47 protein-coding genes, 1 tRNA gene and 1 pseudogene are annotated in these 57,671 nt (G+C 37.9%); 14 read left to right on the top strand and 35 right to left on the bottom strand.

Translation table 11 applies throughout. The features are described 5' to 3' along the window. Positions 1-203 precede the first annotated feature (203 nt). The 4 genes from AACV01_RS06825 (at position 204) to dhaM (ending at position 3,968) form a co-directional block, all read left to right on the top strand. Positions 204-464: an ogr/Delta-like zinc finger family protein gene (locus AACV01_RS06825; protein WP_004245624.1), complete on the top strand. Its 261-nt coding sequence runs from the start codon at positions 204-206 to the stop codon at positions 462-464. Between the two features lie 294 nt (positions 465-758). Next, positions 759-1,823: a dihydroxyacetone kinase subunit DhaK gene (dhaK, locus tag AACV01_RS06820; RefSeq protein ID WP_004245625.1), complete on the top strand. Its 1,065-nt coding sequence runs from the start codon at positions 759-761 to the stop codon at positions 1,821-1,823. A 32-nt stretch (positions 1,824-1,855) separates the two neighbouring features. Beyond that, entirely contained in the window at positions 1,856-2,488 is a 633-nt protein-coding gene (gene dhaL / locus AACV01_RS06815) for a dihydroxyacetone kinase subunit DhaL (RefSeq protein ID WP_004249430.1), read from the top strand. Positions 2,489-2,519: 31 nt separating this feature from the next. Further along, entirely contained in the window at positions 2,520-3,968 is a 1,449-nt protein-coding gene (gene dhaM, locus AACV01_RS06810; protein ID WP_104836743.1) for a dihydroxyacetone kinase phosphoryl donor subunit DhaM, read from the top strand. Positions 3,969-4,054: 86 nt separating this feature from the next. On the opposite strand, the gene AACV01_RS06805 is transcribed toward dhaM, so the two are convergent. The 10 genes from AACV01_RS06805 to AACV01_RS06760 all read right to left on the bottom strand — a co-directional run bounded on the left by AACV01_RS06805 (position 4,055) and on the right by AACV01_RS06760 (position 16,215). Beyond that, positions 4,055-4,855: an MrpH family fimbial adhesin gene (locus tag AACV01_RS06805; RefSeq protein ID WP_423809444.1), complete on the bottom strand. Its 801-nt coding sequence runs from the start codon at positions 4,853-4,855 to the stop codon at positions 4,055-4,057. A gap of 39 nt (positions 4,856-4,894) precedes the next feature. Continuing rightward, positions 4,895-5,431, bottom strand: a complete 537-nt coding sequence (locus tag AACV01_RS06800) for a fimbrial protein (protein ID WP_052715540.1) — start codon at positions 5,429-5,431, stop codon at positions 4,895-4,897. Further along, positions 5,431-5,922, bottom strand: a complete 492-nt coding sequence (locus AACV01_RS06795; RefSeq protein ID WP_046334917.1) for a fimbrial protein — start codon at positions 5,920-5,922, stop codon at positions 5,431-5,433. Before AACV01_RS06795 ends, AACV01_RS06800 begins: the two co-directional genes overlap by 1 nt. A gap of 15 nt (positions 5,923-5,937) precedes the next feature. After that, on the bottom strand, positions 5,938-6,414 hold the full coding sequence (locus AACV01_RS06790; protein ID WP_046334916.1) for a fimbrial protein: 477 nt from the start codon (positions 6,412-6,414) through the stop codon (positions 5,938-5,940). A 3-nt stretch (positions 6,415-6,417) separates the two neighbouring features. Then, entirely contained in the window at positions 6,418-7,158 is a 741-nt protein-coding gene (locus AACV01_RS06785) for a fimbrial biogenesis chaperone (RefSeq protein ID WP_080942633.1), read from the bottom strand. A 41-nt stretch (positions 7,159-7,199) separates the two neighbouring features. Beyond that, the gene (locus AACV01_RS06780; protein WP_046334914.1) at positions 7,200-9,698 is read right to left on the bottom strand and encodes a fimbria/pilus outer membrane usher protein; all 2,499 of its coding nucleotides are present in this window, start codon (positions 9,696-9,698) and stop codon (positions 7,200-7,202) included. A 95-nt stretch (positions 9,699-9,793) separates the two neighbouring features. Beyond that, positions 9,794-10,387, bottom strand: a complete 594-nt coding sequence (locus tag AACV01_RS06775) for a fimbrial protein (protein ID WP_060554874.1) — start codon at positions 10,385-10,387, stop codon at positions 9,794-9,796. Positions 10,388-11,240: 853 nt separating this feature from the next. Next, positions 11,241-12,518 carry a sigma-54-dependent transcriptional regulator gene (locus tag AACV01_RS06770; RefSeq protein WP_046334913.1) on the bottom strand — a complete coding sequence of 426 codons (1,278 nt, stop codon included), beginning with the start codon at positions 12,516-12,518 and terminating at the stop codon, positions 11,241-11,243. Further along, positions 12,496-14,871, bottom strand: a complete 2,376-nt coding sequence (locus AACV01_RS06765; protein WP_004245629.1) for an ATP-binding protein — start codon at positions 14,869-14,871, stop codon at positions 12,496-12,498. Before AACV01_RS06765 ends, AACV01_RS06770 begins: the two co-directional genes overlap by 23 nt. A 57-nt stretch (positions 14,872-14,928) precedes the next feature. Further along, positions 14,929-16,215, bottom strand: a complete 1,287-nt coding sequence (locus AACV01_RS06760) for an ABC transporter substrate-binding protein (RefSeq protein ID WP_004245630.1) — start codon at positions 16,213-16,215, stop codon at positions 14,929-14,931. A 312-nt stretch (positions 16,216-16,527) separates the two neighbouring features. Between AACV01_RS06760 and AACV01_RS06755 the strand changes: the two genes are divergently transcribed. From AACV01_RS06755 to AACV01_RS06745, 3 genes are all read left to right on the top strand, one after another. Further along, on the top strand, positions 16,528-17,865 hold the full coding sequence (locus AACV01_RS06755; RefSeq protein ID WP_004245631.1) for an MFS transporter: 1,338 nt from the start codon (positions 16,528-16,530) through the stop codon (positions 17,863-17,865). Positions 17,866-17,927: 62 nt separating this feature from the next. Next, positions 17,928-19,379, top strand: coding sequence for a pyruvate kinase (gene pyk / locus AACV01_RS06750; RefSeq protein WP_046334912.1), 1,452 nt, complete (start codon positions 17,928-17,930; stop codon positions 19,377-19,379). A 220-nt stretch (positions 19,380-19,599) separates the two neighbouring features. Then, positions 19,600-19,866, top strand: coding sequence for a DksA/TraR family C4-type zinc finger protein (locus tag AACV01_RS06745; RefSeq protein WP_004249427.1), 267 nt, complete (start codon positions 19,600-19,602; stop codon positions 19,864-19,866). Positions 19,867-19,952: 86 nt separating this feature from the next. On the opposite strand, the gene AACV01_RS06740 is transcribed toward AACV01_RS06745, so the two are convergent. The 11 genes from AACV01_RS06740 to prfC all read right to left on the bottom strand — a co-directional run bounded on the left by AACV01_RS06740 (position 19,953) and on the right by prfC (position 34,702). Continuing rightward, positions 19,953-21,689 carry a pyridoxal phosphate-dependent decarboxylase family protein gene (locus AACV01_RS06740; protein ID WP_041701276.1) on the bottom strand — a complete coding sequence of 579 codons (1,737 nt, stop codon included), beginning with the start codon at positions 21,687-21,689 and terminating at the stop codon, positions 19,953-19,955. A gap of 800 nt (positions 21,690-22,489) precedes the next feature. Next, positions 22,490-23,803 (bottom strand): CitMHS family transporter, encoded by a 1,314-nt coding sequence (locus AACV01_RS06735; RefSeq protein ID WP_020946230.1) that lies wholly within the window; start codon positions 23,801-23,803, stop codon positions 22,490-22,492. Positions 23,804-24,047: 244 nt separating this feature from the next. Next, positions 24,048-24,764 (bottom strand): purine-nucleoside phosphorylase, encoded by a 717-nt coding sequence (gene deoD, locus AACV01_RS06730; RefSeq protein ID WP_004249423.1) that lies wholly within the window; start codon positions 24,762-24,764, stop codon positions 24,048-24,050. Positions 24,765-24,842: 78 nt separating this feature from the next. Beyond that, positions 24,843-26,069 carry a phosphopentomutase gene (deoB, locus tag AACV01_RS06725; RefSeq protein ID WP_004245637.1) on the bottom strand — a complete coding sequence of 409 codons (1,227 nt, stop codon included), beginning with the start codon at positions 26,067-26,069 and terminating at the stop codon, positions 24,843-24,845. Between the two features lie 66 nt (positions 26,070-26,135). Next, on the bottom strand, positions 26,136-27,458 hold the full coding sequence (gene deoA / locus AACV01_RS06720) for a thymidine phosphorylase (RefSeq protein WP_161682611.1): 1,323 nt from the start codon (positions 27,456-27,458) through the stop codon (positions 26,136-26,138). Between the two features lie 69 nt (positions 27,459-27,527). After that, positions 27,528-28,307, bottom strand: a complete 780-nt coding sequence (gene deoC, locus AACV01_RS06715) for a deoxyribose-phosphate aldolase (protein WP_020946231.1) — start codon at positions 28,305-28,307, stop codon at positions 27,528-27,530. A gap of 523 nt (positions 28,308-28,830) precedes the next feature. Next, entirely contained in the window at positions 28,831-30,132 is a 1,302-nt protein-coding gene (locus AACV01_RS06710; protein ID WP_049196975.1) for a NupC/NupG family nucleoside CNT transporter, read from the bottom strand. 287 nt (positions 30,133-30,419) lie between these two features. After that, positions 30,420-31,202 (bottom strand): TatD family hydrolase, encoded by a 783-nt coding sequence (locus tag AACV01_RS06705; protein WP_060554876.1) that lies wholly within the window; start codon positions 31,200-31,202, stop codon positions 30,420-30,422. Next, positions 31,199-32,260 carry a patatin-like phospholipase family protein gene (locus AACV01_RS06700; RefSeq protein ID WP_004245643.1) on the bottom strand — a complete coding sequence of 354 codons (1,062 nt, stop codon included), beginning with the start codon at positions 32,258-32,260 and terminating at the stop codon, positions 31,199-31,201. Before AACV01_RS06700 ends, AACV01_RS06705 begins: the two co-directional genes overlap by 4 nt. A 96-nt stretch (positions 32,261-32,356) precedes the next feature. Further along, positions 32,357-32,704 carry a BON domain-containing protein gene (locus AACV01_RS06695; protein WP_004245644.1) on the bottom strand — a complete coding sequence of 116 codons (348 nt, stop codon included), beginning with the start codon at positions 32,702-32,704 and terminating at the stop codon, positions 32,357-32,359. 408 nt (positions 32,705-33,112) lie between these two features. Next, positions 33,113-34,702 (bottom strand): peptide chain release factor 3, encoded by a 1,590-nt coding sequence (gene prfC, locus AACV01_RS06690; RefSeq protein WP_004245645.1) that lies wholly within the window; start codon positions 34,700-34,702, stop codon positions 33,113-33,115. Positions 34,703-35,161: 459 nt separating this feature from the next. Here prfC and AACV01_RS17850 point away from each other — a divergent pair, with 459 nt between their 5' ends. After that, a complete protein-coding gene (locus tag AACV01_RS17850; RefSeq protein WP_046335059.1) occupies positions 35,162-35,353 on the top strand; it encodes a type II toxin-antitoxin system RelE/ParE family toxin in 192 nt (63 codons plus the stop codon). 136 nt (positions 35,354-35,489) lie between these two features. Here the strand turns inward: AACV01_RS17850 and AACV01_RS06680 are convergent, their stop codons facing one another. The 4 genes from AACV01_RS06680 to AACV01_RS06665 all read right to left on the bottom strand — a co-directional run bounded on the left by AACV01_RS06680 (position 35,490) and on the right by AACV01_RS06665 (position 38,720). Next, positions 35,490-36,404, bottom strand: a complete 915-nt coding sequence (locus AACV01_RS06680; RefSeq protein ID WP_046335058.1) for a nucleotidyl transferase AbiEii/AbiGii toxin family protein — start codon at positions 36,402-36,404, stop codon at positions 35,490-35,492. Between the two features lie 8 nt (positions 36,405-36,412). Beyond that, positions 36,413-37,249, bottom strand: coding sequence for a type IV toxin-antitoxin system AbiEi family antitoxin (locus tag AACV01_RS06675; protein ID WP_046335056.1), 837 nt, complete (start codon positions 37,247-37,249; stop codon positions 36,413-36,415). A 645-nt stretch (positions 37,250-37,894) separates the two neighbouring features. Further along, complete coding sequence (gene rimI, locus AACV01_RS06670) at positions 37,895-38,341, bottom strand: ribosomal protein S18-alanine N-acetyltransferase (RefSeq protein WP_004245652.1); 447 nt, start codon at positions 38,339-38,341, stop codon at positions 37,895-37,897. Next, positions 38,310-38,720, bottom strand: a complete 411-nt coding sequence (locus AACV01_RS06665) for a DNA polymerase III subunit psi (protein WP_017628534.1) — start codon at positions 38,718-38,720, stop codon at positions 38,310-38,312. The genes rimI and AACV01_RS06665 overlap by 32 nt, the downstream gene beginning before the upstream one ends. Positions 38,721-38,849: 129 nt before the next feature. Here AACV01_RS06665 and rsmC point away from each other — a divergent pair, with 129 nt between their 5' ends. After that, entirely contained in the window at positions 38,850-39,863 is a 1,014-nt protein-coding gene (gene rsmC / locus AACV01_RS06660) for a 16S rRNA (guanine(1207)-N(2))-methyltransferase RsmC (RefSeq protein WP_017628533.1), read from the top strand. Positions 39,864-39,982: 119 nt separating this feature from the next. On the opposite strand, the gene AACV01_RS06655 is transcribed toward rsmC, so the two are convergent. After that, positions 39,983-40,408, bottom strand: a complete 426-nt coding sequence (locus tag AACV01_RS06655; protein WP_046335055.1) for a hypothetical protein — start codon at positions 40,406-40,408, stop codon at positions 39,983-39,985. 198 nt (positions 40,409-40,606) lie between these two features. On the opposite strand from AACV01_RS06655, the gene AACV01_RS06650 reads away from it, so the two are divergent. Next, positions 40,607-40,693, top strand: a tRNA-Leu gene (locus AACV01_RS06650). 85 nt (positions 40,694-40,778) lie between these two features. Here the strand turns inward: AACV01_RS06650 and AACV01_RS06645 are convergent. The 9 genes from AACV01_RS06645 to serB form a co-directional block, all read right to left on the bottom strand. Continuing rightward, entirely contained in the window at positions 40,779-41,042 is a 264-nt protein-coding gene (locus tag AACV01_RS06645; protein WP_004245657.1) for a DUF1435 family protein, read from the bottom strand. A 183-nt stretch (positions 41,043-41,225) separates the two neighbouring features. Next, positions 41,226-41,768, bottom strand: a complete 543-nt coding sequence (locus tag AACV01_RS06640; RefSeq protein ID WP_004245658.1) for a GNAT family N-acetyltransferase — start codon at positions 41,766-41,768, stop codon at positions 41,226-41,228. Further along, positions 41,765-43,402 carry a Na/Pi cotransporter family protein gene (locus AACV01_RS06635; RefSeq protein ID WP_004245660.1) on the bottom strand — a complete coding sequence of 546 codons (1,638 nt, stop codon included), beginning with the start codon at positions 43,400-43,402 and terminating at the stop codon, positions 41,765-41,767. Before AACV01_RS06635 ends, AACV01_RS06640 begins: the two co-directional genes overlap by 4 nt. 425 nt (positions 43,403-43,827) lie before the next feature. After that, a complete protein-coding gene (phoA, locus tag AACV01_RS06630; RefSeq protein ID WP_161682609.1) occupies positions 43,828-45,267 on the bottom strand; it encodes an alkaline phosphatase in 1,440 nt (479 codons plus the stop codon). A gap of 209 nt (positions 45,268-45,476) precedes the next feature. Further along, positions 45,477-47,036 (bottom strand): alpha/beta hydrolase-fold protein, encoded by a 1,560-nt coding sequence (locus tag AACV01_RS06625; protein ID WP_223231881.1) that lies wholly within the window; start codon positions 47,034-47,036, stop codon positions 45,477-45,479. Between the two features lie 170 nt (positions 47,037-47,206). After that, the gene (locus AACV01_RS06620; protein WP_004250181.1) at positions 47,207-48,346 is read right to left on the bottom strand and encodes a YdcF family protein; all 1,140 of its coding nucleotides are present in this window, start codon (positions 48,344-48,346) and stop codon (positions 47,207-47,209) included. A 317-nt stretch (positions 48,347-48,663) separates the two neighbouring features. Next, on the bottom strand, positions 48,664-49,908 hold the full coding sequence (gene nadR, locus AACV01_RS06615) for a multifunctional transcriptional regulator/nicotinamide-nucleotide adenylyltransferase/ribosylnicotinamide kinase NadR (protein ID WP_004249296.1): 1,245 nt from the start codon (positions 49,906-49,908) through the stop codon (positions 48,664-48,666). Positions 49,909-49,919: 11 nt separating this feature from the next. Continuing rightward, a complete protein-coding gene (gene radA, locus AACV01_RS06610) occupies positions 49,920-51,311 on the bottom strand; it encodes a DNA repair protein RadA (RefSeq protein ID WP_004250179.1) in 1,392 nt (463 codons plus the stop codon). Positions 51,312-51,344: 33 nt separating this feature from the next. Continuing rightward, positions 51,345-52,322, bottom strand: a complete 978-nt coding sequence (serB, locus tag AACV01_RS06605; RefSeq protein ID WP_004245668.1) for a phosphoserine phosphatase — start codon at positions 52,320-52,322, stop codon at positions 51,345-51,347. A 109-nt stretch (positions 52,323-52,431) separates the two neighbouring features. On the opposite strand from serB, the gene AACV01_RS06600 reads away from it, so the two are divergent. The 4 genes and pseudogenes from AACV01_RS06600 to AACV01_RS06585 form a co-directional block, all read left to right on the top strand. Beyond that, positions 52,432-53,124 carry a YtjB family periplasmic protein gene (locus tag AACV01_RS06600; RefSeq protein WP_004245669.1) on the top strand — a complete coding sequence of 231 codons (693 nt, stop codon included), beginning with the start codon at positions 52,432-52,434 and terminating at the stop codon, positions 53,122-53,124. A gap of 238 nt (positions 53,125-53,362) precedes the next feature. After that, positions 53,363-54,904, top strand: a complete 1,542-nt coding sequence (locus tag AACV01_RS06595) for a YjjI family glycine radical enzyme (protein WP_004245670.1) — start codon at positions 53,363-53,365, stop codon at positions 54,902-54,904. Further along, entirely contained in the window at positions 54,876-55,742 is an 867-nt protein-coding gene (locus AACV01_RS06590; RefSeq protein WP_004249292.1) for a YjjW family glycine radical enzyme activase, read from the top strand. The genes AACV01_RS06595 and AACV01_RS06590 overlap by 29 nt, the downstream gene beginning before the upstream one ends. Positions 55,743-55,852: 110 nt before the next feature. After that, positions 55,853-57,671: pseudogene (locus AACV01_RS06585) on the top strand (hypothetical protein); the annotation flags it as partial.

The following is a 57,671-nucleotide window of genomic DNA, read 5'->3' as shown; positions in this document are numbered from 1 at the left end:
TTGTTCGGTTATTGTCGGTTAATGGTGTTTAACCGAGGTTAACCGAATTATTTTTAGTCAAATAAACAAATAAACTTGTTTTTCATGATAAAAATCAGTTAACAACAAATTAAAATACAAAAAAACAATAATATTACTGGTGATTGTACAAACTTAGGCTAATATAGAAGGTGGTGATAGGTTGATAATAAAGAGAAAATACCATGCGTGTTTTAACAATTTACTGTCCTGAATGTGGTGAAAAAGCGATGATAAAGAAAAGTAATCGCAAGCATAAAGAGTTAACAGATCTTTACTGTGCCTGCCGTGATCCGCTTTGTGGGCATACCTTTGTGCTAAATCTTACCTTTAGTCATACTCTAAGTCCCAGCGCCAAAAAACAAGATGCCCTTTTATTAGCAATGATAAAAAATCTCTCGCCACAGCAACGAGAAAAAGCCTTAACCTTGTTACAAGAGATATAACACTTTTTTACTTACTCTATTTTGCCTTGATTTTATGATCCTGCTCCCATTCTGGCAGGTAAATAAGTTAACTGGTTCTTATATAACCATAAATGATGTAGATTTAATTTAATCCAACAGAAACATTCTTATATCGCTTATTAAAGCAACATAACAATTCAACAACCACAGAACGCTGTTTTGATTAAAAAAGCCATAAAATGAGTCATTCCTTTAATCAGAATTTGTCGAAATCTTATGTAACAGCACTCTGTTACATAAAATTTCAATACAAGTTTCAAATGGAGTATATAGATGAAAAAGCTTATTAATCGTGTTGATGATGTTTTATCAGAACAACTGCAAGGTTTTGCTAAAGCCCACCCTGAAATCAATCTCCATCCCTCTTCTTTTTATGTCACCCGTCATGATGCCCCCGTAAAAGGTAAAGTAGCCCTTTTATCTGGAGGTGGCAGTGGACATGAGCCAATGCATGCCGGTTTTGTTGGAAAAGGCATGCTTGATGGGGCATGTCCTGGTGAGATCTTTACCTCACCAACCCCAGATAAAATGTACGATTGCGCAAAAGCAATTGATAGCGGTGAAGGCGTATTAATGATCGTTAAAAACTACACCGGTGACGTACTCAATTTTGAAACTGCGACAGAGCTACTACATGATGAAGGTGTAAAAATTGCTACGGTATTAGTTGATGATGATGTTGCGGTTAAAGATAGTCTGTATACCGCCGGTCGTCGTGGTGTAGCGAATACCGTATTAATGGAAAAATTGCTAGGTGCTGCAGCTGAGCGTGGCGATACACTCGATGATTTGGTTAAGCTAGGTCATCAAATTAATAATAATGGTTTTTCTATTGGTATTGCACTACAGGCTTGCACCGTACCTGCTGCAGGAAAACCCTCTTTTACTCTCCCTGAAAATGAAATGGAATTTGGCGTTGGGATCCACGGAGAGCCAGGAATAGACCGCCGCCCATTTACTTCATTAAATGATACCGTTGATGCAATGTTTAATACTCTAATTGAAAATGGTCACTATCAGCGCACCATTCGCAGTTGGGATCGAGTCAATGGTGATTGGATTGAAGAGACACAAGAAAAACAGCCACTAAAATCAGGCGATCGTGTTATAGCCCTAGTCAATAATCTTGGCGCCACTCCCCTTTCTGAATTATATGGTGTTTATCATCGCCTTGCCCTGTGCTGTGAAAACTTTGGTCTTAACATCGAACGTTCGTTAATTGGCTCTTATTGTACATCGCTCGATATGTCGGGGATCTCAATTACCTTATTAAAAGTAGACGACGCGCTACTTACTTTGTGGGATGCACCCGTTGCTACACCTGCGATGACAAAATAAGTTTTCCTATAATGATAACTAAGGATCAGAAAATGGTATTAACTCATCATCAAATTATTCTTTGGCTACAACAATGCGCTCAACTTTTTGAACAAAACAGTGACTATCTCACCGATCTTGACCGTGAAATTGGCGATGCTGACCACGGCTTAAATATGAATAGAGGCTTCAAAAAGGTAGCGGAGAAATTACCTGAATTTGCCGATAAAGATATTGGTTTTATCCTTAAAAATACCGGTATGACATTACTGTCTAATATTGGTGGTGCCAGCGGTCCTCTTTTTGGCACCTTCTTTATTCGTGCCGCTAAGCCCACCGCATCATTACAAAGTCTCGATGTAAATCAACTTTATGAAATGACTAAAGAAGGTGTTGATGGCATTGTCAGTCGCGGTAAAGCACAACCAAATGATAAAACTATGTGTGATGTTTGGTGGCCTGTGGTTGATAGTTTAAAGCATGCGAATGACCAAAGTTTATCTATAGAAGATGCTATCGATAATGCACTGAAAGTTGCAGAAAAAGCGGCGGAGGAAACTATTCCTATGCAAGCGAAAAAAGGCCGTGCCAGTTATCTTGGTGAGCGCAGTATAGGACATAAAGATCCCGGCAGTGCCTCTGTGGTATTGATCCTCCAAGCGCTGTCTAATGCTATCCACGCATAATCATTCACAATATAATCAAGAGAGGTCTGCCATGATTAATATCGTGATTGTTTCTCATAGTAAACATCTTGCTGAGGGTATTGAGGCGTTGGCGAATCAAATGCTTAACCCAACGCATTGCCGATTAGCCATTGCCGCAGGTGTTGATGATGAAGCGCACCCTATTGGTACTGACGCTGTTAAAATTATGACGGCGATTGAATCGCTCGCCGAAGCTGATGCCATTATTGTTATGATGGATTTAGGTAGTGCCATACTCAGTACAGAGACAGCAATTGAACTGCTTGATACAGAATTAGCGCAAAAAGTGACACTATGCTCAGCTCCGCTGGTAGAAGGAACATTAGCCGCTGTTGTCGCAGCGTCATCCGGAGCTAGCTTAGAAAAGGTTCTCGAAGAAGCCAACTATGCACTAACCCCTAAAAAGATGCAATTGGGTGAAAACATGGGTGGCTCAGAGCCAAATGATGTCACGCCTTCTATTCAAATGCACGGCAAAGAAGCTCATTGGGTGGTAAAAAACCCTCATGGTTTACACGTTAGACCTGCAGCGACACTGGTTGAGCTACTGTCAAAATTTCGTGCTGACTATCAATTAATTAAGGGAGATAGACGCATTAATCCCCTTAGTTTAAATCAACTTTCTCTTATTCAAATTCGTCAAGGTGATGAAATAACCTTAATTGCTTCAGGGGAACAAGAAAATGAGGCTATTGATGCCTTTTTAGCACTGGCTAAACAAGGTTTTGGCGAAGCATTACCGGATGAACTCACGGAGCAAAGTTTAACCGGTACTCTTGTACCCGCTTCCCCCATCAAGGGACCGGCTTTTATTTGGCATGAGCTAGAATTAGCCCCTATTGAAAATTTATCTGCACCACTCGATAGCACAATACAAATTGAGCAATTTAATCAAGCGATAAAAGATACACTCAATGATTTGAAGCACTATGCTGAAAAAGCCAATCACACATTAGGTGAACAAATAGGCGCTATTTTTAACGGCCATATCATGATGCTGGATGATGAAGAATTACTCACCAATGTTATCGATCGTATTAAAACAGATAACGTTAGCGCTCAGCAGAGTTGGACGAATGAAATGAAAGAACGTATCCAACTCTACCGTACTCTCAGTGATCCTTATTTGAGAGCACGGGAGTTAGATCTTCGTGATCTGCGCAATCAAGTTCTTTACCATTTACAACAGAAAACGCCTCCTAAATTTACCCCATCACAACCCTCTATTTTAGTGGCTAAAGAGTTATTCCCCTCGACATTAATTCAGTTTGATGCAACTCAATTATTAGCCATTACCTTAGCTGAAGGGGATAGTTGTTCTCACAGTGCCATTATCGCCACGCAGATGGGGCTACCTATGTTAGTTCATTTAGGTGATGGATTATTAAAAATAAAAGAAGCACAAGAATTAACCCTTGATCTCAAGAGTAGTGAATTAATTATTGAACCAATAAGTTAATCAGTATAAATAAAAAAACCCGCACATAGGTGCGGGTAAGTCAACAAATATACTATCATTAACAGGTCATATCGACTTTTTTATTATTAAGGTATAGATAATACCAGTGTCGTTGAACCACTGAAATTACCTAATGAAGGCGTGCCTACTGTTTTTAATATAGATTCAACATAAATATAAGTGTACTCATTTTTTTCCGTATGAACGGTAAGCCCTTTTATAATAGGGATATTATTTAATCTTAAATAGGAGCGAATACTACCATTTGGTGTTAGTTTTAAATAATCCTCTATTAATGAGCTTGATATTTTAATATACATATCTTGGTTACAAGTAATAGTAAATACTTCACTAACACTATGATTATCCACTTGAGATGGATCTAATCTGCCATGGGACAATGTCAAGTTACTCGCATTAAATGCACATCTACCTTCTGGTGGCGGAGCAACACCACAGACTCCATTCGGGACTATTTGACCATAACCGCCCTCAGGTGCTTGTGTTAAAAAGAATCCAACACACTCATCAGTAGTAATATCGCCAGCATGCCTACTGGAATTAGACATAGGAAGAATTAATCCACACTCATTCTTTAAATAATCCACAAGTGCTTTTTCATTAGGAAGCGATGAAACATCTTTCCGACAACGCCAAGGTGCTCGGTCTGGCGCTCCTCCCATCGTTGCCCCTTGATGCAAGTGGTTGATATGTATGTAACATTTCGAATCAATACCAAACCTCATATGACATGGATTTGGAGTTGAACTACTGGCATTCCAATATTCCATTATAAAAGAATAAGTTGTTTCTGGGGGACTGACCCCCGTAATATAAGAAAAATAACTTGCTTTAGTATTAAATATTAATAATGAAAGCGAAATCATCCATAACATTAAGAACCTATGTAATAATTTCATAATAAATTACTCATATTTTAAAGAAAATATGGCCTTAGCCGTAAAATACCCGGGATTAATAGTTTTATCTGCAATACCTTTTGAGGTAGATTTTAAATTAGCACCAAAATTCAGCTCAATATCACCAGTATGAGTAATATTATATAGCTTACTAAACTCACCTAATGTTATGGAATTACCTTCTTTGGTCGTAATCTCAATACCAAGCTCTGGATTATTAGCACTATCATCTAATGCTAATAACCCTAATAATTTAGCATGAGGTTTCCCATCAAATTTAACTTTCACTTGTTGGGCGATGGAAGGATCGCATTCAGATAAATTAATTTTAAAACTTTTTCTCTCAATTTGGGTATTATTATTATATATATCACTCAGTTGAATTTCACCAAAATCAACTTCAAATTGAGTATCTTCTGGTAAGACTTTACAAGGAGTATTAATTAATGAACCGTGGATCTTTAAGTTATCAGAAAAACTAAAGAATGAAGATAGTAGTAAGAAAAAACCAATTATATAGTAAAAAATACGTAATTTCCTCATTATTGATACTCCACAAATAAAGTACCAGAAGAAGAGAAATCACCCGTTTTTAATACACTATTTTCTTTTTTAACTAATACAGCCCATATCTGTTCTGGATGATTAATATCCACGGTATATTTTTTATTTAATTCTATAATATCCCCCCCCATCATAAACTTAATTGCTAAATCGTCTATATTGGTTTTCAACCCATTGATATCAAAATTGCTTTTATCACCATTAATCCATAAATATGTTTTTAAATTATTTGAATTACTTTCACAAGTAATTTTATAATTCAGTTCTCTTTTCTGATCATATCCTTTAATACTTTTAGTCGAAATTGGACCAAAACCAACATCAATAACATTACCATTGTTTACTTTACAGGGTGGAGCCGTAAGTAAATTACCATGCATATAAATTTTTGTGCCAAATTTCTGATTAGCATTACCTAAAAAAGAGAATAAAAATAGAAAAAACATAATCATAATTTTATAAATATACATTTTTTCTTTTCCTTATTAAAGGTACATTAAATTCATAGTGGCATGTGCGTAAAATTCCCCACTACGTAAGTTAGCGCCTTTTTTCTTAATTAAAACAGCATAAATATCTGGTGGTGTCTTATAATAAATTGAGATCCCACTTCCCATACTAAAATCTTTATTACCATTTTTGAATGAAATAAATAAATTATCGACGTTAGTTTTTAAATAATATCCTTCACTATCCCCATCAAATGTCATCAAAAATTTGGGATTACCACCAGATTTACAATTTATATTATAGTTAATTTTTCGTTTATAATACTCACCTTCGATTTTATCGATATAAACATCATTAAAATCAACATCTATCGTTTGGCCATTGTTAATAGAGCAAGGAGAGGCCTCCACACTCCCACTAACATTTAATTTCAAAAATCCTGATACAGCCCATACAGAAGATGATAAAAGGCTCAAAAAGATAAAAAATATTATTCTTCGTAGTATATTCATAAATTATCTCTTTTTGTTATCACCACTAACTATGCAACGATTTCCATTACATTGAAATGTGATTTCAACTAATCCACCAAAATCATTAATATATTCAATTTTTGTTGCTTCTCCTAGGTCGATAATATTATTTCCTAAAGAATGTTCTCCAAAAGGCTCGACCATAATAGCCTCAAAATCCTCTACTTCTTGATTATTTTTTTTAACTTTTGTTATTGTCAGATAATAAGGGGAAGGATTTTTTATATTATAGTGGCTACCTTGTTTTTCCAGTATAAAATCTTTTTCCATTGGGTTTGCTTCTAAACGATTTGGCACCACAATACTTTTAGGTCGATAAAACATTTTTATTTTAGTTTGTAATGCTATTTGTAAAACATTTGGTGAATCGCTACGTGGTGGTATTTCACGAACATTAAGATAGTAAATACTTTCTCTATCTGTAGGTAATGTCTTTATAGCAGGTAATGCTTGAATTTTTATCTGACTTTTATTTCCAGCTTCAATACGTTGCACTGGAGGTGTAACTACAAAAGGTGAATTTATTTTTTCATCTTGACTATTCTCCAGCCAAGATTGTGCTAAATAAGGTTTAGATTTATTTTCATTTTCTAACACCATGCTGACTGAACGCTCACCTTCATTATATAATACTCGTGTTCTATCCAATGCAATAGCGGCATAAGTAGATTGAGAAAAGAGGCTAAGCATTATAATAGCACTAAGCATTTTTATATTTTTCATATCATTCACCATTAAATTAAATATAACTTGTTGACTTGAAATTATTTACAAAGAAGCAATAAAGTATTGCTTAAATTATTTTCTAATGTTTCAGGTAATTGAAATTTACACATTCCATTTTCCCATTTAATACCTAATGTTTCTCCCGCTTTAACTCCTGATAAATAAACAAAACCATCATCTGATATCATTCCCACTTCAATATTATTTTTGTTATAAACACTCGCACCAAAAGGCGGAAAACTATGATCAGCAGCACGGGTAATGACGGCTAGCACTTTCTCACCTTCAATCACATTAAATTTACGATAACCAATAGCCCCTTCTGTTAAAGTGGCATATTGTGATGATTGTACCGCATCTGCATTTTCTGGTAATTGGTTAATATCAATAGAAATATTACTACGAGAATAATTTTGTCGAGCCATTAATACCGCTTTACCATGACGATTCGTTTCTACTGGTACTAATCCTGTTTTTATTGGTATATTTGCAACATGATTGGTATCAACTAATATTCTAGAACTTCCCATAGTCGAAATACGATGTATCGCTCCACCTTCAGGTGTAAGAGTTATACCTCCCATTAACTGCATAGATAATGCACTTTGATTCCCTTCTGTATAAGTTCCACTTGCAGATAATTTTGCTAAATTACCATCATGAGTATAAAAACCTGAAAGATTCGTTTTATTGCTATCCCACGTTCCTGCGGATAAATTATAATTACTTTTTTCATCTAATCGCTCATAGTAATTTACTGTATTACTGGTACTTCGACGATTAAATGAGCCTGAATAGCTAACATTAGCTTCATTACGTTCAATAGGTATACCTAATGAAACATAAACCCCTTCATCATTATTCTGTGCTGATTCCACTTTATAAGCAGATAAATTAACAGATATGTTTTTAAAATTAGCCCAATCAAAATAACTAGAAACAGTCATACTATAATTATTTGTTGATGGACGATTCCAGTAGGTTTGTCGTGAGTAATTTAAGTAGGTATTAATATGATAATCAGGAAATGCTGTACCAAAAATAATACTATATAATTCTTTCCCGCTATCGATAGTCACACCTCGATAGCGCCCATCTAAAAATTGCGACATACTCATATAATCGCGTTGAGAAAAACGATACCCTGCAAAAGTTATCTGACTATTAATTTCATCGAATTGTTTCGAGTAAGTGACATTATAAGAGGTGCCCGAAAGGGTTTTATCACCAAAGTAGTGCCCCATTTCAGCACGGGAAGCTGAAACATTAAAAGATAATACGCCAAATGGTGCTAAATCTTGCCCCACACCTAATGCAATATTTTGATATTCTGTTGATGCTAATAAACCACCATATAACGTTGTATTATTCATTGCCCCCCATGAAAATGAGCCTAATGAAAAAGCAGGACCTTCCGTATCATGCTCATTTTTAGTTGGCTTACCCATAACAAATTTATATAAAAATTGTCCAGGTCGTGTCAGTGTCCCTAATCGTGATGTTTCCATCTGATAATTTTGCACAGAACCGTCTTGCTCTTCGATAGTAACATCTAAGGTACCGCCCCCAAAAGCATTTACATCTTGAATACGAAATGGGCCAGGGCTGACATCATTTTGATAAATAATTCGGCCATCTTGGCGAACAATAACGGTTGCATTAGACTTAGCAACCCCAGCTATTTCTGGCGCATAACCTTGTAAGCGGGGAGGGATCATCGCATTATCACTTTCTAATGACACACCAATATAACGAAAGCTATCGAACAACTCAGATGCTAGATATTGCTCACCTAACATCAATTTAGCGCCTAGAGATCGAATAGCACGAAATAAATAAATCTGATCCCAACGCCAAGATTTATCGCTACGATTTAGGTTTCCTCCTGATGCCTGCCAATCAGCGCGCAAACGCCAAGCCCCCATATTAATGCCCATGACACCATTAATATTAGTACCTGTTTTCGTGCTTTTATCATTGCTTTCATTGCGAATTAAACGGCTGGACATATTATAATCAATAAATGCCCCTGCGATACCATCATCCCAACGTGAAGGTGGATCCCAATTCGGATCTTGATACTCCATAAAAGCCTGTGGAATACTGATATTAAGCATACCAGTGTAAAGATCACCTACCGCACTCATATTTGGAATAGACCGAAAATCAAGACACTGCATACTATTTGTTGTTAGCCAAGTGACTTTCTTTTCCCATTCAGGTTTTAAACCTAACAATGGATAGGCCTCTGTGGTAATACATGGAAGTGATAATTTATTATCGTAGTCTGGTACAAAAAATAAGATTGATTCTTCGTTTTTTATTCTTTGTTTATTTACAGCTGTAGCTAATAGGTAGCTACCCGGTTGAATATAATTAGCATAAGCAAATCTAGAAAAATCCGTATTTTCAACACCGGTGTCTGTTAAAAAATCGGTATTAAAATCGACAGCATCTTCAGCAAAAATAGGTAATGAAAGAGACGAACAGAGTAAAATGATTATCTTTATGTTGTTTTTTATTTTCTCATATTCCATCTCGCACACCATCTCCTGTACTCTTAATAGAAGATAAAAACAACAGTTAATCAATATGTGGTGCATGAGCACCACATAATTTATGGATAAATCTATTACTGATAAATCACTTTGAAGTTAGCTACAGTATCAAAAGAACCTGTGGTTGCTTTCTTATCCTTAGCTTCATTACCTTTTACATAGGCTGAAAATTGAAGGGTAGTCGTTGTACCATCACCATTATTTAATGATTTACCCTCAGTTGGGAATCCTTGACCAAAAGTAATTGGATTATTAGCACGGTCTGTGATCACAATACCCGCATTCTCAACTTTGCTTCCTAATCCCAATAACTCACCTGTATAACCTTCAAAACCACTTACTGTTGAACCAGTAAAAGCAACTTTTGCTGTTTTATAGGTTTCTGTAGAGCAGTTTTTTAATACGATATCGAAATTCTCACTATCTGAACGGAAGTTGTTGGTAGTCAGTTCATGTAATGCGATTTCGCCGAATTTTACTGTTTGATTTAAGTTATCGTTATCAATAGAGCAAGGAACATCATTAATAAATCCTGTAAAACGAATGGTACCTTGACTACTTTCTGCTTGTGTTGTTGGATTTGTTGGTTCTACTGGATCTTCTGCAAAAGTGGGGGCAACAACTATCATAGATAAAGCTACGCCTAATGCTAATTTATTAAATTTCATATCTTTTCCTTAACGCTCAATAAAGTTTATTGATATTTATTAGAGATAAGCCTAGTAAATAATAAATAAAAATATAAAATCATATTTTTATTTAACACTATCATTACATTGTTAAATATTAAAAAAACACAAACAATAAATGATTATCATATTTTGATAAGCAATTTATATATTCATAATAATTTTTTAATACTATGTTATTACTTATTAATATAGGTGAAATTGAAACTAAAATAGGTTTAAAAACATAATTTAAAAACCTACCTTTTGTTAAAATGATCTCATTCTATTGTTATTCTGTCAAAGCTGAATAAGACGTCCTATTTTCACCTAAACAATAATTTATTATTAACTAGTCAATAAAAGATAAATATCAGATAAAAAAGCCATAAAGAAAAAAATATAAAATTTTTATATTAAAAAAAAACCAAATAACTATAAACACCTAAAAAGAGTAAGTTAGAATTAAAAATTACAAAAGTAAATAAGCCTCAATAAATAAATCAAAAAAAATAAAATTTTTAGTTTTAAAAATCAAAAAAGAAAGAATCACGAGTTATTTAGCAAAAATATGCTTATGTAACGTTTTTTATTTTATTTTCTTTAGATAATCTAATTCTGAAATATAAATATATATTCCTATCTATTTAAGATAATCTCTCGTTGATAAAGTGATTAAGTGTATTGTATAAACATATTAATTTATCTATATAAGATAATCCATTGATGACTCAATTAAATTTATTATATAAAAGCAACAATTAAACAACATTTAAATTATAATAATAAAGAAACGTTATTAACGTTTCTTTATTGTTTACCTTATAAATAATAATTGTATTAAATAATAATATTAAATTTTTGGTTTATAGCTTTCTTTATCCAGTTCATGCTTTTTCATGCGTAAATAGAGTTTTTTACGTGGGATACCTAAATAATCAGCCACATCGCTCACACGGCCAGCAAATAAATAGAGTGCATCTTCAATTAAGCGACGCTCATAATCATCAACTAAGTTATCTAAAGGCCCTTCAGGGGGGATAATGGCACGATGTTGCTCACTATCAACCATTTTCACAATACCAACAGCATAGAGTTCAGCGACATTCCGTAGCTCACGAATGTTTCCAGGCCAATCATAACGTTTTAATATATCGAGATAATTACGATCAATTTTTGGTACGGCGATCCCAAGCCGCTGAGCACTTTGCCGTAAAAAGGCTCTAAATAGAGGAATAATATCCGGGCGTCTTGCGCTTAATGGTGGCAAAGAAAAAGTTATTTGCGAAAAGTAGTAATAGAACTCAGGTATCAATCGCCCTTCAGTGACTAATTGCTGGGTATTATTTTCTAAAATCGCGATCGTTCTAAATTGACGCTTACCCTGCCTTTCCATATCTAATAGGTAAGCACTTAACCAACGTTGTGCACCAGAAGGTAAATCATAAGGGGAGCGTAAAATCAGTGTGCCGACTTCCTCTTGCTCTATTTGAGCAATCAGTGGCTTAATATCTACTAAATTTTGACAATCTACCGTAGTCACCGCTTTATCGCTGTGAGGACTTAATTCATGTAATAACTGAGCGAGTAGATGTCGCCCTGTCCCCATCTCACCTTCAATCATTAAGTCTTTATCAATATCAGCAATTTGCTGTACTTGCTGTCTAATGGCGGTAATTTGCGCACTATCGCCAACTAAACGCTCTTGAGTCGTGGTGATCATCGTTTTTCTAAGTGAAAGAAGTGATTTTCGCTCTTTATGTGCTTTAGCAACTAACTCTAAAAATAGCGGTGGATTAATAGGCTTTTCAATAAAATCATAAGCGCCTTTTTTAACGGCCTCTACAGCAAGGGGTATATCACCGTGGCCGGTGATCATAATCACCGGAATACGAGGATCAATTTGTTGAATACGTGCTAAGACTTCCATGCCATTCATCGCAGGCATGTAAATATCTAACACTACCGCACCTTCATATTCTGGTGTCAGCAGACTCAATGCTTTTTCTGGCGAATCAGTCACTCTGGCAACCATTCCGGCAAGATTAAGCAAATGACGATAAGATTCGAGAATATCCTCATCATCATCAATTAATAGTACATCAATATCAGACAGCAGTGACTGTGTCATGAGTAAACTCCAAAACAACCATTGCACCGCCATTTAATGCCGATGCTAAGTAAATTTCATAACCAAACCGTTGCATAATAGAACGGCAAATCGATAGCCCTAACCCTAGCCCAACATCTTTGGTGGTGGTAAAAGGGGTGAATAATTTTGGTAAAACATCAGCATTAAATCCTTTGCCACTATCGGTAATGCCCACTCGTTGATATTTAGCTTCATCCGATAATAGGTCGACGCTGATCTGACTTTCGCCCATTCCTGCGACCGCATCCATTGCATTAACAAACAGGTTAACTAAGACCTGCTCTATTTGTGTTGGATCGGCACAAATATTCAGTTCACTGGGGATATTATTGATAATGGTGCACTGCTCTCGTTTAGAGCGCGATTCCACTAATACCATGGCACTTTCCACCAGCCCCTGTAACGGCGCTGAAACATAACTGACTTCAGATGAGGATTTTTTAGAAAAATTACGTAATGCCGTAATGATCCTATTCATACGAGCACATAATTTTTCAATACGCTCAATGGGATCAGGAAGTTGGTCATATTTCTCCATCTGTAGTGTTAATTTAACGCTATATAAGTAGGTATTAATGGCTGAAAGCGGTTGATTTAATTCATGTGCAAGACTGGTCATTGCTTGTCCTACTACAGCCATTTTGGCCGCTTGCACTAACTCTTCTTGTGTCTGAATTAAGTGTTTTTGTGCTTGTTCACGACGCACAATTTCTTCATTTAATTGTTGGTTCTTTTCTTGTAAATCTTGGGTTTTTAATGCCACAAGATGTTTTAATTCTAATCGACTTAATTCTTGGCGAGTAATATCCGTGATCGTCACAATATATTTATGCTCGTCTTTATGAGGATATTCGCGAATATTAAATTGCAGAAAATGAGGCTTTCCTTGTTTTACCATGCTCACAATAGACTCACTTTGCCCAAACAAATAAAGCGGACTTGTGGGACTAAACTGCGCTCTTAATATCGTATTGGCTTCACCACTAAATAATAACCATAATGGTTTATTGCTCTGTTCATGACCAATACCTAATAAAGTAGCAGCACTGGGATTGACGGTTTCCATACGTCCATCATGATGACAAGTAATTAAACTGGCATCGGTATTATTAATCAGATTCAGGGCATTCGTGGCTTCAACTTCTTTCATTTGACGCCAAAAGCGCCGCAAACGGCGACTTAATAATCCAATTTCATCTTGCCCTTCAATTAATACAGGCTCTGTTAAATGACCTTTAGCAACATGGGCGAGATCATCACTCAACTTATTTAATCTAGCAATCAGTCGCCTATCTATTAAGATTTTCATGACAATAATGCTGAGCAATAGTGAAGCAACGACAATTAAGATAATGACAATTTTTCCCGTTGCCATCAGTTGTCGCGTATTATCATTGAGCTTATTCAATGCTTCACTGGTGGCAAGCACATTACTTCTTACTGCATTATCAAACTGAGATAATTTTTCATTTAATTTAGGGGTAAGTGCTTTAAGTTTTTTTTCGGTTTCGACATCATCAATCAATGTTTGATAGATATCACCGTCAAAACGAGTGATCGCAATAATTTCTTGCAATACTTGGCGATGAGCAATGGTAGAAGGATAGCTTTTTAATTTTTGATTTAAAGCGATAATTTCATCAATTTTGACACTTATATAGTGAAATGCGACATCAATATCACGGCTATAGCGTTGATGTGCAATTTCTTCCACTAAGCTAATTAATTCATTTTCTGTAGTGAATAACTCTTGAAGTAACGTTGATTCTAAAAGCAGTTGTAAGCTATTTTCCTGCACATTTTTTTCATTAAGCATTTGGCTGACATGCCACTCAATTTCATTAAGTAGAGGCTTAATATCTTCACCTACCGCATCATGCATCCAAGCCAATTGACCTAAAAGCTGTGCTAACCTATTTTCAAGTTCACGACGTTTATCTAATAAAATATCTTGCTGCTCAATTAAGTTTGATAAGTCATCCACTAATTGATTATAAAAAGTGCGTTGTGATTGTTGCTCAATCGGAAACTCGCGCAGATTATCTAATAGTTGATAAATTTGCTGTTTTTGTTGTTCTGAAACTGATTTACGTTGTGTTTGCTCACGCTCTTTTAATAGCATCTGTAAATTAGTGCTGTAACGCTCCATATTATAGCTGGTGGTTAACATAGGTAAGGAGTCACCAACAGACGCATTGATTTGAGTGGCTAATTTTCCCCACATAAAAAATATCACCCCACCAATCAATAAAGTGAGTAACGAACTAAAGATAAACGCCAAATAAAGGCGTCTACCGAGTTTGCCCGATTGCTTAGGCATTAATATCTGCATCCATCATACCTTTCAAAAAAACAGTATTTTCAACTGTATATCTGAACCACAAGGCGGTTAGGGAGATTTAGTTTCTTTCAATAAAACTAATGCTTGTTCAAGTTTTTCCGCTTCTAATGTACGCCATTGGTACAATACGGCTAACGCTTGATCTGAATATTCCCGCTGATCGGCTTCTTTCATAAATAAGGCTTGTAATGTCGGTGAATTAGCTTCTTTTTCGCTAATTAGCACTGAACTGGCTATTTTTCGGGCTTGATTGGTTGCTGCGATCCGTTCTGGTGATCGATTTTGTTGTTTTTCTGCCTCGTGGATCTCATTCCAAACTTGGCGCATTAATGGAAAATTATGGGTGATCATTTGATCAAAAAGAACATTGACCACTTCGCTACGGCGATAGGCTTCATTACTGTTTAAAATAAACTCAGTATTATTAGCAAGCTCATCATTATTACGTAAAATTTCTTTGCTAAGGGGGATCTTCGCCATATCACTTTTATAGATAATCTCTTGTCCTTCATCCGATAAAAGAAAGGCGATAAATTTGGCCGCAGTATCTCTTTTACTGCTTTCAGCCACAATAGCGACATAAGCAGGTAAAATAATTGATTTATCAAAATAACTAAAATCAACAAAATCAAAGCGTTTTTGGTGGTTAAAAGCGTAATTATCAATAATAGGCCCCGCCCCCACAATACCTCTGGCAATAGCGTCACTCACTCGTGAACTACGTGCCGATATCGAAGAAAGGTTACCACTGGTTTCTAGTAAAATTTGCCATCCGCGCTCCCAACCATACTCTTGCAGCACATTTTCAACCATCAGTTGCATCGTGCCAGAGTTGGCTGGTGTCGTCATAGTTAAGTGCCCTTGGTAAATCGGATCACTTAAATCAATCCAACTTTTAGGTGCCGGAATACCTAACTTTTGCAAGTATTGTCTGTTACTCATGATCCCAATACCTGAATAACCCACCGTGGTTATTTTGTCATTTAAGATATCACTATGACGAGTTAGCCATTTTGGTGTTTCATAGTTAATCGGTAAGCGCGCGAGTAGTCCTTCTCTATCTAAATGATGAAAAAAATTAGCCGAAGAGGACATCACTATATCAACAGGTTGCGTAGGATACTGCTTCATCATCCGTGTAGCGATCGCAACACGCCGATAAACCACTTGTACCTTAGTTTCAGGATAACGAGCACTAAAAGCTTCGGTAAGTGGTCGCATAGGTGTATCTGAAAGTGTCGTCAGTATAACCAATGGCTGCTCATCACTTTTTGCTGGAGTGATAAACAGCCAACTAAATAATAGTATGAGGCTAAAGATTATTTTTATTCTCATGACATACCCCTGATTTTGTGTTGAATAAACCTAAAAATGTGTTGAGCATCAAATTTCTGATATTTAGCAATATTTATTATTTTCAGTGAATGAGTCCTTAATGACCCATTTTCGATGATGATACGACGATATATTCACTCATTTTTAGTCCAACACCTAATAGCAATGTTACAAATTTGACTCACCGATTCAGCAGAATGTGTCAGCTCTGACTCAAATTAGCGCTTTTGCCCTCTGATGGCCTAAATGAATAGCATCTGCCCTGAAAAACAAAATCAGCTTCAGGCATGAATAATATTCGGAGTCATCTCTATGTTAAGTTTCTTTAAAACCAGAAAGGATCTGCCGCTAATCGAAGCGTCCAATGAAAAGATCCGCTCAATATATAAAAAATATCAGTGGCAGGTTTTTCTTGGGCTAGTACTAGGTTATGCCATGTTCTATGTGGTACGTATGGCACTTGGTGTCGTTAAAAAGCCGATGCTAGATGCCGGTATTGTGACCACTGCAGAACTGGGTTTAATGGGGTCGGCGTTCTTCTTTACCTATGCCTTTGGTAAGTTTTCCAATGGCTTCTTGTCGGATTATGCCAATATTGGCCGCTTTATGTCCATCTCGCTGATTGCGTCCTCTTTTGTTTGTATCTTTATGGGAATGTCGACTGCGAGCCTATTCTTCATCTTATTGTGGGGAATTAATGGTTGGTTCCAATCGGTAGGATCTGCCCCTTCTTGTGTGTCTATTTTCCAATGGTTTTCTCCGAAACAGCGCGGTACAGTCTATTCTATCTGGGGTGGCTCACGTAATATCGGTGAAGCAATCACTTGGATATTAACTGCGACCATAGTGAGTTTCTTTGGCTGGCGTGCCGGTTTTATCGGTGCAGGTATCGCAGGTATTGCAGCAGGTATCATCTTACTGATGATCTTAAAAGATCGTCCTCGTACTTATGGTCTACCTGATCCTGCCAGTGCATATGGTGAAGAGTCAGAAGCCGTTAAATCAAGTGATCCAAAAGAAACTCGCCGTGCTCAATTATTTGTCCTAAAACAACCTACCGTATGGATCATCGCTGCAGCTTGCGCTGCCATGTATATTTCACGCTACGCAATCAGTTCATGGGCGGTGCTTTATCTGCAAGGCTCAAAAGGCTATTCACTGATTGATGCTGGCTTTGCTATGTCAACTTACCCTATTGCGGGCTTCTTTGGTGCCATCTTAGCCGGTATGGCCTCTGACAAGCTATTTAATGCTAATCGTCATATCCCAACACTTATTTATGGTATCGCCAATATTGCCGGTTTCGCCCTCATGTTCTGGGGTCCACAAAGCCGTGTTATGGATGCCATTGCATTAAGTATGATTGGTTTTGCTATGGGCGGACTGGTGGTGTTCTTGGCGGGCTTAACGGCTTGCGACCTGATGCCAAAAAACGCAGTAGGTGCAGTAAAAGGCTTTATCGGACTTTTTGCTTATATTGCCGCATCCGCTCAAGAGCTTGTTTCTGCCTCGCTGATCAAAGTCACGCAAGTCGGTGATATCACTCACTATGATTTCACAACGGTACAGTATTTCTGGATTGGTTCTGCCATCGTGTCCATGATCTTAGCTACGCTGGTCTGGAATGCGAAAAAAGTCACCATGGATTAATAAATTAAGTTGTTATCAAGGGATACTTTTCAGTATCCCTCTTTAAAAAAGAGAATGTCACTATGCGTAAGACAAAAATTGTTGCGACTCTTGGCCCTGCTAGTTGCTCAGAACAGATGATTGAAAAACTGATTTTAGCTGGCGCTAATGTATTTCGTTTAAATTTTTCACATGGTACTCGCGAACAGCATCAGTCCACAGCCGCAACTATCCGTCAGGTCGCAAAAAAACATCGTGTATTTATCGGCATTTTAGCTGATCTGCAAGGCCCTAAGATCCGTATAGCGAGTTTTAAAAATAATGCTATTCAATTAACACAAGGGGATAGTTTTATCCTCAATGCAGATTTAGACAGCACACAAGGCGATGAACAACAAGTGGGGTTAGATTACCCACAACTTGTACAAGAAGTCACACCAGGGAATATTCTGTTACTTGACGACGGTAATATCCAATTAAAAGTCCGTGCAGTAAATAATAATAATATTGAGACAATGGTCACTGTCGGTGGAAAATTATCTAACCGTAAGGGAATTAATTTACTCGGCGGCGGTTTATCCGCACCAGCCTTAACGGACAAAGATAAGCAAGACATACACACAGCAGCCGCTATTCAAGCAGATTATATAGCCGTTTCTTTCCCTCGTAATGGTGCAGATATTGAATATGCCCGTCGTTTAATTGTTGCTGCTGGCAGTCAGGCAAAAATTGTTGCCAAAGTAGAGCGTGCAGAAGTCGTTTCATGTCAAGCCAATATGGATGACATTATTCAAGCATCGGATGTCATTATGGTAGCGCGAGGGGACTTGGCGGTTGAAATTGGCGATGCCAGTCTTCCTGGTGCACAAAAACAGTTAATTGCTCGTTGTCGTGCTCTAGGTTGCCCGGTTATTACAGCCACCCAAATGATGGAGTCCATGATTGAAAATCCCATGCCTACCCGCGCGGAGGTGATGGATATCGCTAATGCAGTAGGTGATGGCACAGATGCGGTGATGCTTTCTGCAGAAACAGCCGCAGGTAAATATCCTGAAGAAGCCGTTCGTGCAATGGCTCGTGTTGCAGAAGGTGCAGAGCGCTCTTTTGCCGCCAATGCCGAAAACCCATGGCAATCCCCTTCTTACTATTCACAAACAGGCCGTTGGATTGCTTTAGCGGCGACCACAGCAGCTTTTCATAACGATAAACATCTGAGCGTTGCTGCTTTAACTGACAATGGTCAATCAGTCACGCTTCTATCGCGCTTTATGCCAAATAACAATATCTATGCATTAACAGATAACCCCGCACTTGCTGGTCAGTTGACTGTATTACGTGGTGTAACGCCTGTCACTTATCAACGTCAAAATAATAATGATGGTGATGAAAACATCATGCAAAAACTGCAAACAGAAGGATTATTAACAGATATTCACTCACTCTTAATCACCCGTTTATCGACCTTTGAAAAAACCGGTGAAAGTGACTGTTGTCATCTGGTTCCGGTAAAACAAGTTACAACAGCTTTAACTTAATTGTCTGTTATCAAATAGCTTATGAGAGAGGCAACCTGAAGAGGCCAATAACAAGAAAAACAGTATAGCCAATTATTTTAGCCACATGGAACGTGGCTATTTTTCTTTTTAATGTACCTAACCATCATTATCTATCAAAAAATAGTGCTCCTAGCTGTTGTTTTTTTCGACAGCATCCCAATATTAATTCCTATATTCACTGTATTAATAGGAGAATATGATGGCAAGTGGATGGGCAAATGATAGTGCTGTTCAAGAACAAATTGATGCCACTATTGATGATGCCATTGCAAGAGCGCGTAACCAAATGACTCAGGGAGAAAGTGCTGAGTTTTGTGATGAGTGTGGTGAAGCAATTCCATTGGCTCGGCAAAAAGCGATTCGAGGGGTTCGCTATTGTATTAACTGCCAAGAAGCGATAGATAAAAAATATAATACCTTTAGTGGCTATAATCGCCGTGGTAGTAAAGATAGCCAACTCAGATAATGAGCACACTTCTTATACAAAAAACTGTACCTTATGTAAGCTTACTCAATCAAGGTACAGTTTATTTTATTCAATTAACTCACGAGTTAAATCTTGCTAACTTTCTTAGCACTTAAACTATGGCTCATTTCAGTAATTATCTTTAAGAAATTATCAATATGGGAACGTTCCGTATTCGGGTTCATAAAGACAGCTTTTTCCCCCGGAATATAAACATAGCGATTATTTTTTGCATACTTAGAGCAAGCAATAGAGTCAACCCAGTTGGTAAATAATCCCTTTTTACCCCGTTGTAAGAATAATTTTCTATGCCATTGTGCATTATGTACCATAAAGTCATAGGCTTCTTTATCTGTCGCACAGGTTGATTCTAGATCAAAGGCAACATTAGGATCAGAGACTAAGTTTGGATCATATAATTTAAACCCAACGCTTGGGCCTTGGTTTTGAGGCACTATGACTTTGGCATTCCCCATAGCAAGTAATTGATGGCGCATATAGTTCGCGTTTTGTAGGCAATGGGCAATGATGGTTTGATAGCCCTCAATCCCCATATAATGCATCGCAGAATAAGCACCAAAAATACCAACCCCGCTACGTGTACATTCAATAGTTGATTGTAAATGAGTTTGACCTTCTAATTCATGTTCAAAGTAAGTGAAGTTTTCCGGATCATTTTCAAGGGCAACAAAGTCATTGCCATTTTTCACTAACACTAAACTTGAGGTATAAGGTACATATCCCCACTTATGGAAATCAATAGTAATTGAATCAGCATATTTTAGATGTTTAAATTTCGCCACATTTTGGCGTAAACCTTCTAAAGTAATATCGTTGATAGCCAGAGGGTTGCTATTAAAATCATAATCTAAGAAGAAAATAATTGGCCAACCTACTGCTGCATCGACGTGAATATGTGGTTTAACCGCGATTTCAAATTCTTCACACAGACGATCTCTTAATTCGCAAACGCCTTTAACATCATCAACGCCAAAGGTGTCCGTCGTCCCTGTCGTCAGCATAATAGTTGGTACTTTACACTTAACAGTAAAACAAGCTCTTAATTCACGCTCTAAGTGTTCCAAATTAATCGTATTATCTTCGGACACCTTAATGCGGATAGTCTTGTTATTAACATCAACCCCTAATAGCGCCAAGTTGGTCATATTAGAATAATGGCCCCCTTGAGAGTTAATAATACGATAATCCTGATCGGCTGCCATGCCTAAATGTTTAGAATTAGGCATTGATTTACGTAAACCAAATAGATAACCATATAAGTTACACATGGTTCCACCTTGGGTGAAAACCCCAGAGGCAACTTCGGGATCGTACCCTACTAATTTAGCTACTTTTTTAATGGTGACTTTTTCTAAAACATCAGCAACACCAGAGTATTCACAATAAACCATATTAGGATTGCCCATTAATCCTAATATTGAGCCATAAACACCCGGATCGCTTGGCATCGCAATGACATTTTCAACCGCTAATGGATTTTCCCAGTTTTTGCATAACGTCGACACTAACATGAGTAACTCGTTAGGATCATTCTCTGGGTAATTAATATGTTGCTGGATCTGCCCATCAGCCATTAAACGGTCAAATAACACCTGTCCATTCTCATAACGCTGTAATTGATCCTTATCATTCGTCATGGTCTTTCTAAACTGTGTAATAGACTGAATGGTTTTATCCTGAAATATCGGCCAATACTGCGGATCACGGCTGAAAAAGTGAGTAATAACATCACGGTACTTCTTCTCAAATTCAGCATTTAGAATGTTAGCAGAAGATAAACCCAACAAATCTTGACTTTTCACTATATTCTCCAAATAAAAACCGACAATAGCTTAAATAAACTGAATAGCAATACTATACATTTTCTTATTGAAATAGTTAGTGATCTATATATAACAGTTGTTATTTAAATAGTTAACTAATAATTTATTTTATTTAAAATATATCAATAAGATAGGGATAAATGGCAAGCTATATTGACAGTCATCGCACTCCTAACCTTGCTTTTATGTGACTGACATCACAATAAAAATAGTCTCACTATTAGCATTATCGCCGAAATTAACTGTAATAATTTGATATATAATGAAAAAATATTAAAACCAAATAACTTATTGAAATTATTAGAATAGATATTTAATTAAATTAATTAATCTATTTTTAATGAAATTAATGCAATTAAAATTGCATTTAATGTAACTACAATACTCAAAGTAAGAACAAAAAACTACATTATGCTTTATTAATAGATAATTTATTTTTCACTTAACTTTTACGTGACATTAAATATTAAAATAATAGTTAATGATGCTAAAGCCGCTTAATAAAAACAATCAAGTTAATAACATTAGTTATTTATACTAAAAATAATTAAAAAATTAGCATAAGTTAAAAACTTAATATATTAAACTGTTAGGGCAAATAGTATTGGTAAGCGATGATAACGAACTTTACTAATAAACTGATAATAGTGATGAAACAGCTGAAATAGCTGATAGAAGATTGAGTAGGAAAATCAAATTGAGATGGGGATTAATACATAAAGCGGGAACAGTATTTCTTCCCGCTTTATTAATTAGAATTCGTCCTTAATCTACAAAAGTTAAAACAGTCCCAATAATGTGCCAACACCTAGGGTAAAGAAGCTAAATAGCCAAATCCAACCAAATGAGTAACGTAAATGTTTACCCATATCAGTGCCAGCAAGCCCCATAGCAAGCCAAGCGGCTGGTGAGAATGGACTTACAAAGGTTCCGGCATTATTACCTATGGCCATAGCATACACAACATCAGCAACATGGACACCACCACTAGCAGTGACCTCCTGCACAATAGGCAATAGCGCAAAATAATAAGCATCAGTGCTGGTAAAGATATCCATGGGAACGCCTAATATACCCACAACAATATGCAAATTATCAACCCAATGAGAAGGTAATACTGCTGCTAAATCGAGGGCAATAGCTTCCAGCATTTTCCCATTAGACATGATGCCTAAAAAAGCACCTGCCGCTAAAATAATTGCTACCATAGAGAGTGCTTGAGGAGCATGATGATTAATTATCGCTATTTGATCTTTCGGCTTAGGATAGTTGATCACTAGAGCGGCTGATAATGCAACCATAAAAATATAAGGCGCCGAAAATAATCCTAAGGCTAAACACGTAATTGAGCCGATAATTAACAGAAGGTTGATCAAAAATTTTTGTGGTTTTTCTGTTCCTGTTTCTGGCTGATCTTCATCAAATTGTCTTAATAAAGAATCTTGCTCATAAGGCGTAGTCCCTTTTAGTTTTGCTTTAGCAATACGTTTGGTTTCTCGCACCCCCATAACCGCGGCAAAGAGCATCGAGCCAAAAATACCAATTATCTGTACTGGGATGATCTTTTGCCACAATTCCGCAGCCGAAATACCGGTTACAGCCGAGGCTCTACCTAAAGGCCCTCCCCAAGGTACCATATTCATCACCCCCATACTGGTGCACATAATTAGCAACATAAGATAAGGGCTCATACCTAAACGGCGATATAGCGGTAAAAAAGCAGGAATAATAATTAAGAATGTCGCCGCTCCCGAACCATCTAAATGTACAACAGCCGCGACTAACGCTGTGACAATACACACTATAATGACATTGCCACGGGTGATACTGATCATCATACGGATCAGAGGGTTAAAAATATGCAGATCTTTCATTATGCTAAAAAAAAGTATCGCAAATAAAAACATCGTTGCGACACTACTCACCTTTTTAATACCTAATTCAAAAAAAGTAGATATTTCAGTAAATGAATAACCTGCGACAAGCGCACCAATTAATGGTATGACCGACATTGCAATAATTGGGCTTGTTTTCCCCATCATTAGTAATGTCACAATAGAAATAATAATGAGTAATCCGATAATCGTTAGCACATGAGGATCCTTGTAGTCGTTATTATATTTGCACTTTATGTTACAAAAATGCTAACCACTCATGTAAAAACAGTTTCAATGATGTGAAGTTAATCACCGATTATTTTCTATATAAATATACTTAGTAAAAATCCTAATTATATTAAATAAAGTTAAAAATCAAATAAATAAAATGAAAAATAGGCATAAAAAAACCCAATGCAATATTGGGTTTCAATTCAATTTAAGCAACGAAATGTATCAATTAGTCTTCTAATAACAGAACAGATTCTAATGCAATTTCAATCATTTCATTAAAGGTAGTTTGGCGCTCTTCCGAGGTTGTTTGTGTACCTTTCTTAATGTGATCAGAAACAGTACAAATTGTCAGGGCACGTGCACCATATTCCGCAGCTACACCATAAATACCTGCTGCTTCCATTTCAACACCTAAGATGCCGTATTTTTCCATCACATCAAACATTTCTGGATCAGGCGAGTAGAAAAGATCCGCTGAGAAAATATTACCCACACGAACTTTAATATCTTTTGCTTTCGCAGCAGAGACAGCATTTTGTACTAATTCAAAATCAGCAATAGCCGCAAAATCTTGGTCTTTAAAGCGTAAGCGGTTAACTTTAGAATCTGTACATGCTCCCATACCGATCACAACATCACGTAATTCAACATCTGGTAATACCGCACCACATGAACCCACGCGAATAATCACTTTTACACCAAAATCAGTAATTAGCTCTTTAGCATAAATTGAGCAGGAAGGAATACCCATACCGTGGCCCATTACAGAAATTTTACGGCCTTTATACGTACCAGTAAAACCTAACATGCCACGAACATTATTTACTTGACGTACGTCTTGTAAAAAAGTTTCAGCAATGTATTTAGCACGAAGCGGGTCGCCCGGCATTAAAACGACATCAGCAAAATCGCCCATTTCTGCGTTAATATGAGGGGTAGCCATAATTCTTCCTTTTAATATTGATCTTTCACTATTCAAATATAATTCGGTAGACATATTGCTATGCCTACCGAAGTAAAATTAAAACATTGCTTTACCGTATTCTACTGGTGATAAACCGAAGTATTTCACAACAGTTTGTCCGATATCAGCAAAAGTTTCACGGTGACCTAATGAACCTGGTTTAACTTTTGGCCCATAAACCAGAACCGGAATGTGTTCACGGGTATGATCTGAACCTTGCCAAGTTGGGTCACAACCATGGTCTGCGGTTAGGATCAAAATATCATCTTCTTTCACTAATTCCATCAGCTCAGGTAAGCGACGGTCGAATAATTCGAGTGCTTCACCATAACCGACAACATCACGACGGTGACCATAAGATGAGTCGAAATCAACAAAGTTAGTGAAAACGATAGTGTTATCACCCGCTAATTTCATCTCTTCAATCGTTGCATCGAACAGAGCATCAATACCTGTTGCTTTCACTTTCTTAGTAATACCTACATTTGCATAGATATCAGCAATTTTACCGATAGAGACAACGTGGCCTTGTTTTTCATCAACCAGTTTTTTCAACATAGTTGGTGCTGGTGGCTCAACAGCTAAATCATGACGATTACCTGTACGTGAGAAATTGCCTGGTTTGTCGCCAATAAATGGACGAGCAATGACACGACCGATGTTGTAATCACCTTTGTTTAGTTCATCACGAGCAATTTCACATAGCTCATATAATTTATCTAAACCGAAGGTCTCTTCATGACAAGCAATTTGGAAAACGGAGTCAGCAGAAGTATAGAAAATAGGTTTCCCAGTTTTCATATGCTCTTCACCCAGTTCATCCAGAATAACTGTACCAGAAGCGTGACAGTTACCTAAATAACCCGGCAAATTGGCACGTTTAACAATGTTGTCTAGCAACTCTTGAGGGAAAGAGTTTTTCAAATCTTTAAAGTATCCCCAATCAAATAATACAGGGACACCCGCGATTTCCCAGTGGCCTGACGGTGTATCTTTACCAGAAGAGATCTCACTCGCGTAGCCATAAGCACCAATAATTTCCGCATCTTTGTCTAAACCAACAGGGAATTTACCTGTTGATTCTTCAGCCGCTTTACCTAAACCTAAACGGCAAAGATTAGGTAGGTGAAGAGGACCTTTACGACCATCTTTATCCGCTTTACCTTCTGCAAATGCTTGTGCGATATGTCCTAAAGTGTCTGCGCCTTGGTCACCGAATTTCTCCGCATCACCAGCAGCACCGATACCAAAGGAATCTAATACCATGATATGTACACGTTTCATAATTCTCTCTCCTGTGTCATTTTCCGTAGACCACGGATATGTCACTTATAAATCATCATTGAGTTCTTATTCGCTGACTTGGCGATACACCATTGGTGACGTTTCACGTTTTGTCTCACCAATTACCATCGCTTTACGGACTTCTGCCGCAGCTTCTTGCCATGATTTTTCACTATTGGCATGGATCATCGCGAGTGGTGTATCTGTATTGATTTCTGTTCCTAGTGCCGCGATTTCACTTAATCCAACACTGTAATCAATAGCATCAGTTGCTTTACGGCGACCACCGCCTAAAGTCACAACTGACATACCTAAAGCTCGGGTATCCATTTCTGTGACAAAACCGGCTTTCTCAGCAAATACAGGCTTACTTAATACCGCCGTTGGCAGGTATTTATTGTAGTTTTCAACAAAATCTGTAGGACCATTTTGGGCAGCAACCATACGAGCAAAGACTTCCGCTGCTTTACCGTTATCCAGCACATCTTGCAGTTTTTGGCGAGCTTGTTGACGTGAGTCAGCTAAACGACCTGATACTAACATTTCTACACACAGTGCCATCGTAACTTCAAATAAGCGTGGATTACGGTATTCACCCGTTAAGAATTGTACTGCTTCACGGACTTCCACTGCATTACCTGCACTTGATGCTAATACTTCATTCATATCAGTCAGTAGTGCTGTAGTTTGGCATCCTGCGCCATTTGCTACTTGTACAATTGATTCTGCTAGCTCTTCAGATTTCTGATATGTTGGCATAAAGGCACCTGAGCCAACTTTAACGTCCATCACTAATGCATCCAAACCTTCAGCTAATTTTTTACCTAAAATAGATGCAGTGATAAGCGGGATTGAATCAACGGTAGCAGTAATATCACGTGTAGCGTAAAAGCGTTTATCAGCAGGTGCTAATGAATTGGTTTGCCCAATAATTGCTACACCAACATGACGAATAATATCGCGGAATTTTTCATCATCAGGGAAAATATCAAAGCCGGGAATAGACTCAAGCTTATCAAGAGTTCCACCAGTATGACCTAATCCACGACCAGAAATCATCGGAACATAACCACCACAAGCAGCGACCATTGGCCCTAACATCAGTGATGTAACATCGCCAACACCGCCTGTTGAGTGTTTATCAACAATAGGACCATTTAAGTTTAGACTTTTCCAGTTTAGTACAGTACCGGAATCACGCATGGCTAATGTCAAAGCCACACGTTCAGGCATGGTCATATCATGAAAATAAATTGTCATTGCAAGTGCTGCAATTTGACCTTCAGAAACAGTATTATCTCTGACGCCATTAATGAAAAAACGGATCTCTTCTTCAGTTAAAGGATGACCATCACGCTTTTTACGAATAATTTCTTGGGCAAGAAACACTGCAACCTCCTGGTGTTATAGCATTGATAACGCCCACCCATTGGCGGGTAGGCATACTTCATAAATGAATTAATAACCACTAGACGATTTTTGTTCGCCATGACCGAGTGTGGCTAATAAATTACCTAACAGACTTGATGCACCAAAACGGAAGTGGCGAGCATCAACCCAGTTATCGCCCATAATACGGTTTGCTAATGCAAGGTATTGCGCAGCTTCTTCAGCTGTACGTACCCCACCCGCTGGTTTAAAACCAACTTCTTTGCCAACACCCATATCGTGGATCACTTGAAGCATTAATTCAGCGCTTTCCAGTGTTGCATTAACAGGCACTTTACCTGTGGATGTTTTGATAAAATCAGCACCTGCTTTAATTGAGATTTCAGATGCTTTACGAATGAGCGCAGCATCTTTCAACTCACCCGTTTCAATAATAACTTTCAGTAAAGAACCCGCTTTAGCGCAAGCGTCTTTACATGCTTTAACGATATCAAAACCGATCTGTTCATTACCTGCCATTAATGCGCGGTAAGGGAAAACAACATCAACCTCATCAGCACCATAAGCTAATGCTGCATTAGTTTCAGCTAATGCGATATCTAAATCATCATTACCATGAGGGAAGTTAGTTACGGTTGCAATACGAATTTCTGGTGTTCCCTGTTCACGTAATACTTTACGAGCCAGTGGAATAAAGCGTGGGTAGATACAGATTGCGGCTGTATTACCTTCTGGGCTTTTCGCCTGATGACATAGTTTTGTCACTTTTTCATCAGTGTCGTCATCATTTAAGGTGGTTAAATCCATCAAAGACAGCGCAAGGCGCGCTGCAGCGGTTAAATCTGTCATAAAACTCTCCAACGATGTTTCTTAAGCCCTCTATGGGCATACGCTTTAAGGTTAGCGATTAATTTTGTTGGCGAGCGGACTTGGTTCCTTGAAGATGTGGTTGTAACAAGTGCTACAACGACAGCTGAGCTCCCTCTCACCGCGCTATGCTCACTTCGGCGACCCGTCATTGAGCTTTCGCCATTCCATGAAGTTTCAGCACATCTTATTTGAACACGCTAGAGAACAATTAGATATGCTTTCTGTCACAATAATAAAATGAAACTTGCAACTAAAGACATTAAATTGTGATTAGAATCACAAAAATTTTATTTTCTGGTTTAATGTTACTCGAATAAAGTCAGTAAGTCGTCTTTATAACGTAAAAACTTTTACTTTTAATAAAATGACTCATTAATTGGCTAACTTCTCTACAAGTTGCGAAGTAACTCACATATATATAAAGGTAGTTAACATTACAACAGAAAACAAACAAAAAGAGCAGATAAGCAATTACCTATCTGCTCTGTAAATACTTTCTTATTTAAGCAGCAACCACAGCCATTGCGGTTAATGCAAAAAAGAAGCCGGCGATGGTTGCACTCATTAAGTTAGAGAGTGTACCCGCCAAAACGGCTTTCATACCTAAGCGTGCGACATCTTTACGACGGCTTGGTGCCATTCCCCCTAAACCACCCAGTAATACCGCAACAGAGGAAAGGTTAGCAAATCCACACAGCGCAAAAGAGATAATCACTTTTGTTTGTTCAGACAAGGCCATTAAACCCGCTGCTGCTAATTGTGATTCATCTTGCAGATATTTACTAAACTCCGAGTAAGCATAGAATTCGTTGATCACCAGTTTTTGACCAATAAAAGAGCCAGCAATGGTTGCCTCACTCCAAGGCACACCAATTAAGAAGGCGATTGGTGCAAATACCCAGCCTAAGATTAATTCTAGCGAGAAGTCTTCATAACCGAACCAGCCACCAATTCCGCCAAGAATACCATTAATTAAGGCAATTAATGCGACAAAAGCGAGTAGCATTGCACCTACGTTTAACGCAAGTTGTAATCCTGAAGAAGCTCCTGATGCCGCAGCATCAATAATATTAGCGGGTTTTTCTTCATCACTTAAGTTATCAAAAGCATCTTTTTGATCATCAGGTGTTTCTGTTTCAGGAACCAAGAGTTTTGCGAAGAGTAAACCACCGGGTGCTGCCATAAATGAAGCGGTGATCAAATACTCCAATGGCACACCCATACTTGCATAACCAGCAAGTACCGAACCTGCCACTGATGCTAATCCACCACACATCACCGCAAAAAGTTCTGAGGTTGTCATTCTAGCAATATAGGGGCGAACCACCAGTGGTGCTTCTGTTTGTCCAACGAAGATATTGGCTGTTGCAGACATTGATTCAGTACGAGAAGTGCCTAATACTTTTTGTAATCCGCCACCTAAAATCTTAATGACAAATTGCATGATACCTAAGTAATAAAGTACTGCTATCAATGAAGAGAAGAACACAATAACAGGTAAAACACGCAAAGCAAAAACGAAGCCACCGTTGCCAAATAGCTCAAACATTTTGTCAGAAACTAAGCCAGCAAAAAGGAAGCTCATGCCGTTTTCACCATAATCGATGACATTTTTAACGGCATCAGAAATAGCCAATAACACTTTACGGCCACTTTCTGAATAAAGTACAAATGCGCCTAAACCAATTTGAATAAGGAATGCGCCACCGACCGTGCGTAATTTAATTGCACGTCGGTTGCTGGAGAAAAGAATGGCTATCAATATCAATGTGGCCATTCCGACCAAGCTCATAATGAGGTGCATTGAAGGATCCCTGTTCATATAAAAATTTAATGGATTATCAATAAGCTTGTTACTAAGTTTATTGACTCTTTTTTTGCCAGATAATTATACCTAGTCCCAGAAAAGAACCCTCTATATCCATCACAATTAGCATCTTAAAAAAGTAACATAAAAGTCACAAATGAGATCTAAATCACACTAAAAAGCAAAAAACGCACTTAATGGATAAAGTTTATTTGGAAAAGTGGTTAGCAGTTTAATAAAAAACGGTAATACGAATGGAAGAATAATTACTAATTTACTTAAAACTAGGCATCATCTGTTAACTGAAATAATTGTAGACTATTCAGGTAAAGTTGGTTTGCAATAACCTCTGCTGACTCTTGACGCAATTCACAAAGAGAAGAAAAAACAGCGAGAATTCGCTCAGGGCGGTTAGGCTCGCCTTGAAAACCATTTACAGGCATATCAGGCGCATCCGTTTCTAATAACAAGCGCTCTAAGGGTAGAGAGGCAATTGCACGACGTGTTTTTTGTGCGCGTGGATAAGTGATAGTGCCCCCTACCCCAATGAAATAGCCTTGTTGAACAAAACGTTCTGCTTGTTGCAGACTGCCGGAAAAACCATGGATCACACCTTTACGAGGAACTGAATAACGGCGCAAAATAGCACTTAGGTTATCATGAGTTTTACGTGAATGAAGGATCACTGGTAAATCAAATTCTATCGCCAATTTAAGTTGTGCTATTAAAAATTGTTGCTGTTTTTCCGGATGTGGATTTGTCATATAGTTATCCAAACCCATCTCCCCCATTGCAACACAACGTGGCGTCGTTTTTAGGCGTGTTTTAAGTTCAATCAAGTGCTGCTCTGTATGCGCTTCAATATATAAAGGATGCAAACCTAGTGCACAATATAATGCATTGTTATAACGAGACAATTCCGTTACCGCGTCCCAATTCCACTGAGCAACCGCAGGAATAATAATTTTTTTTACCTGAGCCTGTTGTGCTAAAGCAAGGCTATTCTCAAGGTCGTGATAAAAGACGGGAAAATCAAAATGACAATGCGTATCAATAAATCGACTCATTCTTGAACACTCCTTACTTCAGGGTGCACACTCCGAGTTCCTTTTTGAATGATTTCGGCATCTTCCGCTTTATCTGCTTTTGCTTCATTTTCAAATAGGCTAAATATTTTTTTATCGTGTTGCTGAAATTTTTTCTTAGAGAAGTGTTGACCAATAGTGGCTAGAAAATAGCGCCCACAGCGTCTACCAACATGATAATCATGATTTAATGCACTTAAACGGCTTCCTAATGCACTAGATTGTAGTGTTGTTGGTGGATATATTTCAATGATAACGGCATCTTCAGGTGGAGATTGGATAAATCTTAGTGTGTCAGTATAAGTTTCAATATGGACTTGAGCCATATTGAGAAAGCGTTGAAAACGGCCATTCTCAAACCATTTTCCCATTTTATCCACCCACTCGGTGGTATATTGATATTCAGACGGTACTGTTCGTATAACGACAATTGTACGACAACCACGACGATAAGCCTCTTTTACCGGGATCGCATCACTAATACCGCCATCATGGTAAACAACATCTTGAAATAAAACACCATTGCGATAAAACGCGGGGATCGCACTGGAGGCTTTCACAATATCAAGCCATGTGCTTTTTTCTGGTTGAAAATAATTTGCCTTAAAATTGTCGGAGCGACTTGCCACCATATAAAACTCGCGACCACTATCGAAACGACGTAATGCTTTAGGCATATTTAAAGGCATTTCTTTCGAAGTGGTTTCTATATACCAGTCAAGATCGAGTAAATTTCCCCCACGAACAAAACGAATCGGATTAAAGAATTGGTTATTGGTGGTATAACGGTTAATGACTCTGCGGGCGTACCCCCTTTGTCCACAAGCAAAAGCAGATAAGTTTTGCGCCCCCGCGGATACCCCTAGGAGTAGATCAAAAGGATCAAATTGAGAGCGCATAAATTCATCAAGAACACCGGCAGTAAAGATGCCCCGCTGTCCACCGCCTTCGCAAACTAATGCAACTTTGCCTTGTGGTAAGGATGATTGAAATTCAAGTGCAGTAATATTATTTAATGTAACCGGTATATACTTCCCCATAGAGTCTCCTTAATACAACCTTATAAGGATACTCGCACCTGTTTTCAAGGTCATTCTTTTTAATCACTAATTAAAATAAATTAAGTCGCTATTAAGTTAGCCTTGAATATTCACTGATGATTCAACGCTTTTTACACCATCAATTTTTTCAATGATCTGAATGATTTGTTTTTCCTGCTCTGCATTTTTAACAAAGCCGGCAACTGTGACATGACCAAATTCAGTACGAATTGAAAGTGATCCACTGTCAATGGAGGGGTTAGGTAATAGTGTTTCTTCGATTTTTTTCGATATTGCCGTATCGCTTAATTCATTGTTAACATTACTGGTAGTTTTATCAATTTCGTTATACCACGATGTCTCCGCAATAGTTGCTGTACTTATCATTGTCACTGTCATACCCGTGACGAGCGCTAATACTAATTTTATTTTTTGTTGATTCATTGCTTCCCCCTGCTCATAAATTAATCATGACAGGAAATGTGTGTATTTTTTATCAAATTATTAACAAGTACTTCAGTTACACTACTAAGTTATGAGTAGCAAATAAAGTAATAAATAGTAAATAAAGATAACTTTTTGTAATTTTAATCTAAAAAATAGCCATTTATATGTAAAAAGTTTTTATTTTATTTATACAATGAGTATAAAATTATCATTATTAGGATAGCAGAGAATAGAAAGAGTAATAGCTGATTAAAGGGTAGTTTTTATTAGAATATCGACGGAATATAAATAGTATAGATAAGATTATTGAGTAAATCTAAACAGATACTGGGATTGATTTTACAATATATTATTGTGAAAAAAGCCATAAAAAATATGGCTTTTTATATGATTTATAAAAGAAAATTAGTGTTCACGCGTTTGATGGAACTCAATATCAGGATAGCGTTCACGGGTTAAATTTAAGTTAACCATCGTTGGTGCAATATAAGTTAAGTTATCACCACCATCTAATGCCAGATGTTGCTCATTTTTACGCTTAAATTCTTCGAGTTTCTTTTCGTTACTACATTCAACCCAACGAGCCGTCGATACATTCACAGATTCATAAATGGCTTCAACGTTATACTCACCTTTTAAGCGTGCAACCACGACATCAAACTGTAGCACCCCAACTGCGCCAACAATTAAATCATTATTAGCTAGGGGTCTAAACACCTGTACCGCACCTTCTTCAGATAATTGCACCAGACCTTTTAACAATTGTTTTTGTTTTAGCGGATCACGCAGACGAATACGGCGGAATAATTCCGGAGCGAAGTTAGGAATACCGGTGAATTTTAACATTTCACCTTGAGTAAAAGTATCACCAATTTGAATGGTACCGTGATTATGCAGGCCAATAATATCACCAGGATAAGCATGCTCAACATGAGAACGATCCCCTGCCATAAAGGTCAATGCATCTGAAATCACCACATCTTTTTTCGTACGTACTTGGTGCAGTTTCATCCCTTTATCATACATGCCTGACACCACCCGTAAAAAAGCAACACGGTCGCGGTGTTTGGGATCCATATTAGCTTGAATTTTAAAAACAAAACCCGTGAATGTCTCTTCAGCCGCTGTCACTTCTCGCATATCAGTTTGACGAGGCATTGGCGCTGGCGCCCACTTCACCAAACCATCAAGCATGTGATTAACACCAAAGTTACCCAATGCGGTACCAAAGAAAACCGGAGTCAATTCACCTGCTAAGAAAGCTTCATGATCAAACTCATGTGATGCACCTAACACCAACTCTAGCTCATCACGTAATTGAACGGCTAAATCATCACCAATCGCTTCATCTAACTCAGGATTATCCAACCCTTTGATTACTCGTGAGTTTTGGATAGTATGACCTTGGCCTGTTTGATAAAGATAGGTTTCATCTCTTAAGATATGGTAAACCCCTTTAAACAGTTTTCCACAGCCAATCGGCCAAGTAACAGGACTACAGGCAATTTTTAGCTCTGTTTCAACTTCGTCCATTAATTCCATCGGATCACGAATATCACGATCCAATTTATTCATAAAGGTCAAAATTGGCGTATCACGTAATCGAGTTACTTCCATTAATTTACGAGTACGATCTTCAACCCCTTTTGAAGAGTCAATGACCATTAAACAACAGTCAACGGCAGTTAAAGTACGATAAGTATCTTCAGAGAAGTCTTCATGCCCTGGGGTATCAAGTAAGTTAACTAGACAATCTGCGTAAGGAAACTGCATAACAGAAGTGGTAATGGAGATACCACGTTGTTTTTCCATTTCCATCCAGTCTGATTTAGCATGCTGATTTGAACCACGCCCTTTTACTGTTCCTGCACGTTGGATAGCTTGTCCGAATAACAACACTTTTTCAGTGATGGTTGTTTTACCCGCATCGGGGTGGGAAATAATGGCAAAAGTTCTACGACGAGCAACTTCTTGCTGAAAAATAGGATTAGACATCAATAGTGATCTTCTAGTTGATAAACAAGTGAATGCACTGCACTGAGATATTTCTATAACGACTTATTAAGTGACTATAAAGCACATTCACCCGTAAGTTAATCTTAGTTGGCGCTTATTTTCGCCTATCTTGGCTTTATAAACAATCAATGGTTATCTATTTATTCTCAGCATTGTGCCAATGCTCTGTTGTCGTTGTTTGTAATCGTTGTTTTTTTAGCTGATGAACAACCGAGGCTAGGCCACAAATTTCTTTGCTACAAAAAATCGATAATAGCTTATCGTGCTACACCAATGATGGTGCCGTTGTCGTTGATCGCTGTTGCTGAATATTGGGAGTCCAGAGGCTTTAGGTATTTCTGTTCATCGTCAATGACCAACTGCTTAAATCTGGCTGTTCGACTGCTGTTTGTGTTTGATCTTAATGCGACGAGCCAACTCAGATTAAGTCTATAGGCGATGGGTTATTTGAATGCGAGCAAAGCCCAAGAAGGTATTAGCAGAGGCTTGTTTTGCTACTTAAAAAGGAAGTACATTTATGTGTTGCACGCTTTTATAAAAAATCTCAAAAGAGGTTCAAAAATCATGAAGCTACAAAAACTGAAACAACGTGCCTTAGCCAATGCTGAATTTAAGAATGAGTACGATTAGCTTGAGAGTGAGTTCAGCTTTATTGCCAATTGCTTACCATGGGAACAAAAACAGAGCTACTCAAGAACAGGTTGCAGAAAGAATGCATAATTTGGTTCAGAAGATCAGCCCTGCATAAATGTCTGTATTTTTGACATCAAACACCGAGAACATCTTTCAACTTTGCTAGGGCTTGTGTATGTTTGTCATTCGGCATGTTTGCCAAATTGATTTGTTTCCATTTAATGGCAGGAAGCTCACTGACTCCATCTAAACCAATTAGAGACCAATCAGGCTCTCGATTTTTAAAAGATAGCAAAAAAGACTTTTCACTATCGGTCAGGCCTTGGTGAATGAGGTCTACTAGGTGCATCCTTACGGCTTCCAGCTCCACCAACGGAACATCCGTCTCGGCCATGTTGGTAAATTCACCTTCATAGGTGGCAGTAATATCCTTAAATTGCGGACTGAGTAACTCAGCCATTGGCCGATTATGGCTTGATAAATAAACGAGTAATGCTTTACGAATTTCATCCGTTAGGCCTTCATTCTCCAAAAGCCACTTCACATCAAATAAGTCTCTTGGATGCTGTCTATCTAATGCTGCACATATCTTTCCTGCATACAAATCAGCTAGATCAACAACAGGCATTTCAACATAGCCAAATTCGTCTTCTACAGCTGCGCATACTTCCATCAACTTTGGTTCATAAACAGTACCGCGCAATACAGGTGATAGCTCGACTTTGATCTGCACACCGTTGCGAGCAACGATCAACCTTAGAGCATCGCGTTTTGAGCGATAGGCTTCCGTTAGCTCGATGTCTTTAAATGCTATTTTTAAATCTGAGCTAATAGCATCAAGTGCATCGCAAATTTCCTGCAAGGCATCATCACGGCTCTTCATTGGCAGATACACCAAATCAATATCGACCGATAAACGAGGAAAGTCTCTGACAAATAAATTGATTGCTGTACCACCTTTGAGGGCAAAGCATTGCTGTTTGGCAACGAAAGGCAATACCTGTATCAAAAGCTGTACTTGTTTGTAATAAATACTATTTCTATCCATCGCTGAACTTATCCTTTACTTGCTAACGCCATATGCTGAGGTACGGTTATCAGATACTCTGTATCCAGCTTCCCACCTTTAGCAACAACACGCTTACCTGAACCTAAGTCGTAATTTTCTACATTTAACTTATCAAACCAAGGATAAGCTTGGCGTTTTGCAAACCAAAAGAATAAGCGTTTGACCTTTACGCTTTTACACTCCGTTAAGAGCACATCAAGCTTTCTTGGAGATAAGTTCACTAACCCCTGCATTAGCTCATCGGCATGTTCAAATGACACACTTTCAGGCAAATCCATCAACACTTCCAATATGGCTTTTTCCGGACATGAAAAATATACAGGTGGTAATTGCTCTCCCCATTCATGCTTTTTAACGAACGCTATATCTTGGGATAAACTATCAGGCCACAGTTTACTTGTACTATGTCCTTCGAACTTAATTGGCAATGACAGTCTCGCAAGCCAGGAAGGAAGCTTTTTCGTTGCATATAAATGAATATGAGGCGTACTTCCTAATGATAAATATTGCGACAAACCAGATATGGACAATGCTGACAATCCACCGACCACGATAGACGGAAGTTGTTCATCAACACTTTTTTCCATCATATGCTGCATTGAAGCTACTACGCCTTCCCAAGTGACTGCTCGAGAATACTGGCTGTAAACACCTGTAGCTAGTAGCAACAATGTATCGGTTTTGACAGCGTTATCTAACGCATGAGTACTCAAGCCTTGCTCTGTAAGCCACTTTTTTGTAGCTAACATACCATAAGGTAAAAGGGTTTTAAGAGACTGTTTATATGACTCTTTCACTGTTTCGCACTGGGAATGACTAACCATTTCTCCCCTTCCTTCTCTAGTTTATATTTTTATGATTTTACGGCGAATATCGCCGTAAAAACTAGATTCAATAAACTAACATAACAAAGTGAAGTTTACCAGTATTTATATCTACGGCGAAATTCGCCGTGTAATTGATATTTTTTAAACTAATTCAACTAAAACTGAGAAGGCTTACCTAATTCGATATGCGAGTAACATCTGTGATACTTTGGTGCGTTTTTTTGTTAGAACCAATCCAGCTATTAACTCAGTAATAAAATATCAAGCCCCATCCGCAGAGGTACTTGTTAGCTCAACTTGATGGGATTCACTTATAGATACCAGTAGCAATTTTCTAGTTTATAAACAAATAAATGTACAATACTAATGTATTTTCCTATCTTAATAGGCTTTTTATAAACTAACGATAAATTTAAGAACAAAAGTAAACATGCGTTTTACTTATTTTAACGCCCTTCATATTGTCTTTATTATTCTCACAATATGTTTTACTAAATACCCCTGTAACTAAAGTAAAATTATTTACCAAAATATCCATTAGGTAAAATTTAAATAAAAGAATAAAAGTCTACTCACTTCACATAAAATAAAAAAAGACGCCTAATAGAAGACGTCTTTAATTTAACTTAAATAAGTATTTAATTAGAATTTAATTGGATAAGCCATGATTATCGCATCTTCTTTTCCCGTTGCTGTTGGATAATAATTCTTACGTACAGATACTGAATTAAATCCTATAGATTCATAGAGATTAGATGCTTTTTGATTGGATTCTCTTACCTCAAGCCATAATGTAGCAATATCTTTTCTTTCAATATTATCAATAAGTTCTAATAACAATGCTTTTCCATAGCCTTTACCTTGATAATCAGGATGTATTGCGATATTAAAAAGCGTTGCTTCATCTAATATTAATTGCGTAATAGCAAAACCTACCATAATATTATCAATGCAAATTTTTAGATTAAAATAATGATCACCTTGGTTACTATAGAATGTTTCTTCGCTCCAAGGGAATGAATGACTTAGTTTTTCAATTTCCCATGCTAAAGGTAAATCAGCAGGGTTTAATGGGGAAATGGTCTTCATGTTGATAGATTTGTTTCCAAAGATCGCGTTTTGCATTGGCATCAAAATATAATTGATGTAATGAAGGGCTTCTCAGAGAAGTATATTGAGCAGGTAGAGTGATATCAGTACCTAATAGCCAACAGGCTGGTGTAAATGATCCTGTGAGCAGGCTCACATCCTCTGAGGTAATACAATAGATTTCACTTTTATCTATTCCCATAGTGCTAAAAATATCAGAGAAAAGCCCGTTATTTAGATCAACAACATCATCAGTAATGATAAGTAAACGAGTGGTATCCGGAAATTGCACAGAATGTTCGCCTTTTAATACAGCAGGCTTACGAAGAACCCATTGACGAATTCCAAGTTGGGCTAACATTTTGTCTTTACGGCTCATGATATTTACCTATCAAGTGTAGAACAACGGTACATAGTATCAGAGGGCATAAACTACGCCAATAAATAGCGTCAGTTTCTTTATATCTGATATCATGCGTTTTATGTTTTTTAAGGAGTAATAATCATAATGTCCTCATTGTCCCCTGCCAGCGAAGTTATTCTTCGTCATCTAGATCATTTCGCAGACAGGCACGTACTCATAGCAGGTGATCTTCAAGACACGCTAGCATCACAAATTCAGGCCAAAAGTGTTAGAGCCTATACAAATCAATATCACCAGTGGCTACCGCTACTCAAATCCATGGGTGATAATGCATTTTTTGGTTTAGCGGCAGATCAATCATTCGTAAAATATTGCGACACTTTGATTTATTTTTGGCCTAAGAATAAGAATGAAGCAACTTTTCAGTTACGTAGCTTATGCGCAAGTTTATCTGTCGGGACTGAAATCTTCATCGTCGGCGAAAACCGTAGTGGTGTAAAAAGTGCTACGGAATTAATGAATGGTATAGCAAAGCTAAAAAAAATAGATTCAGCACGTCGTTGTAGCCTCTTTTTTGGTTCACTAACCTATCAAACACTCTTTGATCGAAATAACTGGTGGCAAACTTATCGTTATGACGATTTAACGGTGATGGCATTACCCGGTGTTTTTAGTCAAACCGCATTAGATGAAGGCAGCCGATTATTACTCTCTACATTTGATGATACAATGGTAGGTGATTTACTGGATATGGCCTGTGGTTGTGGGGTGATTGCCACTGTATTAGGCAAGAAAAACCCGATGTTAAAACTCACACTCTGTGACGTCAATGCAGCCGCTATTTCATCCAGTATTGCCACGTTAAACGTTAATGAATTAGAAGGACGGGTTATTGCAAGCAATGTCTATTCTGCGGTAGAAGAAACTTATGATTGGATAGTCTCTAATCCTCCTTTCCATGATGGCTTAGGTACCAGCTATCAAGCTGCGGAAGACATTATTCGTCTCGCACCTAACTTTTTGAAAAAAGGCGGTAAACTGCGTATTGTTGCCAATGCTTTCTTACCTTATCAAGATATTCTTGATCACGTGTTTGGCTCTCATGAAGTGCTTGCATCAACAGGTAAGTTCAAAGTTTACCAAGCAACCAAGAAATAGTAATCACCAGCACTATTATAAAAACCGCCAGTAATTGATTTTTCAACTACTGGCGGTCTTCTGTTTATAACTGAAAACAGTCATCTAATAGCAGACAATTTTATTTTCAAACGAAATTATCATTTTTTTGAACCAATAACCTGACCACTTTTATCTCTGTAGATGGTAGTACCATTACTGTCTGTACGGGCTGAACCTGTGACTTGACCACTTTTATTGAGATAGATGGTCTCACCGTTACTATTTGTACGGGTAGAGCCTGTGACTTGACCACTTTTATTTAGGTAGATGATATTACCATTACTACTTCTACGGGCGTAACCAATAACTTGACCACTTTTATTTAAATAGGTGATCTGACCGTTACTACCTGTACGGGTTGAACCAATAACCTGACCACTTTTATTTAAATAGGTGATCTGACCGTTACTACCTGTACGGGTTGAACCAATAACCTGACCACTTTTATCTTTGTAGATTTCCGCATATACATTACTTGATATAATCACAAACAAGATAACAATCAATATATTGATTTTTTTCATAAAAAACCTCATAAACCTACTGCATAATCGGTTTTGTCATAATTATTTATCTTAGTTCTAAAAATAGAATCTATCTATTTTATATTATAACTCTCGCTGTTTTATTTTTATCTACAAGATAATCTATTTATAAAAATAATTGACGCCAAAATTAAAAAGCATAAAATTCGCCAACTATCTATTAAGATATTGTGTTTTGCGAGAGTGGCGGAATTGGTAGACGCGCTAGCTTCAGGTGTTAGTGTCCTTACGGACGTGGGGGTTCAAGTCCCCCCTTTCGCACCAAAACAGACTGATGAGTTAAACCCTACTTTATTTACTTCCTTCCTTTTTATTATCAGCAGGTTATCGTGCCTTTATTTACGGTTATCTACCCATGATAGGTTAAAAAAAAGGTCATTAAGCTATAGGTGATCACAACGCCGGCGGGGATCATCACCCACATTTGTAATTTCTTATGAAATAACATAATGGTAGATAGCAACATAGAAATAACAAGAACCAATGTAAATGCTGCTGTTCCTGCAATAGAGTGGGTGATCACAGTAAATAACGAAGCAACAGCCAACATTTCCCATAAACTAATACGAGATGTCCAAGAAGAGACAGAGGAGATACGTGTTGATTTAGCCATGAGAGTCACCATTCGTTAATGATAATGATTTTCATTATTATATAACACATTGGTTAACTCAATGTCTATCAAGAAAAAAAAGTAGCCATAACCTTAATTTTAAAGAGGTTAAACAAAAAACGCTTTACCGCTGCCAACGATAAAGCGTTTTAGAGTCATCAAATGATGATGTAAAATAAGTGATTAATCTTCTTTATTAAAATTAAGCACTAAATGAATATCTTCAGGCTCTCTTTCATAAAGCTCAGTATCAGGCACATCAATTAAACGACAGCCCATATGCTGATAAAAATTAACACTATTTTCAGAAGGCGTTGAGGATATATATAATCCGCTAGCCCCTTTTTGCTTCGCATATTCCACACAATAATCAAACAATATACGGGCTAATCCTTGCCCACGCTGCTGGTGGCTAATATGTAAGAAAGAGAGCTGTAACAAGGTGTTATCTTGGCCTCGCCACTGTGGATCAACACTGGCAGCAGCGACTAACTTGTCATCTTCAAAGACTCCCCAAAAAGGGGCACCGCGCTCAGCGCTTTCAAGTAAAACAGGGGTGTAATGTTCTGCCTCACCTTCAGGCCAGCCTTTCATATCAAAACGCTGTTCAGATAACACCAGTTGCCCTTGTTGTAAAACATATAGCCTTTCAATCAGTTCTGTTCTATCAATTTCCCAAACTCGAGGGATTTCATTATGTGTTAATAAACGAATATTTTTTTTCATTGTTGAAGATTAACCTGTTCTGAAGAAGATCCGCTCCGCTCTAATGCGTGGTAAGCCACTGCACAGAATAAGGAGTTCAACCGTTTCATATCACCCAACAAACTGGTATGCAGCGAACTGGTTTCAATACTTTGCATATTATGCAAATGAAGACGTTCTACATGAGCAAACGAGTAACGTTGGTTGAGTAAACGGAATCGATGTTTTGCTCGGCGTAATTTACGCGCATGCTCCATATTGCCGGAAACAAACACCGACATCGCCAGATTCAGATTACTTTGCAGACGCTCAAGGAGTGTCTGTAATTCACGACGTCCTTCCTCCGATAAATTTAAGTGATGATCTAAACTTTTATTCACCACCTCACCAGACATACGCGCTATGATAGCGGAAGATTGTTGCAAATTCATCGCGGTATCAATAATTTCTGCCCAGCGACGAGAGTCTTCAGTACCAAGATCATGCTGCTGAATTTGTGCCATATACAATTTAATACTGCTATGGAGCAATTCCACTTCCTCTTCTAGCTGGCTAATCTCCCTTTTTTGCAGACGATCTCCTTCCATTAAGGCTTGAAAACGTTGCAACATCTGTTCAACCACATCCCCTAACCGTAATGTCTCTCTGACTGCATTAGCAATAGCTAAAGAGGGAGTATCAACGGCGGATGGATCTAAATAACGAGGTGCAACTTCTGTCCCAGTAACAGGTAATTCCGGCACTAATTTTTGACATAATTTCGCCATTGGCCCCACAAACGGCAACATCAACACACAGCGCACTAAGTTATAAATCACATGAAAATAGATAATCACTTCCGCAGGGGAAAAATCATATTGTTGGATTTTTGTCGCAATGATGGTGATCCACGGCAATACCAGCAAGGCGCCAATTAATTTAAAAAACAGACTCCCTATGACGACTTGACGTGAACTAATACTTTGACCACGGCTACTGATTAATGCCAACAATCCACTACCAATATTAGAACCAATAACAATACATAAACTAATATATAAAGGCATAAAGCCTGTTGCACTTAATGTTGCGGTAAGTAATACCGCCGCTAAGCTTGAATAACTGACCATCGCAAAAATAGCGCCGACCAGTAGTGCTAAAATAGTATCTCCGCTCAAAGAGGTAAAAATAGCTTGTACTGCACTGGCATGGGTTATCGGCTCAGCAGAAGTCACAATCAGTTGTAATGCTAAGATAATTAAACCAAGGCCTATTCCCACTCTACCCAGTTGCCCGATACGCTCTTTTTTACGACTTAAAAAAGTCATGACACCCAGTAAAATCAGTAACGGTGATAACCACGAAAGATCGAACGTCAGCACACGCGCCATTAGCGCTGTACCTACATCAGCCCCTAACATAATCACCAAAGCGGGTGTAATAGAAATAAGACCTTGAGTGACGAATGAAATCACTAGCAATGCCGTAGCATTACTACTTTGTACTAAGGCAGTAACGCCGACACCGGCAAGAAAAGCATTCGATTTTTTATTAATACTTTTACCTAAAATTCGGCGTAAATCAGAGCCGAACACACGCATAATACCGGTGCGAACAATATGCGTTCCCCAGACTAAAAGTGCCACGGATGAGAGTAAATGAAGCAGTGTTAGCATAGAAATTAGTCACCTTATTTTTTATCGTTGTTTATTGGCTCATTTCTCCTTCAATGCCATAAAAGAGAGAGATCCTACGCAGATAACCATATCTGAAAAATGATTTTTATAGATAACGCCCTAATCAAAACGACGTTATTAGGCAAAAAGATATTGCGACTTAAGTGCAATAATCAATGGAGAAGTTAAGAATAGTATAAGAATATCATTGTAAATTCTGTTAATTATAGCAAACAAAAAGTAACTTTCAAAATCAGACTGTAAATAACGTCTTGATTTATTATCGTTTTCTTATTTTTTGTAAAGAAATCATAGAAAAAAACGCGACTTGAGGGTATCTCTCTAAGTCGCGTGAAAATACAACAATTTTAGTAAGACAATTCAACTACATTTCAGACAGACTACGATTCGGTGACCTTATTAGATTATTTCAATCCCATTGCATCGCGCATAGTAAAGAAAAGATCTGTTTGGTCTGTTAACCCTACGACATTAGCAGCATGTGGACCATAAGCGGCAACGCGTAATTGCGCGCCAGTATGCTCTTGTGAATCCGTTTCTGAGTTACCATAATTCACCACCATGACAGCACCATCTTTGGTAATCAATGCTTGTGTTAAGCCACTTGATTTCACATCAGCTTCAATAATTTGACTAGAGTGAGCGTGATCTGCGGTCACTATAATAAGCGTATCACCATTTTGTTTAGCGAAATCTAAACCAATTTGTACCGCTTCATCTAATGCCACCGTTTCACCAATTTGACCACAAGGATTAGCATTATGATCTTGTTTATCAATGGAGGCGCTTTCGACTTGTAAGAAAAAACCATTTTCATTCGTTTTCAGCAAATCAATCGCTTTTTTGGTCATTTGCGCTAATGTTGGTGCATTCGGGTCTAATTTTGAATTCGGTTTACACTCTAAAGGAGGATTCTTTAAATTACCTTGATAAGTGGCTTTTGGCCCTTCCCAAGCGACGGCCATATTACCGTCATGAAATAGACCTAACACAGGTTTATCTTGATTTGCTAGCGTAATCGCCTCTAACGATTTAGCATCTTTCACAATTTGATAGCCACGCTCTATCGCTTGTTGCTCGAGCGTTTTCCCTTTATATTCACCGGCCGTTGCTGTTTGAGCAAAACTTTTCGCGCCTCCTCCCAGTGTAATATCTGCACGAGTCACTAACAATTGCTCAGAGATTGAACCTCTACCGCCATTTTCTAGCGCATTCGTTGAGCATTTTGCTAACGTTTCTACAGGCCCATAACACTTACGCCCGGTAACATGTGAAAATAGCGCAGCCGGCGTTGCATCTTGGATTTCAGAGGTAGTGACATTCCCCGTCGCTTTACCATTCGCTTTTGCTAATTCCAAAATCGTTTGGTGATCTTTACCAAACACATCAATCCCTAATGCCCCATTATAGGTTTTAACTCCTGAAGCCCATGCTGTTGCTGATGCGGCTGAATCTGTTACATAATTAGGTTTTTGTGTTTTTCTATCCAAAGAATAATGGGTATATTGGCCGGTCATCGGTAACGCATCAATCCCTTTAAAGAAGCCACCAGCCCCTTCGGCATAGTTACGTGCTACCGTTATCTCAGAATCCCCCATCCCATCACCGATAAATAGGATCACATTTTTAGCTTGATGATTATTAAGTGCTGCTTTTAATGCTTCAGTTTGATCTGAGGTTATACGACGAGCACCACCAAATTCCGTAATATTACCTTTTGCTGCGCGATCTTGCGCCAAAATAGTATCGGTAGTGACGGGTGCTGCAAAAGAAGAGAAACTCACGCTTGTAAAGAGTGTTGCGACGACTACAGATAACGCAGAACGTTGATAACGTAGAGACATAGCTTTTTCCTTGCACGCAAAAAAATAAAGAATTTTGGGGTTTATGTTTTAAGTCACAAAGAGCTTACGAGAGTAAAATGACAAACAGATGAAAGAAAAAAGCGATTTAGATGACAGCTTTATGGCAAATAAATGACAAATTAGCCTAAAGAAAAAGGATGTGTAGTTCACCACCACTCACATCCCTTTAAGATAAAAAAGATGAATAATTAATCGTTAGTTAACGCTTTAGTGCCGATATAAAGCGCCTCACACCAAGAGATATAATCATGCCCGCTCGCCATCTCTAGCGATTGCACAGGATAGCCCCTTTGCTGTAAAACCTGCTTTAATTGGCGATTATTATTTAATATTCCTCCAGCGCCTTCGCGAGACTCAAATAACCCAGCCTCTAAGAAAAACTGTAATGGTTTTTTATCCGCCTGTTGATATTGGCGAATTAACCACTCTGGGGCTTCGTTTTCTGGCGCCCACCAATAAGAGCCGGACATACTAAGCACTTTCCCAAAGCGATCTGGACGGTTAAATGCCACCCATGCAGAGGCTAACCCCCCATAGCTTGAGCCTGAGACTATAGTTTCCTTAGCGGCTACTTGCAGGCCTTTCTCTTGCTCTAACCAAACCAAAAGTTCATCCGCTAAAAAGCGGTGAAAATCAGGATTAGGTGGTAATTCAACACTACGACGATCACTATCAATACTATCGACAAATAAGATAGCAATAGGAGGTAATTTCCCCTCTTCAATCAACTTATCAAAAAATCTGTCTATGCCATATTGTTGGCGATAAATTTGTCCATCAAATAGCACCAATAGTCGCGGCGTCGTCATTTTCTGTGCGGGTAAATAAAGCGCAATCTCTCGATCATTATTTAAAATTTCACTATGAAAACGACTGATTGATGTATTGCCATTCATTGCCCTATCTAAGATATCTGGCAACTGGCATTCACGGGGATAATCAAGTGACAGCAATGAAAAGTAATTATAACGATCGTCCGCTTTACTTGGTGAAGGGTGAAGATTAAAAGGATCGGCCTGTGCCGTCGTTAAAATAGCACGGCGTTGCTGTGCAGCTGTTGCATTTTCAATGACTGGCACATCTGGTGCTAATTTATATTGCATTAATGTATCGTTAGGCACGATATAACTACGATACCAAATATCGCTATTGGCTAAACGCGTTAACGGATCATGATCACCTGCAGGCGATCCCAATAGATATACATTAGATTGCGCACCTTGCCATAAAAAAGTCACACGCTTGTTATGATTATCGTAAGGTTCAACAAGGGGAGTTCCCTCTTGCTGTATCTGTTGCCAGAATAACTGTATATTGCTGGCGGTGAGATCTTGTGCCAGCATTTGCAATCTAGGGCTAGTTAATGCTATACCCGCATCTTTATCTAAAGGCTGATAAGGGTATGTTTTCAGTGTGATATGCCACTGTACCCCAACTTCTCCTTGGGCAATAAACTGATAATTTGCCGTTTCAGGTAATAGGAAGCGTATCTTTTGTTGTTGTCCATCAACGGGCACATCTTTTAATAAGCGACGAATATGAGTGCCATCTTGGTTTGCTAATTGCAGATTTTGTATACCTTTAACATCTAACTCAGCATAACGCTGGCTCTGTAAATGTGTAGTAAAACAGAGTGCCTTATCGTGATTAAACTGACCTGATATTTCTTTATTTTCTGTTATTGATAAGCAATTGGCAAAACTAGAAAAAGAGGCCATCAATGCGCAGATCATTAGAGGAGTTCTCACTGTATTTTCTCATTATAATTTAGGTAAGAACTTATAGTAATGATAATTGTTATCAATTCAATAAGGATTTATTAGTGTATGAATTTGATCACTTAGAATAATAAAAAAACTCCACAATCTTTTAGTTTTCTTGTGGAGTTTTAGTAGCAAAATAATATTCAAAAGGTCTATCAACGTTCTTCTAATGGATAACTACGGAAGCTCCATAATCCCAATGCTTTTAAGCCATCGCGATAAATACCTTGCAAATCAGATTTTGATGTTTTTTGTAATTCAGCTAATGGCTTATCGGGGGCTACAACCGTTAAATAAGTGATATCACTGGGGCCACTTTGCCAACTCGCAACCGTAAAAATAACATCAGCACGACGAACATGGCTACCAGAGCTAATAATCACCGCTGTTTTAATTCGATGTTTGGTTAATGCATAACGGCTAAATAACGCATTCTCCACCGTTGAGCGTGCATAATTGTCTTGGAAAATTCGCTCTGCGGGAATACCTTTTTTAACTAACCAATCCGCCATTAATTTACCTTCAGTTTGATGTGCTTTCGGCACACCACCTGTCACAACAATCATTGCATCAGGTAACTGTTTTGCGACTTCAAGGGTTTTATTTAAACGATCAATCAAGATCTGATTCATCGTACCATCTGGATTAAGTGCATAACCCAATGTCACAATGGCATTATTTCCTTTGGTTTTATTTAGCGTTGCCAAATCTGCTGGCGTTAACTTATCACTTAATGGCATTTTGCTTACACGATCAACTTGAGCAAAAAAGCGGCTTAGCTCTTCAGCTTTTGCCGGATTAAGGGATTTTAACTTGTTAAAATAGGCTTCACTTTCTTTATCTTTACCTTCAAAACGCGTCCAAGAAGTCACATAAATTAATGCATCAATATCATCCGGTGCGGCTTCTAAAATTTGTTTATAAATCGTTACCGCACGCTCAATTTGATTGTTATAGACATAAGCACTGGCGGCACTAAATAGTAAATCTAAGCGATAAGGCTCTAATTTATAAGCTTGTTGTAGCTTTTGTGCTACGACTTCCATATTAGAAGGTAGTTTTCCCGTAAATCCAGCGTCAGAAACACGCGCTGGCGATTTAAATGCCTCTAATGCATCTTGGATCAACATATCCACCGTTTGGCGCTGAGAAATATATTGCTGATAGCTATTATCGGGTTGATGGACTTTTTGATAAGCCAATGCAGAAGAGGAAGCCGTAAAGCCTAAAGCAGCAATGGCTAATGAAATAACTGTTTTTTTGATCTGAAGTGAAATACGGGAAGGTTGCGCCATTATCTTGTCCTTTTGCGAAAATAAATCTGTTTCTTCAATTGGTTAAGCTTATGAAGACAAAGTGTGTGACTCCTCACACTTAAGAGAAAAAGAAATACACACCGATATATCTATACCTAACTTTTATCATAGAGATCTACCATTAATTTGCAGTAATCATTTTCACTAATTTGAAAAAAATAGCATTATTATGCTAATCGCTTAATGAACAGCCGTTTTTATCCATACTTTAGGTTTAAACAAAAATTTCATTCTTATTGTGACTATATAGCTAGCTATAAATAAAAAACGCCAATTAATGGCGTTTTTAAAAATACTTATTCGATATGCTTTGATTGCATCATCAGCAATTCCCTGACTAATTCGACACAACGAAGAAAGCGCTCATCATAATCAGGAGGATCTACTTTGACATATTCAATATTGTTTTTATCTAACATCTCTATCAACAGTGTTTGAAAACGACGACGCTCTTTATCACTCCCTAAACTACGTAAACCATCGGCAACCCATGGCGTATTGTTCTCTAGCAGAATAACTAAATCAAAACGATATTCATCAATCAATGCCTGTACAAAAGGATGTTCTTTTCCTTCATAGCGTAAACAAAAAGCCTGTGTTGTTACAAAATCAGTATCGATAAATGCAACTTTATTAGCATATTTAACTGCAAAATCAATATATTGGGCATGACCTAAAGCGATTTTATCATAATCAGAATACTGCAATGCCATTTCGTCTCCTCCTAAATGAGAGAAGACATAATCACGGCCATATTCCCACGCACTGGTTGTATTAAAAATATTGGCAAGCTTATTTACTAAGGTCGATTTTCCACTCGATTCACCACCTAATATAGCCACTGTACGCACGAAAAAAGGTTTTACTTCAGTAGGAATATATTCCCAATATTTAAATGGCGCTTGACGGATTTGACTACCGCTAATATTCATAAACGAGCGCTCAGGATCGACCAGTACCGTTTCAATACCTAAAAATGCTTCATATTGACTGGCGTCCTCTCGTTCACTGGTATAGATAAAATCCGGCGCGATCTGTTTTTCTTGTAGAAAAGCTTTGATACCCTCACTCCACATTTCCCAACCATGAGGTTGAGGCTCTATACCATGTTCATTAAACTCATGAATACGAATATTTTTCTGATACTTAAAAGTTTGTAATAACCAGCGCAACCTATCACTTACCGTCGGCTGTTGTGACATCGCACTATTGATAAATAGCTCTTTATCACGAGGTTCGTCATGACATAAAATGACATGCAATTCATCCACTTGACTACAAGCTCGTTGAATTAAATAAATATGCCCAGTATGAAGAGGATAGAATTTACCAAAAATCACCCCAATGGTTTTCTGTTGTAATGGATATTCTAATCCCAAAAATTGGTGTAATGCGGACATTTTTTGTGCACTGGGGCTTTTGATTTTGTTATTAATAAGCTGGCTAAGATAGCCCTTTGTCATCTGACTTTCATCGGCAACTTGCTGTAAGGTATAGCCATTCTTTTTTATTGCCTGTTTGATATAATCAAAAGATCCCATGATTTACTCCTTTAGAAGTCGTCCAAATCATCAAGTACAGATAACGCATCTGATAGTTTTTTCACACCATACACTTTCATATCAGGTGGATTTTTCTTTGGCATATTCGCATTAGGCACAATAGCACGTTTAAAACCGTGTTTTGCTGCTTCTGCAATTCGCTCTTGTCCACTTGGTACAGGACGAATTTCTCCCGCGAGTCCTACCTCACCAAAAATAACTAAATCACGCGGTAAAGGACGATTACGAAAACTCGATACTAATGATAGTAATAAAGCTAAATCTGCACTGGTTTCGGTTACTTTGACACCGCCAACGACATTGACAAAGACATCTTGATCAGACATCTGTAAACCACCATGACGATGCAAAACCGCTAATAATATTGCTAAGCGGTTTTGCTCTAAACCCACCGCAACACGGCGAGGATTTGATAACATTGAGTGGTCGACCAATGCTTGGATCTCCACCAGTAATGGCCGTGTTCCTTCCCACACCACCATAACAGAACTACCTGAAGTCACTTCATCACCACGACTTAAAAAGATAGCCGATGGATTACTCACTTCGCGTAAACCTTGTTCGGTCATGGCAAAAACACCTAACTCATTCACCGCACCAAAGCGGTTTTTATGACTACGCAATGTTCTAAAACGTGAGTCTGTTTCACCATCAAGCATCACTGAACAGTCAATACAGTGTTCTAATACTTTAGGTCCCGCTAATGTGCCATCTTTGGTAACATGCCCCACCATAATAATGGCAATATCATTCGTTTTAGCAAAACGAGTCAGATAAGCGGCTGTCTCTCGTACCTGTGCCACACTGCCCGGGGAAGATTGAATATCGGCCATATGCATTACTTGGATCGAGTCAATGACCATTAATTTAGGTTGCTCTTGAGAAGCAATTAAACAAATTTGTTCAATACTGGTTTCTGACAACATATTCAATTCAGTTGTCGGTAAACCTAAGCGGTGCGCTCGCATGGCAACCTGCTGTAATGACTCTTCTCCCGTGACATACAAGGTTTTCATTTCAGTGGCTAAACGACACATGGTCTGCAGTAATAGTGTACTTTTACCTGCCCCCGGATTTCCGCCAATTAAAATGGCACTTCCCGGCACAACCCCTCCGCCTAACACACGATCAAATTCTTTAAATCCTGTCGAAAAGCGAGGTAATGCTTCAAGGCTAATTTCAGAGAGCTTTTGAACACGACTTATTCCTTTCGCATCTCCGGCAAAACCGCTAAAACGATCGTTACGGGCAGAAGGTGCCGCCGCAAGGCGCACTTCCGTAATGGTATTCCACGCATGACACGCAGAACATTGCCCTTGCCAACGCGGGTAATCGGCACCACATTCATTACATACAAAGGCTCTTTTGGCTGCTTTTGCCACACTGCTCTCCCCGTTATTTTCTTGACTGAAAACTTATCGTTCTTCGTGCTTTAATCCTGCACTTAAAATACACATCACACCCATTAAATCAGCATGACGAATAGCTACTTTGGCTTGTGCATATACTTTAGGTTTGGCATGGTAGGCAATACCTAAACCCGCCTTTCTAAGCATTTTAAGATCGTTTGCGCCATCACCTATCGCAATGGTTTGTTCCAGCGGTATGTCTAAATCTTTAGCTAAGCGTGTAAGTACTTGCGCTTTATATTTAGCATCAACAATAGGGCCTTTGACTTTGCCCGTTAATTTACCATCTTTAATTTCTAGCTGATTAGCAACCGCTGCAACTAAACGTAATCGCTGTTTTAGGTTATCAGCAAAATAAGTAAATCCCCCTGATGCAATCGCAATTTGCCAATCCATTGCCTGAAGCTTACGCACTAAACTCGTTAACCCGGGCATCAGAGGTAAATTATCCATTACTTTTTGTAAAATATTCGCATCAGCTCCAGCTAATTGTGCAACACGCAATTTTAGGCTTTCACTAAAATCCATTTCACCTTGCATCGCTTGCTCCGTTATCTCGGCCACTTTATCACCGACACCGGCCAGTTTAGCGATTTCATCTATACACTCAATTTGAATAGCCGTGGAATCCATATCCATCACTAAAAGTCCCGGAGAGCGTAAACGCGGGATCTGCCCAAAGGGTACAACATCTAAACCACATTCATCAGATAACCGACGAATACGACGGGTTAAACTTCCCGCAATACGTACCACTTGGTAATCATCAATACGCCATGAAGAAACCACCACAATAGCCACACCTAATTTATGCTGGAACTCACTTATTCTTTTTTTATCAAGTTCTCGTCCATAAAGTAACCATCCGCTATCGCCTGCACGATAATCCAGTGGCATCACTTCTTCACCACTGAGTGATAGCGGTAGACCTGGCCATTTACGGATCTCATCCGGTAAATAGCAATAGGTCAGACTATTTGACATACTTATTCTCCTGTTTTCCCCTGTCTGAACAAAATAATTGTTATTCAGCCTATTCTATCTGTGACTCATCTGGCAACATGCACATACTTGCTTACGCAAAAGGTTGAACATGCTTAAAGATAAACTAAAATTCAAACTACAAAAAACCGCGATTATACTGATTTGTATCGCATTATTGGCTTTTTTGATGCAAGGCGCCTCTTATTTTAGCCGTGCAAATCAGCACGCCCGTATCACCCAGTTTGAAGAGCTTGCCAAAACACTGGCAGAACAAGTTGCCTTCTCATTATCCAATTATATGGATGACAGTAGCAAAGATAACGTAAATCCACACATTATAGCTAATTTAAATCATCTAACTCACGATAGTCGGGTACTGGATGCAAGTCTTTATTGGCAAGATGGCACACAAATAGCGCATAGTGGTGAAAATGTGACGGTAAAAGAGCGATTGGCCTTAGAAGGACAAAAAAGTGGCGGTTCTTTTAATCATCAGCTGGTGGTGCCTATCCCTGGTCAAGATCAGCCAAAGGGTTTTCTAAGATTGACGTTAGATACACACCAACTTGTCACAGAATCAGGCCAAGTCGATAACACCACCAATTTATTGCGTGTGATGCTATTGGTTGCTCTGGCGATTGGTTTTTTACTGTCCCACAGCTTATTGCAATTAACACCAGTGCATTGGCAGCAATCGCCCTATTTATTAACCGCAAGTTTACCCACTCGTCATGAAAAAGAAGATGATGAACAAAAAAGTGATCAGCAAGAAGAAACAGAAAATAGATCTGAAGTTAAATAACACTGCCACAAATTAACATAATAAGGTGAGTCATTAGTACTCACCTTCATTTCTTTATTTCTATCTAAAATAGGTCAAATTATTTTAGATATATCTAATTTATACGTATTTTCGTGCTATTCCCTTAAACTTTGAATGGGCTTTGTTTAAAATCACAGTAAATCTCAGTCAATTTATTAACCTAATGCGATAAATAAATCTTACATCTTTCTTTTGCTCTTGAGTTGCTGAGGTGGTTATGACTGAACAATCTGTTATCCAACGTTGTCAACAAATCGTAGAAAATCCAACCCTTTCTCCCGAACAAAAACGTCATTTTCTAGCATTAGAAGCGGAAAATATGTTGCCATACCCGACGTTATCTAACGAGGCGAGCCTTGCGCTAAATGAACGGGTTATCTGCGATATGTATGAAGGTCATGCCCCTTATAAACCACGTTATGTATTACCTGATTACGCGAAATTCTTAGCACAAGGCTCGCGCTATTTAGAGCTTGAACCTGCCCAAGATTTTGATGATGCGCTAAATATGCTGACTATCCTTTATCATCATGTTCCTTCTGTCACTTCAATGCCGGTTTATTTAGGTCGTATTGATAAAATCTTACTACCTTATGTGGGGAATTTGACGCAAGAGCAACTCTATCCAAAATTAAAGCGTTTCTGGCGCTATCTTGATAGAACCCTTCCTGATGCCTTTATGCACGCTAATATTGGCCCTGAAGACTCTATCATTACACGTTTAATTCTTAAGGTAGATGTTGAACTTCAACAAGTAGCCCCGAATCTCACCTTTATTTATGACGCGGCGCTAACACCTTCTGATTTATTGCACCAAGCAATCACCAATATTTGTCATAGCAGTAAACCCCATATTGCTAACGGTACATTGCAAGATGCTGTATTTGGTAAAGATGAATACGGTATTGTTAGTTGTTATAACTCTCTACCGCAAAGTGGTGGCGGTAGCACTTTAGTTCGTATCAATCTCAAAGAAGTAGCAAAGCGCAGCCAAAATAGTGCCGACTTTCTAGAGAATGTATTGCCGTTTTATATGCAAAAACAAATCGAGATCATCAATGCTCGTTGCGAATTCCTCTATGAAAAATCAAACTTTTTTCAACAAAGCTTTTTAGTAGAAGAAGGTTTGATCTCACCCGATCGTTTTGCCCCGATGTTTGGCATTTATGGTATGGCTGAAGCAGTTTCTCTATTACTTGAAAAAGAAGGTCATACAGCAAACTATGGTCATAGCGAAGCAGCCAATAAACTTAGCTATATTATTAGTGAAAAACTAGCCCAGTTTGTTGCTCAGACCCCTGTAAAATATGGTTGGAAACAGCGTGCCATGTTACATGCTCAATCAGGCATAAGTTCTGATATTGGTACTACACCGGCTACCCGTATTCCTTATGGAACAGAGCCTGATCCTGTTACTCATTTAATGACCGTTGCCCCCCACCATCAATTTTATACCTCAGGTATTAGTGATATTTTAACCGTGGATGAAACTATCAAACAAAATCCTGATGCTTTAATGCAACTGTGCTTAGGGGCGTTTTCTTGCGGATTACGCGAATTTACCGCTAATGTGGGTGGTAATGATTTAGTCCGTGTCACTGGGTATATGGTGCGGTTATCGGATTTAAAAAAATATAAAGAAGAAGGCTCTCGCCTAAATACAACTTGGTTAGGAGATGAAGCGACAACCAATTGCCATATTGCTGAACGAAAACCACGAGTGATTAGCCATGAACAGCAGATGCGCTTCGATAAATAAAATACTGCCTTTTTCTTGTGTTGATGGCCCAGGCAATCGCCTCGCCATCTTCCTACAAGGATGTAATTTACGCTGTAAGAACTGTCACAATCCCTACACTATGGGGATTTGTGATAACTGCGGGGATTGCATTGCCACTTGCCCACAGCAAGCGCTTTCATTACAAAACGGTGTAATAAATTGGAACGCTGACAGCTGTGAGCAATGTGATACTTGTATTCAGCAATGTCCTCGCCAATCAAGCCCTATGACATTGACCTATACGGTTGATGAACTAATTGCAATTACGCGTAAATATGCAGCCTTTATCAATGGGGTAACCGTAAGTGGCGGGGAATCTACGTTACAACTTCCATTTTTAATTGATTATTTTAAAGCAATCAAAGCAGCCCCTGATCTTCGACATCTTACCTGTTTAATTGACAGTAATGGCACTCTTTCACTTAATGGTTGGCAAAAAATCGCCCCCTTTATGGATGGAGCGATGATTGATTTAAAAAGTTGGAGTGAAGAAACACATATTTATTTAACCGGACGTAGTAATCAACGTATTAAAAAATCAATCAAATGGTTAAGTGAGCATAATTTACTTGCAGAATTACGCCTTTTATATATTCCAGAAAAAACCGATTATTTAGAGAATATAGAACCGCTTTCTCATTTTATTAATTCACTTGGTGAATCAATTACAATTCGTATTAATGCGTTTCATCAGCATGGCGTATATGGTGAAGCGAAGAATTGGCGTTCCGCAAATAAAGAACAAATCATAAATCTACAAAATGAATTAATACTTAGAAAAGTAAATTTAATTAAAACACCAAATATATACACATAATAATAATTCCTTACTCATTATTATATATTAAATTCATTTCATTTTATCCAATTGACTTTAATTAATACAGAGGTTAACCTCCAGTTAAAATCTTATTTTTGGTATATAAAATGAAAATGAAAAATAAATCAATATTATATATATTGTGTCCTCTCTATATATGGCCTATTAATTGCTACAGCAATTATAATATAAATGATATGGGAGACTCAATTTATAACCCTTTTAGCATTGCAAATAATGCAAGTCAATATTATGAATTTACTCATAATAGATATGAATACATTAAACATCTCCACGGCCGTGTCTTAGATAAGCATAGTTACAACCAACAGTTAATGACGCCGTTTGGAAGCACTTACATATATGCAACAATAAGTGATGATACACTTTCATTATATAATCGTATAGCTGATGAAGGTGAACGTAATATTCAAAAAAAGATACCTAATTATAATGTTAGAGAAACCGTTTATTTCTCAGAAGAACTCTTACCAAATGAATTATTTATTAGTATAGATGGCGGAAAAACAATAAAAAAAATAAATAAAGAAAATAATCCGCAATTAGATCTTCTTTACCTTTCCCATATTTCAAAAAATAGTAAAACTGTTGTTGGGTATGCCTTTGCAGGTGCTAGAGCCAGATTAGAGCAGATGGTTAAAAATAATAGTATTTTTGAAGATACTATCGGTTGTGGTACATACAATGGATGTTATGTATTTGCCTATAACGTATATAACAATACATTTTCTATTTTAGATAGAAACATGGAGATTAGATATTTAACGAAAGATGGTAATTTTATTTTATATGAATACAAAGGTGATGAGAGAAAGAAGCTATATATTTATGATATCTATAAAAAAGAAGACTTCGAATTAACATTCGATAACGTTAATAAGTATTTAGCTAATCATCCAGAAAAAGCAATTTTACTTTCACCAATTACTGAATATCCCTTCTTAAAGGGAATAAAAAGAAGAGGTGTTGATATTCAAAAAATCAGTGATAATGGTCAAGTCTTTATTGGCCAGCTAAACCGAGATTTGCCTAAAAAGAAATTACTGGATAGAGAATATCCTAAAGTTGCCTTTATCACAACAGCATCAGGCCCTATACGAGAACTTAGTCTCTCTGAATTTGGATCGACAAAACTTGCAGATACCTCAGCAGATGGGAACTATAGTGTTGGCTGGGGAGATGTTTGGCATTATAATTATGCAATTAAGTTACCTACTAGAACAAAAACTTCTTCAGCAATTTTTAGTCAAGCACTACTCTATGACTTCTCTAATGATAAACTCATCAATATTGGTAATCTTTCTAAAAAAGAAGAAGAAGCAAGATTTAGAAATGCCAGAGCACTAGATATTACTGCTGATGGTAAATATATTGTAGGGTGGTCTGAAACTGATGAGTATAACTTAAATACCATTCCAAAAGATCTAACAGGCACTGGTCCTCATGCCTTTATCATGTTTCATCGTCATGGTTTTATTTATTTCAATAATCATATGTATGACTTAGGAACACTTGACGGGGGAAAAGATTCAGAAGCACATGCCATCTCAGATGATGGAAGAATCATTTATGGTGTAGCCACTAATGAACGTAATAACTGGCGTCAAGTTATTTGGAGAAATGATGAAATCGATGATAAATATTTCAATACTGAACAACAAGAAATTGCAGATGAAAAAGATAAGCAAGCTGAGCAAGAAAAGGTGGAGCAAGAGCGCCTAGCCAGACTGCAAGCTGAGCAAGAAAAAGCGGAGCAAGAGCGCCTAGCCAAACTGCCAGCTGAGCAAGAAAAAGCGAAGCAAGAGCGCCTAGCCAAACTGCCAGCTGAGCAAGAAAAAGCGGAGCAAGAGCGCCTAGCCAGACTGCAAGCTGAGCAAGAAAAAGCGGAGCAAGAGCGCCTAGCCA

This window comes from Proteus sp. G2609 (assembly GCF_963896135.1).
In the GTDB taxonomy this organism is placed as follows: Bacteria; Pseudomonadota; Gammaproteobacteria; order Enterobacterales; family Enterobacteriaceae; genus Proteus; species Proteus mirabilis.
The sequence above is the reverse complement of the archived record's forward strand: the minus strand, read 5'-3'. Positions and strand labels throughout refer to the sequence as shown.

Bases quoted from the DNA above. Each gene is read 5' to 3' on its own strand.
- AACV01_RS06775 (WP_060554874.1), bottom strand. From the start codon at position 10,387: ATGAAATTTAATAAATTAGCATTAGGCGTAGCTTTATCTATGATAGTT.
- pyk (WP_046334912.1), top strand. From the start codon at position 17,928: ATGCGTAAGACAAAAATTGTTGCGACTCTTGGCCCTGCTAGTTGCTCA.
- AACV01_RS06710 (WP_049196975.1), bottom strand. From the start codon at position 30,132: ATGCACCTCATTATGAGCTTGGTCGGAATGGCCACATTGATATTGATA.
- AACV01_RS06645 (WP_004245657.1), bottom strand. From the start codon at position 41,042: ATGGCTAAATCAACACGTATCTCCTCTGTCTCTTCTTGGACATCTCGT.
- prfC (WP_004245645.1), bottom strand. From the start codon at position 34,702: ATGTCTAATCCTATTTTTCAGCAAGAAGTTGCTCGTCGTAGAACTTTT.
- dhaK (WP_004245625.1), top strand. From the start codon at position 759: ATGAAAAAGCTTATTAATCGTGTTGATGATGTTTTATCAGAACAACTG.
- AACV01_RS06705 (WP_060554876.1), bottom strand. From the start codon at position 31,202: ATGAGTCGATTTATTGATACGCATTGTCATTTTGATTTTCCCGTCTTT.
- AACV01_RS06655 (WP_046335055.1), bottom strand. From the start codon at position 40,408: ATGAAAAAAATCAATATATTGATTGTTATCTTGTTTGTGATTATATCA.
- AACV01_RS06695 (WP_004245644.1), bottom strand. From the start codon at position 32,704: ATGAATCAACAAAAAATAAAATTAGTATTAGCGCTCGTCACGGGTATG.
- rsmC (WP_017628533.1), top strand. From the start codon at position 38,850: ATGTCCTCATTGTCCCCTGCCAGCGAAGTTATTCTTCGTCATCTAGAT.
- AACV01_RS06755 (WP_004245631.1), top strand. From the start codon at position 16,528: ATGTTAAGTTTCTTTAAAACCAGAAAGGATCTGCCGCTAATCGAAGCG.
- AACV01_RS06770 (WP_046334913.1), bottom strand. From the start codon at position 12,518: ATGACACAGTCACTGCTGTCTGATATTGATGTACTATTAATTGATGAT.
- rimI (WP_004245652.1), bottom strand. From the start codon at position 38,341: ATGAAGACCATTTCCCCATTAAACCCTGCTGATTTACCTTTAGCATGG.
- AACV01_RS06600 (WP_004245669.1), top strand. From the start codon at position 52,432: ATGCTTAAAGATAAACTAAAATTCAAACTACAAAAAACCGCGATTATA.
- AACV01_RS06700 (WP_004245643.1), bottom strand. From the start codon at position 32,260: ATGGGGAAGTATATACCGGTTACATTAAATAATATTACTGCACTTGAA.
- AACV01_RS06640 (WP_004245658.1), bottom strand. From the start codon at position 41,768: ATGAAAAAAAATATTCGTTTATTAACACATAATGAAATCCCTCGAGTT.
- AACV01_RS17850 (WP_046335059.1), top strand. From the start codon at position 35,162: ATGGGTTATTTGAATGCGAGCAAAGCCCAAGAAGGTATTAGCAGAGGC.
- AACV01_RS06795 (WP_046334917.1), bottom strand. From the start codon at position 5,922: ATGTATATTTATAAAATTATGATTATGTTTTTTCTATTTTTATTCTCT.
- AACV01_RS06790 (WP_046334916.1), bottom strand. From the start codon at position 6,414: ATGAATATACTACGAAGAATAATATTTTTTATCTTTTTGAGCCTTTTA.
- AACV01_RS06635 (WP_004245660.1), bottom strand. From the start codon at position 43,402: ATGCTAACACTGCTTCATTTACTCTCATCCGTGGCACTTTTAGTCTGG.
- deoB (WP_004245637.1), bottom strand. From the start codon at position 26,069: ATGAAACGTGTACATATCATGGTATTAGATTCCTTTGGTATCGGTGCT.
- AACV01_RS06680 (WP_046335058.1), bottom strand. From the start codon at position 36,404: ATGGATAGAAATAGTATTTATTACAAACAAGTACAGCTTTTGATACAG.
- AACV01_RS06665 (WP_017628534.1), bottom strand. From the start codon at position 38,720: ATGAGCCGTAAAGACAAAATGTTAGCCCAACTTGGAATTCGTCAATGG.
- AACV01_RS06805 (WP_423809444.1), bottom strand. From the start codon at position 4,855: ATGATTTCGCTTTCATTATTAATATTTAATACTAAAGCAAGTTATTTT.
- AACV01_RS06590 (WP_004249292.1), top strand. From the start codon at position 54,876: ATGAACAGCAGATGCGCTTCGATAAATAAAATACTGCCTTTTTCTTGT.
- AACV01_RS06825 (WP_004245624.1), top strand. From the start codon at position 204: ATGCGTGTTTTAACAATTTACTGTCCTGAATGTGGTGAAAAAGCGATG.
- AACV01_RS06595 (WP_004245670.1), top strand. From the start codon at position 53,363: ATGACTGAACAATCTGTTATCCAACGTTGTCAACAAATCGTAGAAAAT.
- AACV01_RS06800 (WP_052715540.1), bottom strand. From the start codon at position 5,431: ATGAGGAAATTACGTATTTTTTACTATATAATTGGTTTTTTCTTACTA.
- serB (WP_004245668.1), bottom strand. From the start codon at position 52,322: ATGTCAAATAGTCTGACCTATTGCTATTTACCGGATGAGATCCGTAAA.
- AACV01_RS06620 (WP_004250181.1), bottom strand. From the start codon at position 48,346: ATGGCGCAACCTTCCCGTATTTCACTTCAGATCAAAAAAACAGTTATT.
- dhaL (WP_004249430.1), top strand. From the start codon at position 1,856: ATGGTATTAACTCATCATCAAATTATTCTTTGGCTACAACAATGCGCT.
- AACV01_RS06780 (WP_046334914.1), bottom strand. From the start codon at position 9,698: ATGGAATATGAGAAAATAAAAAACAACATAAAGATAATCATTTTACTC.
- deoC (WP_020946231.1), bottom strand. From the start codon at position 28,307: ATGACAGATTTAACCGCTGCAGCGCGCCTTGCGCTGTCTTTGATGGAT.
- AACV01_RS06765 (WP_004245629.1), bottom strand. From the start codon at position 14,871: ATGCAGATATTAATGCCTAAGCAATCGGGCAAACTCGGTAGACGCCTT.
- nadR (WP_004249296.1), bottom strand. From the start codon at position 49,908: ATGGGATCTTTTGATTATATCAAACAGGCAATAAAAAAGAATGGCTAT.
- dhaM (WP_104836743.1), top strand. From the start codon at position 2,520: ATGATTAATATCGTGATTGTTTCTCATAGTAAACATCTTGCTGAGGGT.
- phoA (WP_161682609.1), bottom strand. From the start codon at position 45,267: ATGTCTCTACGTTATCAACGTTCTGCGTTATCTGTAGTCGTCGCAACA.
- AACV01_RS06745 (WP_004249427.1), top strand. From the start codon at position 19,600: ATGGCAAGTGGATGGGCAAATGATAGTGCTGTTCAAGAACAAATTGAT.
- AACV01_RS06675 (WP_046335056.1), bottom strand. From the start codon at position 37,249: ATGGTTAGTCATTCCCAGTGCGAAACAGTGAAAGAGTCATATAAACAG.
- deoD (WP_004249423.1), bottom strand. From the start codon at position 24,764: ATGGCTACCCCTCATATTAACGCAGAAATGGGCGATTTTGCTGATGTC.
- AACV01_RS06785 (WP_080942633.1), bottom strand. From the start codon at position 7,158: ATGAAAAATATAAAAATGCTTAGTGCTATTATAATGCTTAGCCTCTTT.
- AACV01_RS06760 (WP_004245630.1), bottom strand. From the start codon at position 16,215: ATGAGAATAAAAATAATCTTTAGCCTCATACTATTATTTAGTTGGCTG.